Genomic DNA, 55597 nt, shown 5'->3' with positions numbered 1-55597 from the left:
GCGAGCGGTTCTGACAGTGCAGTTTCGGTAATCGATGCGCGATCCCCTGACCTGACCCGTTTTCAGGCCTTGGGCAGCGCCTTCATTGATGGGATCGTGCAACAAAAAAATGCGCAAGTCCTGACCGATGATCACGCGCCACTTGCGTATCTTATGGGCTTCGATCCTGCCATTGATTGAGCACTTCAAATGAAAAGCGCGTGGCGGCGGTTCTTTAACAATGCGCCCCCCCTTGATCCAGCCTCATCGCCGCTCTATACGCGCCGAGTGGCAATCCGTGCCACTTACGAATCAATCACACGCCGCGTTCGGCCACTCCCGTCGCTGGGGGTCGCATCCGGCAAAGGAGAAGCGACATGAGACTCAATGAACTGCACGACAATCCAGGTGCCACGAAAAAACGCAAGCGCGTAGGCCGTGGTGCCGGCTCTGGCATGGGTAAAACTGCTGGACGTGGTATCAAAGGTCAAAAATCCCGTTCGGGTGTAGCCATTAAAGGTTTTGAAGGCGGCCAGATGCCGATCTATCAGCGCCTTCCCAAGCGTGGCTTCAATAACATCAATTCCAAGACGCATTCTGTCGTTAACCTTGGTTTGATCCAGAAATTCGTTGACGCAGGCAAGATCGACGCAACAGCAGCGATCACCGAGGAATCCCTCGTAGCATCCGGTCTTGTGCGCCGCATCAAAGACGGTATCCGCGTGCTGGCAAAGGGCGAAGTGACGTCCAAGCTGAACATCACGGTGACCGGTGCGTCCAAGTCCGCGGTCGAGGCTGTTGAAAAGGCCGGTGGCTCACTTACGGTCACAAAAGCGGTTGCGGCTGAATAACAGGTTGTGACGGGGCGCTTGCCCCACTACATACCTCTAGACGTTTTCCTAAATGCCGCCTGAGCTGAGAACGCTTTGGCGGCGTTTTACATTCAAAAGAGAGCCGTTCATGGTATCCGCAGCAGAACAAATGGCCGCCAACACAAGTTGGTCCGCCCTTGGTAAAGCCACTGACCTTCGCAATCGTATCCTATTCACGCTCGGTCTGTTGATCGTGTATCGTCTGGGCACGTTTATTCCGGTTCCCGGAATTGACGGTGCGGCGCTGCGTGAATTTATGGAATCGGCGGGGCAGGGCATCGGCGGCATGGTTTCCATGTTTACGGGCGGCGCGCTTGGCCGGATGGGTATATTCGCCCTTGGCATCATGCCGTATATTTCTGCGTCAATTATCGTTCAACTGCTCACCTCCATGGTGCCGCAGCTTGAGCAGCTCAAGAAAGAAGGCCAGCAAGGCCAGAAAAAGATCAATCAGTACACGCGCTACGGCACGGTCGCGCTGGCGACATTGCAGGCCTATGGCCTTTCAGTCAGCCTGGAAGCGGGCGATCTGGTGACAGAGCCTGGACTGTTCTTCCGCACCGCTTGCCTGATCACGCTCGTGGGCGGCACGATGTTCCTGATGTGGCTCGGTGAGCAGATCACTGCGCGCGGCATCGGCAACGGTATTTCCCTGATCATCTTCGTTGGCATCATTGCAGAAGTACCTGCCGCCTTGGCGCAGTTCTTCGCACAAGGTCGCTCTGGCGCGATCGGCCCTGCGGTAATCGTTGGCGTTATTTTGATGGTGGTCGTCACCATTGCCTTCGTGGTGTTCATGGAGCGCGCATTGCGCAAAATCCATATCCAATACCCGCGCCGTCAGGTTGGCATGCGCGTACAGGAAGGTTCTTCCTCGCATCTGCCGGTGAAAGTGAACCCCGCAGGCGTCATCCCTGCCATCTTCGCATCCTCGCTCTTGCTGCTACCGGCGACTATTTCGACATTCTCGGGCAACTCTACAGGGCCCGTGATGTCGACGCTTCTGGCCTACTTTGGCCCCGGCCAGCCTTTGTATCTGCTCTTCTTCGCGGCGATGATCGTGTTCTTTACCTACTTCTACACGTTCAACGTATCGTTCAAAGTCGACGATGTGGCGGATAACCTCAAAAACCAGAACGGGTTCGTACCCGGTGTGCGCCCCGGCAAGAAGACGGCAGAGTATCTGGAGTTCGTGGTCAACCGCATTCTGGTACTTGGCGCCGCCTACCTGACATTGGTTTGTTTGCTACCCGAAGTCATTCGCGGCCAGTTCGCCATCCCCTTCTATTTCGGTGGTACATCCGTGTTGATCGTCGTCTCCGTTACCATGGATACGATCCAACAGGTACAAAGCCACTTGCTTGCGCATCAATATGAGGGTTTGATCCAGAAATCACAGCTGCGCGGTAAGGGCGGCAAAGGACGCAAGAAACGGAGCCCAATTCGCCGATGACAAATATTATTCTGCTAGGACCACCCGGAGCGGGCAAAGGAACCCAAGCCGCAATGCTCGTTGAAGAGCGGGGCATGATCCAATTAAGCACTGGAGACATGCTGCGCGAAGCCAAGGACAGCGGCACCGAGATGGGCAAGATCGTAGCAGATGTTATGGCGCGCGGTGATTTGGTTACTGATGAAATCGTGATCGGTTTGATCCGCGAGAAGTTGCAGGGCGATAAAGCCGGCGGTTTCATCTTTGACGGCTTCCCGCGCACTTTGGCGCAAGCGGATGCTTTGGGCGAGTTGATGGCAGAGCAGGGCGAGACCCTTGATCATGTGATCGAATTGCAGGTGAACGACGAAGTCTTGGTTGACCGCATCGTTGGCCGCGCTGCTGAGGCAGTCGCTGCTGGCGGGACTGCCCGTGCAGATGACAACGCCGAAAGCCTGAAGATCCGTTTGATGGCCTATTACAAACAGACCTCGCCGTTGATCGGGTATTACCACGCGAAGGGTATGCTCAAGGGGGTTGATGGCCTGGGCAGCATGGACGGTGTAAAGGCAGAGATTGCGGGCGTTTTGGAGGCGTAACCGAGCCACGGTCCAAGCACCTCTTGACCCTCTCCCTAAAACGCCCTAACCACCCACATCTCTAACGAGAATCAAACCGCCAGAATCGGGTAGCTCTGGCAGATCACCTGATCAGCTTAAGCCCTCGGCTAAATCGCCTAGGGCTTTATGTTGTGAAAAAAGGGTCTGGAACCACGGACCCGCAACAAAGAAGGAAGTTCCCACGTGGCACGTATTGCCGGCGTTAACATCCCGACCCATAAACGGGTCCCGATCGCCCTCACATATATCACTGGTATTGGCCCCGCCTCTGCCAAAGCAATCTGCGAAGCCGTCAAGATTGACGAAACACGCCGCATCAATGAGCTATCCGACGCCGAGATCTTGGCTGTTCGTGAGCACATCGACGCAACCTACGAAGTCGAAGGCGACCTTCGCCGCGAGACGCAGATGAACATCAAGCGTCTTATGGACCTCGGTTGCTACCGTGGCCTGCGTCACCGCCGTAACCTGCCCGTTCGTGGTCAGCGTACATCAACGAATGCTCGTACTCGCAAAGGTCCTGCAAAGGCCATTGCTGGTAAGAAGAAATAAGGGAGGACTGACTAATGGCACGCGAAGCTAAACGCGCAAAGAAGAAGGTCTCCAAGAACATCGCCGCTGGCGTTGCTCACGTGAACTCTTCGTTCAACAACACAAAGATCCTGATTTCCGACGTTCAGGGCAATGCAATTTCTTGGTCCTCTGCGGGCACGATGGGCTTCAAAGGCTCTCGTAAGTCCACGCCCTACGCGGCGCAGATGGCGGCAGAAGATGCGGGCCGCAAGGCTGCCGAGCACGGTGTGAAAACGCTGGAAGTCGAAGTGCAGGGCCCCGGTTCCGGCCGCGAGAGCGCATTGCGCGCTTTGGCGACGGCAGGGTTCAACATCACGTCCATCCGCGACGTGACGCCTATGGCACACAACGGCTGCCGCCCACCAAAGCGCCGCCGCGTCTAAGACTTTCGAATACTCAGTAGAGGCTGCGTTCATACGCGGCCTCTGCGTCGTCATTTTAACCTCGAGCGTTCCCGTCTTTTGGACATGAGACAGGAACAAGGATGGAGGGACGTATGATCCATAAAAATTGGGCAGAACTGATCAAGCCGACACAGCTTGAAGTGAAGCCAGGGAACGATCCTGCGCGTCAGGCAACTGTCGTGGCAGAGCCACTTGAGCGCGGTTTCGGCCTCACGCTTGGCAACGCTTTGCGCCGTGTTTTGATGAGCTCGCTTCAGGGTGCAGCCATCACATCAGTTCAGATCGATAACGTTTTGCACGAATTCTCTTCGGTTGCAGGCGTTCGTGAAGATGTCACAGACATCGTGCTGAACCTCAAAGGTGTGTCCTTGCGCATGGAAGTCGAGGGACCAAAGCGTCTTTCGATTAATGCAAAAGGTCCGGGCATTGTCACCGCCGGTGATATCTCCGACAGCGCTGACATCGAGGTTCTGAACCGCGAGCACATCATCTGCCACCTCGACGATGGTGCAGACGTCTACATGGAGCTGACCGTAAACACGGGCAAGGGCTATGTAGCTGCGGATAAGAACAAGCCAGAGGACGCGCCAATCGGCCTTATCCCGATCGACGCGATCTACTCGCCAGTGAAAAAAGTGTCGTATGACGTGCAGCCGACCCGCGAAGGTCAGGTGCTTGATTATGACAAGCTGACGATGAAAGTCGAAACAGACGGTTCGTTGACGCCGGATGATGCGGTTGCTTATGCTGCGCGCATTCTGCAGGACCAGCTGTCCATCTTCGTGAACTTCGACGAGCCAGAGTCCGCATCTGCCAAGGATGAGGATGACGGTCTTGAGTTCAACCCGCTTCTCTTGAAGAAAGTGGACGAACTTGAGCTTTCCGTACGCTCTGCGAACTGCCTGAAGAACGACAACATCGTCTACATTGGCGATTTGATCCAGAAAACCGAAGCAGAAATGCTGCGCACGCCAAACTTCGGCCGCAAGTCTTTGAACGAGATCAAAGAAGTGCTGTCGGGCATGGGCTTGCACCTCGGCATGGACGTTGAGGACTGGCCACCGGACAACATCGAAGATCTTGCGAAGAAGTTCGAAGACGCTTTTTAAGATCCTGTCGGGTGCGTGATCTCACGCACCCGACATTTACGACTGGGTCAGTAATGGCCCCAAGGAGAGTAGGCGGGTACGCACCGCTTGCCAGACAAAGCAAAAACAGCCCGTAGAGGGCACATTTATGGAGATGACACATGCGTCACGCAAAAGGTTACCGCCGCCTGAATAGAACTCATGAGCACCGCAAGGCGCTTTGGGCAAACATGTCAGGCTCGCTCATCGAGCATGAGCAAATCAAGACAACACTGCCAAAAGCCAAAGAGCTTAAGCGCGTGATGGACAAGCTGATCACACTTGGCAAGCGTGGCGATCTGCACGCGCGCCGTCAGGCAGCAGCGCAGCTGAAAGAAGACAAGGACGTTGCAAAACTGTTCGAAATCCTCGGCCCACGCTACGCTGAGCGCCCCGGCGGCTACACACGCGTTCTGAAAGCGGGCTTCCGCTACGGTGACATGGCGCCAATGGCGATCATCGAGCTGGTTGACCGCGATGTCGATGCCAAAGGCAAGGCCGACAAGGCCCGCGTCGCCGCCGAGGCAGACGCAGACGAGTAAGTCTTGGGCTTCACGCGTTATGAATTCAGAAAGGCCCTCGCATCTTGCGGGGGCTTTTTGCGTTCTGGCGGCGCGTTGTTGGATGCTGCCGTCAATGTCACAATCAGGTGCAGGTTTAGGGAAGGCTTGCTTGGATAGGTGAAATGCGCCCTAGCTGGACGAGAGCGGTGCATGCGCCAATGCCCGCCTTGGAAATCATCATTTGTGAGCATGCCGGATCTGCACGTAGCTTCCTGTCTGATCTGGTGAATGCGAGCTTCCCCTTGCGCCACCGCCGTTCAACTCGCATATCATGGCCACTCCTAGGAACGAGGTGAACCATGCTGCGCGCTGTAATCTTTGCATTGCTTATTACTCTGCCAATACCGGTGAAAGCCGAGACGCGTGTGCCCAACACCCAAGCCCAAATCTCGCTCAGCTTTGCCCCCTTGGTACGTGAGGCGGCACCGGCGGTCGTGAACATCTACGCCAAACGCGTGGTGCAAACGCGCGTCAGCCCCTTCGCATCCGATCCTTTCTTTCGCGATTTTTTCGGTGATTCAGGCGTGGGGCGCCCGCAAGTGCAAAACTCGCTTGGCTCTGGCGTTATCCTTTCGAGCGATGGCTATCTGGTGTCCAATTACCACGTCGTCGGCGAGGCGAGCGACATCCGCGTGGTGATGAAAGACCGGCGTGAATACTCTGCCGAAGTGGTCCTTGGCGATGAGGCCAGCGACCTCGCCATATTGCGCTTGAATGGCGCGAAAGACCTGCCGTTTCTTGCGCTGCGCGACAGCAATACGCTCGACGTGGGCGAATTGGCACTGGCCATCGGTAATCCCTTCGGCGTGGGGCAAACCGTGTCGAGCGGGATCATTTCTGGCCTTGCGCGTTCTGGCAAGGTCACCGGCAATGCGCGTGGCTATTTCATCCAGACCGATGCGCCGATCAACCCGGGCAATTCGGGCGGCGCGCTTATCGGGATGGACGGCGCTTTGATTGGCGTGAACACCGCGATCGTGACGCGCTCGGGCGGATCAAACGGCATCGGCTTTGCGATCCCTGCGGCCATGGTTGCGCAGTTTGTGCGTCAGGCACGCGCGGGCGCGCGGCAGTTCCAGCGGCCTTGGGCGGGGATGGGCGGTCAAACGGTGGATGCGGACCTAGCAGCTTCGCTCGGGCTCGATCGTCCGGGGGGCATGGTGATCACGCAATTGCAGGGCGGCAGCCCCTTTGGAGAGGTGGGCCTTGGCGTGGGCGACGTGATTATCGCCGCGAATGGCCGCGAGGTGAATTCACCCTCTGAAATGCTGTATTACATGACTGTTGCGGGCATCGGCGCGCAGATCAAAGTAAGCGCGCTGCGCGGCGGCGCGGCCGAGACTTTCACGGTCGCGATGATCGGCCCACCCGAACTACCGCCGCGCGAGGAGGTGACGCTGAGCGAGCGCGACGTGCTGCCGCTGCTGCGGTTTTCAAACGTGAACCCGGCGATCCTGTCCCAGTATCAATTGCCGATCCTGCCCGAGGGCGTGGTCGTACTGGATACAGGCCCTATTGGTGCGCGCATCGGGCTGCAACGGGGCGATCTTCTGCGCGAAATCAATGGCCGAGAGATCATTCGGCCGCGCGAGGCGCTGCGTGCGTTTCAAGATGCGCGCCGCTCCGTTTCCATGGTCGTCGAGAGGGGCGGGCAGTTGGTGCTGCTGCGCTTTCGGCTCTGAGGCATGGCTGATTTGTTTGACAGCGGTGCAGCCGAGCCTGTGAAAGGCCCCCGCCCTTTGGCTGATCGCTTGCGCCCGACGGTTCTGGCGGATGTGATCGGGCAGAAACAAATCCTCGGCGAGGGCGCTCCGCTAGAAGTGATGCTTGGCTCGGGGTCCTTGTCGTCCTTGATATTCTGGGGGCCTCCCGGCGTTGGCAAGACAACCATCGCGCGGCTGCTCGCCCATGAAACGGATTTGCACTTTGTGCAGATCAGCGCGATTTTCACCGGAATGCCTGACCTGCGCAAAGTGTTCGAGGCGGCCAAGATCAGGCGGCAAAACGGGCAGGGCACGCTTTTGTTCGTCGATGAAATCCACCGCTTCAACAAGGCGCAGCAGGACGGATTTTTGCCGCATATGGAGGACGGCACGATTTTGCTTGTAGGCGCAACGACGGAAAACCCGAGTTTCGAGTTAAATTCGGCGGTCCTGTCGCGCTCGCAGGTTCTGGTGCTCGAGCGGCTTGATCCGGTTGATCTGGAGCATATGGCGCAGCGCGCGGAGCAGGAACTTGGCAAGGCGCTGCCGCTGGACGGGCATGCGCGCGAAGCGTTGCTGGACATGGCAGATGGCGACGGGCGCGCCTTGCTTAATCTGATCGAGCAGGTGGTTGCGTGGAAGACTGATCATCCACTGACGCCGCCCGAATTGTCCAAGCGTTTGCAAAAGCGCGCGGCGCAGTACGACAAATCAGGTGATGCCCACTACAATTTGATTTCCGCTTTGCACAAATCCGTGCGTGGCTCTGATCCGGATGCGTCGCTCTATTGGTTTGCACGTATGCTCGAGGGCGGCGAAGATCCGCGGTTCCTCGCGCGCCGTCTGGTACGTATGGCGGTGGAGGACATTGGCCTTGCCGATCCACAGGCGCAGGCGGTGTGCTTGCAAAGCTGGCAAACCTACGAGCGGCTTGGCTCGCCCGAGGGGGAGTTGGCGCTCTCGCAAGCGGTCATTTATCTTGCGCTTGCGCCGAAATCCAATGCCAACTACGTGGCCTATAAAGCGGCGCGCGCTGCGGCGAAGGCGACAGGGTCGAAACCGCCGCCCAAGCATATCATGAACGGCGCGACAGATTTGATGAAGGACATCGGATATGGCAAGGATTATGCCTATGACCACGATGCCGAGGACGGGTTTTCGGGGCAGAACTATTTCCCCGAAGGCATGGAGCGCCCTGCGATGTACGTCCCGGTCGAGCGCGGCTTTGAGCGCGACTTGAAAAAGCGGGTGGAGTATTTTGCCAGGTTACGCGCGCAACGGAGCGGGTAAACGATTTTTCTAGAAAAATCGGGGCACCGAACTGATCGCGCAAAACTTGACTCTGCGCGCGCGGCGCGCGACATGGCAGCGATGTTACTCAATGTCTCTTTTGTTGCTCTTGGCGGTGCGCTTGGATCAAGCCTGCGCTATCTGATGGGCCTTGCGCTGGTCAAAGCGATGCCGATGAGTTTTCCCATTGGCACCTTGCCTGTGAATGTCATGGGATCGTTTTTGATGGGGGCCTTTGTGGTCTTTGCCCATCACAAGGGACTGAGTGCTGCAAACCTGTTTGTGATGACCGGTTTGCTTGGTGGTTTTACCACGTTTTCAGCCTTTTCGCTGGAGGCTGTGACGTTACTGGAGCGCGGGCATTTAGGCCAGGCCGCTCTTTACATCGGGCTTTCTGTGGGCCTGTCGATTTTAGGTTTGATGGCTGGATTGGCCATCGCGAGAGGAATATGGGCATGAGCCGCGTTCAAACGATCATGATTGAAGAAGACGACGGCGATCAACGCCTTGATCGCTTTCTCAAGCGCAAGTTTCCGAAGATCACCCAAGGCATGATCGAAAAGATGTGCCGCAAGGGCGAGCTGCGCCTCGATGGCGGCCGCGTCAAAGCCAACAGCCGCGTCAATGCTGGCCAGCAATTGCGCATCCCGCCGCTGCCGGACAGCGATGCGCCCAAACATGCGCCGCAATCGCGCGTCAGCGCGGCGGATACGAAATTCATCCGTTCCTGCGTGATCTACAAAGACGATCAGGTGATCGTGCTTAACAAGCCCGCTGGCCTGCCGGTTCAGGGCGGCACGGGGCACGCGCGCCATGTGGATGGCTTGCTTGATGCGCTGATGTATGATGCCGAAGAACGCCCGCGCCTCGTGCATCGCCTCGATAAGGACACTTCGGGTGTTCTCATTCTGGGGCGCACGCGCCGCGCTACGGCTGATCTGACAGCGTCCTTTCGCCACCGCGCTACGCGCAAGATTTACTGGGCCGCCATCGCTGGCGTGCCCAACCCGCGCATGGGCACAATCAAATACGGGCTGATGAAAGCCCCGGGGCACGGCGCGCGCGGCGAGGGGGAAAAGATGATCTGCATCCATCCCCGCGAGGTCGACCAGACAGAGGGCGCGAAGCGTGCGCTGACGGATTACGCAGTGCTTGAAACCGCAGGCCAGCGCACCGCGTGGTGCGCGCTGATTCCCATAACCGGCCGCACGCACCAGCTGCGCGCGCATATGGCAGAGATGGGGCATCCTGTAGTGGGAGACGGCAAATACGGTGGCTCCGGTCAGGAAAATCTAGGCGATGGCTGGGGCGCGCAGCTTGGCGGCGATCTGAGCAAGAAACTGCACCTGCACGCGCGCTCTTTGCAGATCGAGCATCCGGCGACAAAGGAAATGCTGCACGTCATCGCGCCACTGCCCGATCACATGCAGCGCACTTGGGATACCTTTGCATGGAATCCCAAAGAAGTTCCCGAAGACCCGTTCGAAGAGTTGATGTAAAGAGTTGATGTCGTGACACTTAAAGCGGTTATTTTCGATGTGGACGGCACGCTCGTCGACAGTCAGGCGGATATACTGGCCGCCATGTCCGGCGCGTTCCAAGCCGAAGGGCTGGAGGAGCCGGAGCGCGCGGCGGTGCTTGGCATTGTTGGTCTGTCCCTCGATGTGGCGATCCCGATCCTCGCGCCAGCCTGTGATGCACCGACCTGCACGCGTATGGTGCAAGGCTACAAGGATGCCTATGCGGGCCTACGCCGGTTGCAAGGCGCGGACATCTCTTCGCCGCTCTACCCGGGTGCGCGCGCTGCTCTCATGAGTTTAAAAGGGCAAGATGAAGTCTTGCTTGGCGTCGCCACGGGGAAATCGCGCAGAGGGCTGGACAAGCTGATCGAAGCGCATGGGCTAGAGGGCGTTTTTCTGACGCGTCAAGTGGCGGATGATCATCCCAGCAAGCCCAATCCGTCGATGCTGTTTCAAGCGATGCGCGAGCTAGGTGTTGCGCCGCAGGACACGGTAATGATCGGCGATACCAGCTTTGATCGTGATATGGCGCATGCGGCAGGTGTGGCTTTTATCGCTGTCACTTGGGGCTATCACGACGTCGCGCGCCTTGCCGGGGCGGAGGTGTTTGTAGAAACTTACGCGCAGCTTGTTCTTGCGCTCGAAACGCTTTGGAGCACGTCCCATGTCTGACTGGAAAATGAAGCGCTTTTGGGAGCGCGCCGAGGTGATCGAGCTTGAGACCGGCTATACGGTCCATCTGGATGCGCGCGCGATCAAGACGCCGGGCAAGGCTGCGCTGGTCGTGCCGACGCGCGCCATGGCCGCGGCGATGGCGGCAGAGTGGCAGGCGCAAGGCAAAGTGATCAACCCCAACACCATGCCTGTGACGCGCTCGGCCAATTCAGCGGTGGACAAGGTGACACCGCAGTTTGATGCGGTCGCTGATATGCTGGCCGACTATGCCGGCACGGATCTATTGTGCTACCGCGCAGCCCAGCCCGAGGCGCTTATCGAGCGCCAAGCGCAGCATTGGGACCCGTTGCTAGCATGGTGCACCATGGCATTCGATGCGCCTTTGACGCCGGTTCAGGGCGTAATGTTCGCGCCTCAACCGGCCCAAAGCCTGACAGTTTTGCGGGAGTTGTTGAGCCCCATGAGCGCGTTTGAGCTGACGGCGGCGCATGATCTGATCACGCTTCCCGGTTCTTTTGTGATCGGTCTGGCAGCGATCCATGAGTGGGCACAGCCAGCGGATTTATGGGAGCTTTCGCGCCTTGACGAGCGCTATCAGCAAGAGCAATGGGGCACAGATGAGGACGCCGAGGAGGCCGCAAATATCAAGCGCGCAGCCTTCGAGCATGCCTATACGTTTTACAAGCTTTCGCGCACCGCGCCCTGATCTGTAACGCGTTCGTATAGAAAACAGGCGCTTGCAGGTAACCTAAGGGCGCCTGACGGGATTTCGGGAAAATTACCTCCATCTTGCACTTGACCTTTGAGTGCTCTTGCGGACAAACTTGCTGCCACTGAGGGGGGCAAAACCCCTCTTTGGTATGAAACCCCGCGTCCACTCGTGGGAGGAACCGCTCAACAAGAGCGGGAAATCAGGAAGAGGTAAAAATGAAAAAATCCGTATTTTTTGGTGCGATGACCGTTGCGAGCCTTGCGGCTGGCGTTGCGGCAGCCGGTACGCTTGACGATGTCAAAGCGCGCGGCAAGCTGAACTGCGGCGTGACCACGGGTCTCGTTGGTTTTGCGGCACCGGATGCGAACGGCGAATGGCAGGGCTTCGATGTCGGCGTCTGCCGCGCGATCGCAGCTGCTGTTCTGGGCGACCCCAAAGCAGTCGAGTTCGTTCCAACAACCGGCAAAACACGCTTCACGGCGCTCGCTTCCGGCGAGATCGACGTACTTGCGCGTAACACCACATGGACGTTCTCTCGCGATGTCGACCTCAAGTTCGAATTTGCCGGCGTGAACTACTACGACGGTCAGGGCTTCATGGTCCCAAAGGCGCTTGGCGTATCTTCCGCTAAAGAGCTGGACGGCGCGACTGTCTGCATCCAGACTGGTACCACAACAGAGCTGAACTTGGCGGACTTCTTCCGTACCAACAACATCTCTTATGAGCCGGTCCCAATCGAGACAAACGCTGAAGCACAGCCGCTGTATCTTGAAGGTGCTTGCGACGTTTACACAACAGACGCATCCGGCCTTGCTGCAACACGCGCAGCATTCGAGAACCCGGGCGACCACGTTGTTCTGCCAGAGATCATCTCCAAAGAGCCACTCGGCCCATTGGTGCGTCACGGTGACAACGAGTGGGGCGACGTTGTTCGCTGGACTCTGAACGCACTGATCGCAGCTGAAGAAGTCGGCATCACATCTGCAAACATCGCAGAGCTTGGTGCAGCAGCTGGCAACAACCCAGAGATCAACCGTATTCTTGGTACAGAAGGCACATTGGGCGAAATGCTTGGTCTGTCCGCTGACTGGGCGAAAAACGCGATCATGGCTGGCGGTAACTACGCCGAGATCTTCGAGAAGAACATTGGTGAGAATACACCAATCGGTCTGTCTCGCGGTCTGAACGCTCAGTGGACAGACGGTGGTCTGCTCTACGTTCCGCCATTCCGTTAATCCGGTTTGACACAGAAGGGCGCGGAAAAACTTTCGCGCCCTTCTTTTCTACGAAATTGATTAGAAAAAGCAGCTCCTGAGCCATGACCGGATCAACTGGCAGGCTTCGACAGAGGGCCGCAAATCAGGGAACAGTCCATGACGACTTTATCTGACCCTCCCAAGGGCGGATTTCGTGTATCGATGCTTATCAACGATACGCGCTACCGCTCTTACACCTTTCAATTTATTGCTTTGATCGCGCTGATCGCGGCCTTCGCTTATTTGGGAAGCAATCTTATTGCCAACCTCAAGGCGGCTGGTCTGAACATCTCGTACCGGTTCCTTGGCGAGCCTGCGGGCTATGACATCAACCAGCGCTTGATCGAGTACACATCCCAGTCAACTCACATGCGCGCTGCTGTTGTGGGCATGTTGAACACGCTGCTCGTTGCAGTGGTCGCGTGTTTCTTCGCAACCGTCATTGGCGTGATTGTCGGTGTCCTGCGCCTGAGCAACAACTGGCTCGTCAACAAATTGATGGGCGTCTATGTGGAAATCTTCCGCAATGTGCCCGTGTTGATCTGGATCCTGATTATCATGGCGGTCTTTGTGGCCGTGCTACCGCAGCCGCGAGAGTTTCGCGGTGATGATGCGACGGCAAGCATGGTCTTTGGGTCGTTCGCCTTTACCGGGCGCGGCTTCTATTTCCCCAAACCCGTTTTCGGCCCTGGCTCGCTGTTCGTCGTTTTGACCTTCGCCGCGTCGCTTGTCGGAATTTGGGGCTATCGACGCTATGCCAAACAGCAGCTCTTCGATCATGGCCGCATGGTTTCAACGCTTTGGCCTTCCATCGGTCTGTTCTTCGTTCCCGTCATCGCGATGTTCTTCATTATGGGGCAGCCGATCACCTTGGATTACCCTGCCCTCAAGGGTTTCAACTTCCAAGGCGGCATTTATGCGCGCAACTCTTTCATCGCGCTCACCTTCGCGCTTTCGATCTACACGGCGGCCTTCATTGCGGAAAACGTGCGTGCGGGTATCCTTGCGATTTCCACGGGGCAAACCGAGGCTGCGGCCTCGCTCGGGCTGCGCCCGGGGCGCATTATGAACCTCGTGATCCTGCCGCAAGCCCTTCGGGTGATCATTCCGCCGCTAATTTCGCAATACCTGAACATCACCAAGAACTCGTCGCTGGCGATCGCGGTGGGCTACATGGATGTCACGGGCACGCTGGGGGGCATTACGCTCAACCAGACGGGCCGCGCGATTGAAACGGTTCTGCTGCTCATGGCCTTCTATCTGGTGATCAGCCTCAGCATTTCTGCGGTGATGAACGTGTATAACAATTCTGTAAAATTGAAGGAGCGGTAGGATGAGCAAAACCAACACCAAACCTATCGCTTTCGTGCGCGATGCAATGCTCGCAGAGCAAACCCCGCCCGTGCTTGCATCAGGCCCCTTGGCTTGGGTTAAACGAAACCTGTTTGATGGGGTCTTCAACTCGATCCTGACGCTGGTCGCGATCTATTTCGTTTATCTTATCGTGTCTGGTGCTTTTCCTTGGTTTTATAATGGCGTCTGGTCCACGAATTCTTTGGCCGAATGCCGTGAAATCCTGCAAGGTAAAACGGGGGGCTGTTTCTCGGTCCTGACAGAACGCTGGCCCCAGCTTTTGTTCGGCTTCAAGTATCCAAGCGAAGAATACTGGCGCCCAACGGTAGCCTTCTTCGCGCTGTTCTTCGCGGCCGCGCCTGTGTTGTTCAACAAGCTGCCGCGCAAGATGCTGATCATCACGGCGATCTTCCCGCTGGTGGCGTTCTGGTTGATCTGGGGCGGTTCTTTGATTGTCCCTGTCATGGTCGCACTTGGTCTGATTGTCGGTTACGTGGTATTCACCAAGCTGGAGTACCAAAGTTTTGCGATGGGCCTCATTGGCGGCATTCTCGCAACGGTGATATTCTGGTCGTTTATGGGCTATGTTACCGAGCCGCTGTCTGACGTTCTCGCGCTTGAACCGGTGCCATCGCGCGACATGGGCGGGTTCATGTTGAACTTCATCCTTGGCGTGGTCTGCGTATCGCTGTCCTTGCCGCTTGGTATTATGCTGGCCCTTGGCCGTCAGTCGGACATGCTGATTATCAAATGGATTTGCGTGGTCTTCATTGAATTCATTCGCGGCGTTCCGCTGATTACATTGCTCTTCGTGGCAAACGTGGTTCTGGGTTACTTCCTGCCACCGGGCTCAAACTTTGACCTTATCCTGCGTGTGATCATAATGATCACCATGTTCTCGGCGGCTTATATCGCCGAAGTGGTGCGCGGCGGCCTTGCGGCCCTGCCAAAGGGACAAGCGGAAGCCGCAGGCAGCCTTGGCCTTGATTATGCGCAGTCCATGCGCCTGATCATTCTGCCACAGGCGCTCAAGATTTCTATCCCGGGAATCGTGAACGTGGCGGTGGGGCTGTTCAAGGATACGGTTCTCGTGTCGGTCATTTCGATGTTCGATCTGGTTGGGATGATCCGTGGCCCGATTTTGGCATCGACGGAATGGAACGGCGTCTACTGGGAGCTATGGCTCGCGGCGGTCTTGTTCTTCTTCCCGATCTGCTATGGCATTTCGCAATATTCACAATGGTTGGAGCGTCAGCTCGCAACCGGACATAGATAATAAGGAGGCTGAACAGATGGCCGAAGCAAATCTTCAGGTGTCCGACGAGGTCGCCATTTCGATCGAGAATATGAACAAATGGTACGGTGCATTCCACGTGCTGCGCGATATCGACCTTACGGTCTATCGCGGCGAGCGGATCGTGATTTGCGGACCATCCGGTTCCGGTAAATCGACGCTTATCCGCTGCATCAACGCGCTGGAAGAACATCAACAGGGCCGGATCGAAGTCGATGGCACGGTTCTGTCGTCCGACATCAAAAATATCGACAAAATCCGCTCTGAGGTAGGGATGTGCTTCCAGCACTTCAACCTGTTTCCGCATCTGACGATCCTCGAGAACTGTACGCTGGCCCCGATCTGGGTGCGCAAAACGCCCAAGAAAGAAGCTGAAGAACTGGCGATGCACTTCCTTGAAAAGGTGAAGATTCCCGAGCAGGCGGACAAGTATCCTGGCCAGCTTTCGGGTGGTCAACAGCAGCGCGTCGCGATTGCGCGCTCGCTTTGCATGCAGCCGCGCATCATGCTCTTCGACGAGCCGACCTCGGCGCTTGATCCAGAGATGATCAAGGAAGTGCTCGACACTATGATCGAGTTGGCGGAAGAGGGTATGACCATGCTCTGCGTCACGCATGAAATGGGTTTTGCGCGTCAGGTTGCAAACCGCGTGATCTTTATGGACCAAGGCCAGATCGTGGAGCAGAACGAGCCGGAAGAGTTCTTCAACAACCCGCAATCCGAGCGCACGCAACTGTTCCTAAGCCAGATTCTGGGTCATTGAGTTTAAAGCACATTGGTGTTTTTCAAAGGGCAGGCCTTAGGGCCTGTCTTTTTTGTTTGGGGGGCTCTGCCCCGTCTTGGCTAGGCCAAGACCCCCCGAGGTATTTGGGACCGGAGAATAGTTAAAGAAGGTCTTTGGGTGTGGTGAAGTGGTTAGCAATGCAGGCACCGAATGCGAGATCGCTCCAGCTTTCAATCGCGCAGGAAAACACTGTTGTTGCACCCGAGGGGTAGTCGAAAAAGCGGGGATGATTGGGCACGGCTTGCGCAAGGCGCTCGGCGAACTCGCCGATGCCGGGATTATGGGCGATGAGCAGGACTGTGTCGCCTGTGGCCTTTTGGACCTTGTTCATCATTACGTCGCAGGAGGCCATATAGAGGCCTTGCATGGAGGTCATCGGGGCATCGAGTTGCAATAGCGCACCGGTTTCCCGGGTACGCTTGGCGCTGGAGCACAGGATTTCATCGGGCGACAAGGACAATCGCCGCAGCCAATCGCCCAAGGCACCAGCCCCGTCCCTGCCGCGTTGATTGAGGGGGCGCTCGATATCCTCAAAGGGTGTGTCCCAGCTGGATTTGGCGTGGCGCATGATGATCAGTGTTTTGCTCATGGCTTACTCTCCCAAAAAAGCGCGCATGTGAAAAGCGGATTGTTCGGGCAAGCGCGCGTAGCGCTGCGAGAGCGGGCAAATGCGGCGCGCGGCGCAACCGATTGAGCGGCACGCGGCGGTGTCAGTGGCTCTGACATGTGCCCTGCAGGCCGCGACGTCATAGGCTGCGGCGCCAAGCGCATCGACCGGACAGGCGTTGATGCAGGGTTTGGCGCACTCAAGGCAGGGGTTCGCGCTCTGGCGGGGCAACGCCACTTTGCCAGATAGACGCAACGCCCCACGGTAAGACACGAAGAGGCCTGCCGTGTCATGGACCAACATCCCCACGGGCGAGGCCCAAGCGCGCCCGCTGGCCAAGGCCCATGCGATGAAGGGCAGGTAGGGCGGGCCATCCGAGGGAAAGACCGCTGTGCCAATTAGCTCGCGCGCCAGTGCCGTGATGACGCGGCGCGAAAAGCGGTCCAGTGGATCGCGCGCACCGTCGTGAAATTCCGGCTCTGCCTCAACATGCGCCCAAAATCCGGGTTCATGGGGCCCAAGCAGGATGATTGTGTCCTCGCCCTCATGAAGCGCGCCGAAGACCGCAAGATGAGCGCGGCGCGCTGCCTTTTCTATCTGTTCAAGCGCAGTGTTCATCGCCGCTCTCAATCTGACTGTGAAAAGCCGATGTAGGGGCGCATCGGTACATCCACATGCGCCCAGATTTGCTGCACCTCTTCGCGCGCATAGGTTTGCGGTGCAGCGAGCAAGGTGATGCGCGTGCCGGTTTCGGCGATGCCGATCGCGCGCACGGCGCGGAAATAGGCCTCGTTGTTGGGTGGGTAGCCATCGCGCACGTTGATCGTCGTCGTCAGGGTCAAGACTTGATCCGAAAGACTGTCCGGGCTTGGTAGATCGCCCCCGCCGGGCGTTTGCACGCTGCCGTCCGTCCATGCGTTCAAGGCTGGATCGTAGGTGCCAAGCCAGATGAAACCCTCGGCTTGGATCAACTGGTCCTGCTTCACCAGAAGACTGTCCTTGCTGGCACCATCCGCGTCCTCCTGAAAGCTGGGTGCGGCAGGTGCGGAGGTGGCAAGTGACCGTGCTAGAAGCGGTGCATCGTTGATTTCCAGCGCGGCGCGCAGGGCGGCGAGTTCGCTGCGCATATCCTTGATATTGGCGCGCAGAACCTTGATCCCTTGCTCTGTATCGGCGGTGGTCTGGATAACGCGTTCCTGAAACTCTACCTCGAAGCCGGCACCTTTGAACACTTTGGGCAGAATGCTGGATTGATTGGCGAGGTAGAGCACGCCGACCAGCGCCGCACCGGTCAGCCCGTATTCTATCGGGCGGCGCAACATGGAAAAGACCAAGCCAAGAAGGGCAGATTTGGAGTGCGGCGTGGCGGGGGTGTCAGTGGACATGAGCAGGCTCCAAAATTGATGAAATAATGGGTAGAGCCTACACGCAGTGCGTGTTTAAGCAAGAATTTACACCTGCGCGTCAGATCAATCGCGAATGAGCGAGCCTGCGCCGTGCTCTGTGTATAGCTCTAGCAGGCAAGCGTTGGGCGCGCGCCCATCAAGGATCACCACCGCGCGCACGCCGCCGGCAATCGCATCGAGCGCGGTTTCGGTCTTGGGAATCATGCCGCCTGCAATGGTGCCATCCGCTGTCATCTCGCGGATTTGCGCCGCTGTGAGTTCAGTCACGACTTCGCCTGTGCCATCCTTGACGCCCGCCACGTCCGTGAGCAGCAATAGGCGGTCGGCCTTTAGGCTGGCCGCGATCGCGCCGGCGGCAGTGTCGCCATTGACGTTGAATGTCTCGCCATTGCGTCCGGTGCCCAGGGGGGCGATTACGGGGATGATGTTGTCGCGCGCAAGGCCGCGCAGGAAATCGGGGTTCATTTCGACAGGCGTGCCAACGAAACCGAGATCAGCGTCGGTTTGCTCGCAGATCATCAGGTTTGCATCCTTGCCCGAAAGCCCAACTGCCTTGCCGCCCTGCGCATTGATCGCCTGCACGATGCGCTTGTTCACGCGGCCGGAGAGCACCATTTCCACAACTTCGACCGTGGCCGCATCTGTGACGCGCTTGCCGTTCACAAACTCGGATTTGATGTCTAGGCGTTCCAGCATTGCGTTGATCATCGGGCCGCCGCCATGCACGATCACCGGGTTGACGCCGACCTGCTGCATCAGCACCACATCGCGTGCGAAACTTTCCATGCCTGCATCGCTGCCCATGGCGTGACCGCCCAGCTTTATCACGACTGTCGCATCATCGTAGCGCTGCAAATAGGGCAGGGCGGAGGAGAGCGTTTGCGCCGTGGCGATCCAGTCGCGGTTCATTTGTTGTTTCTTCATTTTAGGACCTCTTGCCCCTTGGTTAACGCGCTGCCCGCAGGGCGGCAAGCCAAAGACGCGCCAAAGGGAGGGGATCAGAAAATTGCGCCATTGAAATTTTACCAGTTGATAAAAAATTGAAACCCTGCAAACCTGATCCAAAGGTCACCATAGACAGGAGAGGTCCATGCCAGCCAACGTGCTTACCGATGGAATACAGCCCGCGCGTTTGACGCCCGCTGAATATGAACAGAACTTTGCGGACCTGCACGCGCCGCTTGATCCGCACGAAGCCCTTGTGGCGGCGGATCGCTGTTATTTCTGCCATGATGCGCCTTGCATCACAGCGTGCCCTACGGAAATCGACATTCCCCTCTTCATTCGCCAGATCGCAACTGGCACGCCGGAGGCGGCTGCGCGCACGATCTTTGATCAGAACATTCTGGGTGGCATGTGCGCGCGGGTCTGCCCGACTGAAACGCTTTGCGAGCAGGCCTGCGTACGCGAGGCGGCAGAGGGCAAGCCGGTGCTGATTGGGCAATTGCAGCGTTATGCGACGGATATTTTGATGGACAAAGCCGTGCATCCGTTCGAGCGCGCGGCCTTAAGCGGCAAGAAGATTGCGGTCGTTGGCGCCGGACCTGCGGGCCTTGCGGCGGCGCATCGGCTCGCCATGCTTGGACATGATGTCGTGGTGATGGATGCACGCGCAAAATCTGGCGGGCTGAACGAATACGGCATCGCGGCCTACAAAAGCACCGATGATTTCGCCGCGCGCGAAGTGGACTGGTTGCTGCAAATTGGCGGAATTGAAATCAAGCACGGCATGGCCTTTGGGCGCGATGTGACGCTGGCGGATTTGCAGCTTGAGTATGACGCGGTTTTCCTTGGTATGGGGCTTGGCGGTGTCAACGGGCTTGGACTTGAGGGCGCAGACAAAAGCGGCATGTCTGATGCGGTGGATTTCATTGCGGACCTTCGGCAAGCCAGCGATCTAAGCGCCCTACCGGTGGGGCGCGACGTGGTTGTGATCGGCGGTGGCATGACCGCGGTGGATGCGGCTGTGCAGGCGAAGTTGCTGGGTGCGTTGAACGTCACGCTGGTCTACCGCCGCTCACGCGCGCGGATGAACGCAAGCGTTTACGAACAGGATCTGGCGGCCTCCAAGGGGGTGCGGATCATCACCAACGCTTCGCCGGTTGCGGTGCATGGCAACGGCACGGTGCGCGAGGTAGAATTTGAATACACGGATGATGATTTGACGCCGACCGGCCAAACTGTGCGCCTTGCGGCGGATCAGGTGTTCGCGGCGATTGGCCAAACTTTGCAGGGCGAGGACCTGCCGAAGCTGGAACGGGGCAAGATCAAGGTTTCGGCGACGGGACTAACCTCGCTCAAAGGTGTCTGGGCTGGCGGCGATTGCGCCACAGGCGGCGATGATTTGACCGTTACGGCCGTGGCCGAGGGGCGCGATGCGGCGCTGGATATTCATGCAAGCCTGATGGGAGGAGCCTGATCATGGCGGATCTAACGACAGACTTTATCGGTATCAAAAGCCCTAATCCGTTCTGGCTGGCTTCTGCGCCGCCGACAGATAAGGAATACAATGTGCGCCGCGCGTTTGAGGCGGGCTGGGGCGGCGTCGTCTGGAAGACGCTCGGTTCTGAAGGGCCGCCTGTGGTTAACGTCAATGGCCCGCGTTACGGAGCGATTTACGGCGCGGACCGGCGCTTGCTTGGCTTGAACAACATCGAGTTGATCACCGACCGCGATCTGTTCACCAACCTTGAAGAGATCAAGCGCGTGAAGGCGGATTATCCGGACCGCGCGATCATCGTCTCGCTTATGGTGCCCTGCGAGGAAGAGGCGTGGAAAGCTATCCTGCCGCTGGTCGAGGATACGGGTGCGGACGGAATCGAGCTAAACTTTGGATGCCCGCACGGCATGTCCGAGCGTGGCATGGGTGCGGCGGTGGGCCAAGTGCCCGAATACATCGAAATGGTGACGCGCTGGTGCAAGCAGTATTATTCCAAACCCGTGATCGTGAAACTGACGCCGAATATCACGGACGTGCGCAAACCTGCGGCGGCGGCCCATCGCGGCGGCGCGGATGCGGTGAGTTTGATCAATACGATCAATTCGATCACCTCGGTTAACCTTGATACGATGAGTCCAGAGCCCTCGATCGACGGCAAAGGCACGCATGGCGGCTATTGCGGCCCTGCGGTGAAACCCATCGCGATGAGCATGGTGAGCGAAATCGCCCGCGCCGAGGCGACCGCCGGCATGCCGATTTCCGGCATTGGCGGGATCACCACATGGCGCGATGCGGCGGAGTTCATGGCGCTCGGGTGTGGCAATGTGCAGGTCTGCACTGCGGCGATGACCTATGGCTTTAAGATCGTACGGGAGATGATTTCCGGTCTCAGTCAATGGATGGATGAAAAGGGCTATACCGATACCTCGCAGTTCGTCGGCATGGCTGTGCCAAACACGACCGATTGGCAGTATCTCAACCTTAATTATATCGCCAAGGCAGTGATCGATCAGGACCTTTGCATTTCTTGCGGGCGCTGTTTTGCGGCTTGCGAAGATACCTCGCATCAGGCGATCGCCATGTCTGAGGATCGCACGTTTACGGTGATCGACGAAGAATGCGTCGCGTGCAATTTGTGCGTTAATGTCTGCCCCGTGGAGAATTGCATTACCATGGAGGAAATGGCGACGGGCGCGATCGATCCGCGCACCGGGAGGGTTGTCGAGGCGGAATATGCCAATTGGACTACCCATCCCAACAACCCCGCCGCCACAGCAGCGGAGTAGAGTTTACCAAGGCTGCTGAGCTCCCCAGCGGCTGCCTGAGAGACCCCTGCCGCAGTAAATGGTGGCAGGGGTTTTTTCGTGTTTTGCAGGGAAGGGGGCCAGCCCCCGTCTTGGCAGAGCCAAGACTCCCCCGAAGTTTATTTGGCAAGATGAAGGGTGCGCAGGTTAGGGTGCGATTTGTGCCAGAAAGGTGTCTCTAAAGCCGAGAAGTTCCGTGTGGCGCGCGGATGCGAGACGCTGGCCTTCCGGGGTTTGAAAGTCGTCCGCGAGTTTTAGAAGTTTGGTTTCGAAGTGATCGATGGCAAAGGCGCGATCATCAAGCGCGCGGTTTTTGGCGCGCGGATCGCCCGGATCATAGAGCGCACTGCCCATGCGCCCGGCCACATAAAAACAACGCGCGGCGCCGATGAGGCCGATGGCATCAAGCCGGTCCGCGTCTTGCAGGATGCGCGCCTCCAGCGTTTCCGGTGCGATATTGGCGGAGAAGCTGTGGGTTTCGATGGCGTGGTAGACACGCGCAATTTTATCATGGCTCCAGCCAAGCGTTTGCAAATGCACGCTTGCAGCTTTTGCAGCGAATGACGAGGCCTTGGCGCGATCCGGGCTGTCCTTTTCCACGCTGATGCAATCATGCAATAGGGTCGCGGCGGCGAGGATTGCCAAATCGCCCCCCTCGATCTTTGAAATCGCGCAGGCATTGCTCCACACGCGCGTTATATGCGCAATGTCATGGGCACCATCTGATGCGTCGGGGATGGCTAAGGGCAAAAGTGCCATCGCCAATTTGTCGAAGGGTGAAAAGAGCGCAGCCGTCATTTAAGCGTAGAGCGCCTCGATTTGTCTATCGTATAGCTCGAACACTTTGCTACGGCGCACTTTCATCGTTGCCGTGACTTCGCCGTCATCGTGGTCCAGCTCTTTGGAGAGCAGATGCACCTTCTTGATCTGCTCGACACGCGCGAGATTGCTGTTGAGTTTAGCGATCTCTTTGTCGATCAATTCGATCACCTGAGGATGCTCTGCGAGCGAGCGGAAGGTGGTGTAGGCGATGCTTTTGCTCTCGGCCCAAAGGCGCACGGGGTCCATGTCGATCTGCACCAAAGCGGTCACATAGGGGCGCCGGTCCGCGATCACGATGCACTCTTTGATAAACGGCGAGGCTTTCATGATGTTCTCGATCAAGGAGGGCGAGAGGTTCTTGCCCGCCGCGTTGATCATGATGTCTTTCTTGCGATCGATCAGGCTGATCGAGCCATCGCTGCAGGCCTCTGCCACATCGCCCGTGTGAAGCCATCCATCGATGATGGTCTCTGCCGTGGCGTCGGGGCGATTGTAGTAGCCTTTAAACACGATGCCGCCTTTGACCAGCAACTCACCATCATCCGCGATTTTGTACTCGATGCCCTCGACAAAATGGCCAACGCGCCCTTTGGAGCAACCCCAGTCAGGCTGGATCGTCGCCGCGCCAGTGGTTTCGGACATGCCCCAGGCCTCGCGAATGTTGATCCCGATGCCGCGCATGAAGGCCAGCAGGTCTTCGGAAATGGGGGCCGCGGCGGAGATCGCGAATTTCACCCGGCCAAGGCCGAGGTAGGAACGGATGTGGCGGTAAATCGCAAAGTCCCAGAAGGCGTTGGCGAGCTTGTCGGTCAGGGACCACTCATCACGCCGGATCGCGCCGCGTTTTTCGGCCTGTTTCAACGCATAGAGCGTCATTGGCCCTTTGAGTTTGCCAGCTGTCGCCGCCTGAATGGTGAGGTCCGAGCGCATTTTTTCCCAGATACGCGGCACGCCGAAAAAGATTTGCGGTGCGACTTCGCGCAGATCGATTATGATCGTACGCAGGCTTTCTCCGAAGTTCATCACCATCTTACTTGAGAGCGCATTGGTCACGGTCACGTTCTGCTCGGCGATGTGACACAGGGGTAGGTAGCTGAGAACATTGGTGCCTTGCGGATAGCTACCAAAAATTTCCTTGCTGAGGTCCGCTGCGATGGACAGGTTTTGCTGACTGATTTCCGCTGCTTTGGGCAATCCGGTCGAGCCGGAGGTGAAGACCATCATCGCCGTGCGCTCCGGCGTGATTGCGCCTTTGCGCGCTTGAACTTCCTTGTCTGCGCCCGAGTCAAGCGCCGCACGCCCCATCTCGATCACTTCGTCAAAGGTTTTGAGATTCAGTGCTGTTTCGCCAGCCGTCCCTTTGGGATTAAAGATGATCAACTGGCGCAATTTTGGCAACTTGCCGCGCAATTCGATGATTTTATCGAGCTGTTCCTGATCCTCGATAAACAGCATTGTGGTGTCGGACGACCCTGCCAGATGCTCGATCTCCGCTGCGGGAGAGGTGGGGTACATACCAACAACCACGCCGCCCGCCGCATTGATGCCGAACTGCGCCAGAACCCATTCGCGCCGGTTCTCCGACAGGATGCCGATGTGTTCACCGTCGGCCATGCCAAGCTCCATCAGCCCGGCAGCAAGCGCGTGCATGATGCTCTCGAAACCGGACCAGCTGGTCTCTTTCCAGATGCCGAAATCCTTTTGGCGCATGGCCACCAGTTCAGGATCCGTGCGCGCATGGGACGAGACAATCGAAACGTTCGAGCGGAATGCGGTCATGCTCATATCCTTAGCTCAGCCAGCGCTTGCGGCGTTTGTAGTGTTTAACGTCTCGGAAAGACTGGCGATCTTCGCTGCCATCCTCCGCCACGCCCAGATAGAAACTCTGGATGTCCTTGTCGTTGCGCAGCGTTTCGACGTCGCCCTCAAGCACGATTTGCCCGCTCTCCATGATGTAGCCGTAATCGGCCACGGAAAAGGCGACGCCCGCGTTCTGCTCGACCACCAGAATTGACGTGCCGTCCTCGGTATTGAGGCGGCGGATGGTTTCGAAAATCTCTTTCACGATTTTAGGAGCAAGGCCCAGCGATGGCTCGTCCATCAGGATCAGTTTGGGCCGCGCAATCATCGCGCGCCCGAAAGCCAGCATTTGCTGCTCGCCGCCCGACAGATAACCCGCGATCTGCTTGCGCCGCTCCAGAAGCCTTGGGAAAAACGCATAAACCTTGTCGAAATCCGCTTTGATACCGCGCCCGTCCAGCGCATACGAAGCAGCAATCAGATTGTCCTCTACGGTCATTTCAGAGAAGATACGCCGCCCTTCTCGTACATGGAAAAGCCCCTGCTTGACCAAAACATCCGGCGCGATGCTCTTGATATTCTTGCCGTCAAAATGAATGCGGCCCTCGCCAACTTCGCCGTTCTCCAGCTTGAGCAGGTTGGACGCCGCCTTGAGCGTCGTGGTCTTGCCTGCCCCGTTGGTGCCCAGCAATGTCACAATCTTTCCTTGAGGCACCTCAAGAGACAGCCCGCGCAGCGCTTGCACAGTATGATAATAACTCACTTCGATGTTCTCGATCGTCAGCATCCGCGCGCACCCATCATCTTCTTTGGTCTAAAAATACCTCGGGGGTGTGGGGGCTGGCCCCCACTCGGTCGGGTGGCCCAAAGGCCACCCGAAAGGGCTTAAGTGCTCAGCCAATCAGACACAGGCGTGAACAATCCGGTCTCGGGCGAATACTCATAAACGCGCCCCGTCCCGATCTTGTTGTTGTCCATGGAAACAGGCCCGCCAAAGAAACCGCCGCTGTCCCAATCCTTGATACCCGACAGGCTCTCGGCGACGTTGTCAGCTGTCAACTCCTTGCCCGCCTCTGCAGTGTCGCGCAGTGCTTTCATAGCCAATTCAAGGCCGCACATGGTCTGGATCGCCCATGTGGACATGTAGTTTTCCAGCGGTGTGCCTGCGAACATGACCTTGGAGAGCGCGGCATATTGCTCATAACGCGGCGCATCTTCGCGGTCATAGAAGTAGCGGTAGGGCATCACGCCTTGATAGCCTGCAAGGAATGGACCGGCCTCTGCGGTGATACGATCCGCAATCAGCTTTTCCATACCCCAGAAAGTGCCGTGGAATTGCACGGGCAGGCCGAACTGGCGTGCGCCACCAATCAGCTGTGGCCAAACGCCTGTCACATAGCCTTGCAAGATGCAGTGCTCTGCGCCCGATTGTGCCAGCTTCGTGACGTGCGTTGGAATATCGGCGCCCTGCGCTTTGGTGCTTTCTTCCAAAACAATCTCAAGGCCCAGACGCTCTGCGGTTGCGCGGCCATGCTCGAGTGGGTCACGCCCGAATTCTGTGTTGGAATAGATGATCGCAATTTTCGTACCACCCGCATTCTTGATGTTCTGCATCAAGATATCGAACTGGTCCTGATAAGTCGGGCCAGACAGATACTGGTAGGGGTGCGTTTCCGGGTTCGCCAATTCGGACGCGAAAGACGTCGAGCCCATGAGTCGCGCGTTCTCGCCTTTCAACTCGGGTGCGATTAGCTTCATTGCACCTGTGGAATCTGCGAAATAACCGACCAACGCAGTGCCCTCGGTCGCAAGTGCGCGCTGGTAGTTGGCCAGCGTGTTTTGCGGCACATAGCCGGAGTCCTCAGTGACGAATTTGATTGGCGTGCCTGCGATGCCGCCCTCGTCATTGAACAATTTCTGCGCCAGCGCAAAGGCCGGTGCAACAAGCTGGCCTGCGGTTGCGAAAGGACCGGTCAGGGGCAGGGACGCGCCCAGCACATACTCGGCTGGCTGCGCGTTGAGGATCATAGGAGCGCCCATGGCGGCCGTCGCGGCTGCGCCCGTGGCGAGGAAAGTCCGTCTGTTGAGTGTCATAAAGTCATCTCCCTAGTGGTGTGGCCTTGATTATTTCTATCCACGCGCAAACGGCCAACGGTTTGCAGAGCGCAGAATGCGGTCGGTGATTTGATTGATGCCAAGCGGCTCTTTCAAAAGGAACGTCACAAGCAAGAGGCCAAAGACAATCTCTTGCACAGGTCCGGTATAACGCGCGAGTTCGAGCGAGCCGCCGGTCGCGGCACCCATGGCGATCTTGATCAACTCGGGCACCATCATCACGATAAACACGCCGAACACAGGCCCCATCGTGCGCCCCATGCCGCCAACGATCAGCGCGGCGACCAACTCGAGCGATAGGTCGAGCTCGAACTGCTCTGGCAGGATGCGCGCGTAGAAATAGGCGAACAGCGCACCCGAGAGGCCGCAATAAGCGGCGGAGATGGCAAAGCTCATCAGCTTGTAGCGCAGCAAAGAGATGCCAAGGATTTCTGCTGAATAATCGCGGTCGCGAATGGCGATGAAGGCCCGCCCGACCCGTGTGCGAAACAGGTTCTGCGCCGCAAGCAACGTGGTAAGCGCTAATACCGTGATCAGCACATACATCTCGCGTTTGGTGTCCAGCTCCCAGCCGAGCAGATTGGCTGTGGGCGTGTTGATGCCGTTTACTCCGCCCGTCCAGGGTGCGAAGAGGTCTTGCTCGATCAGGAACGTCACAATGAAGCTGGCCGCGAGTGTCGCCACGGCAAGGTAGAGGCCTTTGACCCGAAGCGAGGGCAGGCCGACGATGATACCAACCAGCGCAGAGACGATGACGGCCAACGGGATCACGATCAGCGGCAGAATGCCCTCGGGCAGCCCGCTGAACAGGTTGCTAAAGACCACCGTCGCATAGGCCCCGATGGCCACGAATGCGCCGTGCCCCAAAGAGACCAGCCCCGTGTAACCGGTCAGGACGTTAACGCCGACCACAGCGATCAGAAGGATGCCCATCTTGCAGGCCATCAACATCGCGTAATCGCCTGCGACAAAGGGAAAAATCGCTAGAAGCAGCATGGAGCCATAAACAAACAACTGTTTGTTGCGGTTGTTCAGAACCCGCTCGTCCGCGCCGTAATCGGCTTTGAGATTGCCGTTAATCATATGCGTTCGACCTCTTTTTGACCCATAAGGCCGTGGGGGCGGAAGATGATGACGACCAAAACGGCAACGTATGGTACGATCTCTGCCCATTCACCGCCCAGCTTCCACTGGGTCATCGCTTCAAGGACGCCGACGGACATGGCGGCGATGAAACAGCCCACATAGCTATCAAGCCCGCCCATCAAGACGATGGCGAGCACCGAAAAACCGAACAGGCCAAGCGAGGGGGAAATGCCGTTGCGCGTGGCAAGGATCGCGCCCGCGACGGCCCCTGTCGCAGAGGCAAGGATCCATGCGCGCGAAAAGATCTTGGGCACCGAAATACCCATGGAATACGCTGTCGATTGATCCTCAGCGGTGGCGCGGATCGCGACGCCGCTCTTGGTGAACTTCACCATGGCGACGATGCCGCCAAAGATCAGCAGCGCGATGATCATATTCACGATATCCGCCCCGAACAGGAAGACCATCGTTCCAAAAACCTCGAAGCGAATAGGCGTGTTCGGCGCGATATGTGGCACAAAGGCTGCGTCTGCGGTCCAGATCAACGAAGCCGCACCGGAAAGGATGGAGATCAAGCCGACGGTCACCATGATCATCGCAAAGACCGATTGACCCATGAGCGGGCGCATAAGGCTGCGCTCGATCAACATACCGAGCAGTGCGTTACACAACACTGCGCCAATCAGCCCGAAGATGATACGCGGCACATTGGCCGCCCAGTCCAGAACCGCGCCAAGGGGCGAGAACATGTTCAGCCCCTGGCGCATTTCGACCATCCAGCCCGGCTGCCATGAGGCGAGCCATGCAGGGGCCCATTCCTGCCCCGGAATGATGACAGCGAAGGTGAAGTAGAAGTAAGCGCCGAACATGATCAGATAACCATGGGCGAAATTGACCACTTTGGTCGCTTTGAAGACCGAAACGATGCCGACCGCGATCAGCGCATAGATCGCGCCGCTCATCAGGCCATTGATCGCAAATTGAATAAACTGTCCCATTTCGCCCTTTCTACGCCGCTGCGCCCAAGTAGGCTTCGATCACGGCGGGGTTTTTCGAAACTTCCGCAGGGGTGCCCGATGCGATTTGCTGGCCAAAGTTCAGCACGACGATATGGCTGCAAATATCCATGACCATGTGCATGTCATGCTCGACCAGCAGAATGGTCGTGCCGAACTGTTCCTGCACATCGAGGATAAAACGCGCCATATCGGCGGTTTCTTCGCGGTTCATGCCGGCCACAGGTTCGTCCAGCAGCAACACACGCGGGCGCATCGCGAGGGCGCGTGCCAGCTCGACCCGTTTTTGCAAACCATAAGACAGCATGGTGATGGGGTATTTGCGGATGTGGTCGATTTCGAGAAAATCAATCACCCGCTCTTCGATGTCGCGGCGCAGTTCCAGTTCTTCGCGGCGCGCGCTACCGAAGTATTTGAACGCGGAGAACATGCCGGTCTTGAGGCGCGTGTGACCGCCCAGCTTGATGTTGTCCAGAACCGTCATGCCGCGAAAAAGCGCGATGTTCTGGAAGGTGCGCGCCATCCCGAGAGAGGCGCGTTTGTCCGGTGTGATGTCGGTAATGTCTTGGCCGTCAAAGCGCACGGTGCCTTTATCGGGCGCGTAAAAGCCGGAGATCGCGTTGAACAGCGATGTCTTGCCCGCGCCGTTGGGGCCGATCACGCCTGTGATCTCGCCCTCTTTGGCTTCGAAGTTCACCCCTTGCAGCGCTTTGATGCCGCCAAAGGAAAGATGCAAATCGGATACGCTCAGCATGGCTGACCTGTTCCTCCCCATTGCCCACTTCGACCTGTCGCCTTCAAGCGATCTGTTGCGAGTTGGGCGCTCCCATTGATCGTCAGCTTAACGTGCTGGCGCATTCTGGCAATGCAATTTGACGCGAGGATACGCTACGTCAATGGTGTCGCTTTCGCTTGGGTGGCTCTTGAATTGACCGGCGCGCGCGCCGGGCCTAGCCTTGGCGGCACGCATTTAGGGAGAGACGCGCATGCCACTTGAGAGCTACCTGATCTATCTGGCGGCTGTCGCGGTGTTCTTCGCGACGCCCCCCGACACCAGCCAGTTGCTGATCATTTCCAACAGCATCCGCCATGGCTTGCGCAAAAGCGTTTACACGATTGCAGGCGATCTAAGCGCGAATTGCCTGCAAATGACCGGCGCGGCCTTTGGCCTTGCGGCGATCATCGCCACTTCGGGCAGTGCGTTCATCTGGATCAAATGGCTTGGCGTGGCGTATCTGATCTGGATCGGCGTGCAACTGATCCGCTCGAAAGAGCAGAGCACGAATGTGGATGCCAATCCGAGCGATGGGCGCTTTCGCCTGTTCCGGCAGGGCTTTGTGACCTCTATGGCCAACCCCTTTGCAGTGGTTTTCTTTGGCGCGCTATTCCCGCAGTTCATCGACCCCAGCGCGGCGGTGTTGCCGCAACTGTTCATTCTGGGGATCACCTACATCATTGTGGACGGGGCGATTTTACTGCTGTGGGGCTGGACGGGCATTCGCGCGGCAGCCGCGCTCAAACGGTTCTCGTTCGACTTGGTGAACAAGGTCTGCGGCAGCTTGATGATCGCCGCTGCCCTGCTTTTGGCGAGCAAGGATTTTGAGCCAGTCCGTTAGTGCCCGTAATACGCTGAATAGGCCCCGAACAGTCCCACGATGATCAGGCTGAGTGCCCAGGCCAGATCAAGGTTGAACCATGTGCGAGACAGGAATTTGAGGCCCAGCCAGAAGTAGATGACCACCGCGATGATTCCGCCTGCTAGGGTCATGGCAAGCGTATGCGCAGCGGCGACGGCAAAAGCGGTCATTACATTGCTGCTCATCAAAGCCTGCGCAGCAAGGTGGCCCGTATCATCAGGCGCAATCGCGCAGATACCAAGATAGATTGGCACCAGCATAAGGCCCGCACCATGCGCCATGGCGGCAAGGAAGGACCAAAGCGCGAGGCGTGCAGGGTGCACGCGCGCGAGGAATTTGGGGTGGCGGCGGTTGATCAACAGGTAGATGCCCATCGCGATCACCAGCGCACTGGCCGCAAGGCGGATTTGTAGCTCCCATTCCACCAGAAAGATCATCAGAGAGAAAGGCAGCAGTATCGCGATCATCGCGAGGAAATGGCCAAAGGCAAGCATCAAGAGCGCCTTTGGCAGCGCGCGGTGATTGCGCTCCATCAAGGCCGAGGAGACGGCCAGAGGCCAGCCCATCCCGGGGTTGATCCCGTGATAGAAGCCCGAAAAAATGACGGCCCCCCAAAGGGCCGTCACTGAGGTTAGCTCAGAAATCACTTACACGGACGGATAGCAGAAGCTGTCGGTCGAGCAATCGCCGCCCTCAAGCCTGATCTGATGCGCGCGCAGGCCTTTGGGGAAGTCGATGTAGAAATCGGTATTGAGCGTCAGCCCTCCGTTTTCGCCCACATCGGCCATAACCATCTGTCCACCCTCTTCGCCGGGGTAGAACTGATCATCCCAAGTTGAATAAAGCGAGTTGGTCCAATAGACACGTTTGCCATCGCGGCTGATCTCGACCATTTGCGGCCCAAAGACGAAATCCTTGCCGTTGGGATGCTTTTCGCCCTTGGCGATGCCGCCAAGTTCGACCTTGCCCGCAAGCACGGGGTTCATCGGATCGGAGACATCGTATTGGTGCATCTCGCCAAGGCCCCAGCAGGCGACGTAGAGATATTTGTCGTCAAGGCTGAGGTCGATATCCGTGACCAGCGGCGGCACCGCGCCAAAGCCTTGCAGCAGGGGCGGAAGGTTTGCGGGGTCTTCGGGGCGCGGATCAATGGTGATCGTCTTCTTCGACTGCCAGACCCCGTCATCATCGCGCCACCACGTAAAGATCGCGCCTTGCAGGTTAGTGGTATCCACGACAACGCCGCAGAAACCATAGGATTTAGTGGGATCATGGGCTGGGCGAATTTCCAGCGCCATCTGGTAATTCTCGCCAAAGTCCATCGTCTGGATGTTCTTGCGCGCGCGAAGGTCCCAGAAATGAATCGAATGCCCGTATTTGTTGGACAAGAGGTCCTCGGGTACGATGCCATTCTCGAACTGCGGCGGCAGACCCCATTCGGAACTGACCATGTAATCCTGTGGCAGGTTCCACCAGAAATCATAGTGCTTGTCCTGCTTGCCGCGATCCATCTCATACTGGCCGATGATCTCGAATGTTTCGCAGTCCATGATGAAAATACCGGGAGGGCCGTCCGTACCGTCCTCGCCGCCGCCGCCAAGGCAAGAGACATAAATCCCCTCCGGGCCGCAGTGGATCGTATGGGGGCGCGAATAGCCGGTCTTGGCGAACAGCTCTTCGGGTTCGATCGTCTTGTGGATCTTCGCCTTCAGCGGCTCTTTCACGTCGATCACGTAAATGCGCGAGGAGCGGATGCCCGGGACGATCAGATAGCGCCGCTCAAGGAAAGCGTGACCAGACAGCGGCGAGAGCGAGGAGGAACAGGCGTTCCAGCCGAAATGGTGAAATTCATCGCCCTTGTTGGGCACGATCACCTGATGCACGATTTGCCCGTAGGTGTCTGAGCCGGGTTTGAGGTCGATCACCGCAATCCCGTCTGATTGCGTTCCATCGGGGCTCAGCATTACGGTAAAGGCGTAGTTTTCAATCGGTGCTTGCATGGCGAGTTTTGGCGATGCGTGAAACGTCGGATCTGGTCTTAAATTCATGGTGGTCCTCCAGTTGAAATAGAATGCCCGAATTTTCCGGTGCAGGTGTTGGACCCTGCCTGAGGGTCGGTAAATCTGGTGCTGCAGTCCCTTTAAAATAATCAGGGCCAAGCAGGGGGGCGCCTGATGGGCGCGCTTATGTGCGGTTTCGAAAATACCGCAGGCCTTCAATTTATCGGTCCTCGCGCCCCTGTCGCAGGCGCGATTTTGAGTGCCACTATGACGCGAAATTTTGATCTGGCAATCTTTTTGAATATGCGGGCGTGCGGGCCTAGTGTGCTTTGATAGACGCTAGCGGGCCAGTTGCGAGGTCACAGCCCGTCTGGCAAGCGCCCGTAAAAAGACCAGACCTTGTCGATGCGGCCTTCGCCGCAATAGCCCCAATACATCTTGATACCGGGGTGTTTGTCGCTGTTGGACAACTCGAGCCGGCCCCAGTGATAGCTGCCCTCGAAGGGCACGTCGCAGGGTTGATCGGACTTATCTTCGAGCCAGAAGCCCGCAAAGACATGACCGTCGAACTCCAGCCCGAAATAACCGTTGTCCACTGTATAGGTGCCCTCGTAGCCGAACTGCGTCGGCACCGCCCAGACGTCGCCCCAGTTGGTATCCCATGCACCGCCAAAGGTTTCGATCGTCGCAAGTTGTTCCGCCGCGAGGGGCAGGACAGTGAAGGGCTGTGCGGTACAAAAGGCGATGCTGGCCGCTCTAAGAAGGTGCTTCATGGGGACCTCGCTGATTGGGTTGCTGCCGGTTGGTTGGTATAGCTGGTCTTGCCTGTACCAATCAGAGCTTTGATGAAACGAAGCGTAGGCTGCATGCCTATATCTCGATCGGGATCAACACTTCGGGTTCGATAACGCGCGCGTTTGGAACGGCGTCGATCATTGGCTGCGCGGACTGCTCGAGCACGGGAAACGTGTTGTAGTGACACGGGATCACCGTTTTGAAGTTGAAGAAGCGGCGGGCCGCATAGGCCGCGCGTTTCATGTCCATGGTGAAATGACCGCCCGCGCACAGGATGCCGATGTCGGGGTGGTGCAGGTCCTCGAAGAGTTCCATGTCCATCATTACATCGGTGTCGCCGCTGAAGTAGATGACGTGGCCTTCACCCGCAATCATGAAACCACTTTCCGTGCCCGCATACATGGGGCCATCATCGCCGTTGTAGGTGCTGGAGTGGACCGCATTAACCATGGTGACGGCGACGCGGCCAAGCATCACGGTGCCGCCCTTGTTGAAGCCAACCGTCTTGATGCCCGTCTTTTCCTCGATGAAGCCCATGTGGTCGTAGATGCCCACGGCGGGGATATCGAGTTCTTTGGCGACGTTAAACCCGTCGGCGCAGTGATCGAAATGGCCGTGGCTGATAAGGACATGGGTTGCCCCTTTGATGGCCTCTGCGCGGCGCTCTTCTGGGAACACGGGGCAGCTGCTAAGCCATGGATCGATCAGCAAGACCTGGTCTTCGATCTCGATGCGGAACCCGGAATGGCCAAGGGGGATGATTTTCATTTCGGTGCTCCGTTTGTATGAATTTATGCGAGTTTAGCGAGGATCGGCCAAATGACAAATGAAACGGGAATATCGCCAAAGGACGGCGGCCTTGGCGCGCGGGGGAATTTTGAGTTTATTGGCAAGATGAAGCGCGGGGCGGGCGCTTTGCTTTTTCAAGCAGTGCTATGTTGCCTCGCGGGCTTGCGACTGCGCGCGCTGGGCGCTAAATGACAGCGCAACTTGCCAAATGCGGAGACCAAGCCCGATGTCGATCAATGAGCAAACCGCCGCGCGCGTGGCCAAACTTGCGCGCATCAAGGTAGAGCCGGACGCGCTACCGGCTTTGGCGCAGGAATTCAGCGCCATTCTGGGCTTTATCGAGCAATTGAACGAAGTGGATGTGGAGGGCGTGGAGCCGATGACATCGGTCACGCCGCAGCGTTTGACGCGGCGCGCGGATGAAGTGACGGACGGCGCGCAGCAGGACAAAGTGCTGGCCAACGCCCCTGATGCGCGTGAGGGGTTTTTTGCGGTTCCAAAGGTGGTTGAATAATGTCTGATCTTAGCAAACTGACGCTGGCAGGCGCGCGCGATGCGCTGCGCCGCGGTGAGACGACATCGGTGGAGTTGACCGAGACGTTCCTGAAAGAGATCGAGGGCGCGCGCGCTTTGAACGCCTTTGTGCACCACACGCCCGAGATCGCGCTTGAGCAGGCCAAAGCGGCCGACGCACGCATTGGCGCGGGCGATGCGCCTGCGATGTGCGGGCTGCCGATTGGCATCAAGGATTTGTTCTGCACCAAGGGTGTGCCATCCCAAGCGGGCTCGGCCATCCTTGAGGGCTTCAAGCCCGAATACGAGAGCACGGTCAGCGCGAACCTGTTTGATGCGGGCGCGGTGATGTTGGGCAAGTTGAACATGGATGAATTCGCCATGGGCTCGTCCAATGAGACCTCGGTCTACGGCAATGCGGTGAACCCGTGGAAGATTGACGAACGTGAATTGACGCCCGGCGGCTCTTCGGGCGGGTCGGCAGCGGCGGTGGCGGCGGACCTGTGCCTTGCGGCGACAGGCACCGATACGGGTGGATCGATCCGCCAGCCTGCGGCCTTTACCGGGATCACTGGGATCAAGCCGACATACGGGCGTTGCTCGCGTTGGGGTGTTGTGGCGTTTGCATCGTCACTCGATCAAGCAGGGCCGATGACCAAAGATGTACGCGATGCGGCGATTATGCTGGAAGCCATGTGCAGCTATGATGCGAAAGATAGCACCAGCGCCAACCTGCCTGTGCCCAACTTCGAGGCGATGCTGACGGGCGATATCAAGGGCAAGACCATTGGTATTCCGAAGGAATATCGTTTGGACGGTATGCCAGGCGAGATCGAGAAGCTCTGGGCAGACGGCATCGCGATGATGAAGGATGCGGGTGCGAAGATCGTCGATATCTCCCTGCCGCATACGAAATATGCGCTGCCTGCCTATTATGTGATTGCGCCTGCGGAGGCGTCGTCAAACCTCGCGCGTTATGACGGCGTGCGCTATGGCCACCGCGCCACGCTGGATGCAGGCGATGGCATCACAGAGATGTATGAAAAGACCCGCGCCGAAGGGTTCGGCCTTGAAGTGCAGCGCCGCGTGATGATCGGAACTTACGTGCTCAGCGCCGGTTTCTATGACGCCTATTACAACCGCGCCCGCCGCGTGCGCACATTGATCAAGAAAGACTTTGACGATGTGTTCGCCGCCGGCGTGGATGCGATCCTGACGCCTGCAACGCCAAGCGCAGCCTTTGGGCTTGGCGAAATGGTCGACGCCGATCCGGTGCAAATGTATCTCAATGATGTGTTTACCGTGACAGTAAACCTTGCAGGTCTGCCCGGCATCGCGGTGCCCACTGGCGTGGATAGCAAGGGTCTGCCGCTTGCACTGCAACTGATCGGCAAGCCGTGGGAAGAGGGTGATTTGCTAAATACCGCCTATGCCTTGGAACAGGCGGCGGGTTTTGTAGCTAAACCGGACAAATGGTGGTAAACGCAGCAAACCCAACGCCATGCTTTAGAATACGGGCAGTCCAGATATGAAACGCATCCTTTTTTCGGTTCTCGCGCTTGGCGCTCTGGCCGCATGTAACCCTGCCATCCCGGACAGCGGGGCAGGCGTGGGTTTTGACAATTACGACACCTACCAGCAGAAACAGGCGGCGCGCGATGCGGCGCTGGGCGGCGGGGCCTTGCCGCCGCCTCAGGCGGTTAGCTCTGAAACCCTCGCGCCAGCGGCTGCGAGCGGAATTGCGTCTGCGTCAAACGCGGCCGCGAGCACGGATACCAGCGGCGTCGTGCAGGCCAGCCCGGCCAATGCCGCGCCTGTTTTGCGCGCGAGCGGTATCAGCGACGAGAACAATTTCGATGCGGTTTCCGGCCAACGTTCTATCGAGGGGGACGCCGCCAAGCGCGCGCAAAACCAGCAGCAGTATCAGGTGATCCAGCCGACCGCGCTGCCGACGCGTCAGGGCAGCGGTGGACCCAACATTGTGGCCTTTGCACTAGAGGCCAAGAACGCCAAGGGCCAGCGCGTCTACAAGCGCAACAGCTTTAACGCGGCGAACAAATATCGCAAGAATTGCGCCGGTTTCGCATCTGCCGATCAAGCGCAGCAGGCGTTTCTGGCTGGGGGTGGCCCTGTGAAAGATCGCAAGGGCATGGACCCGGATGGCGATGGTTTTGCCTGCACGTGGGATCCCGCGCCGTTTCGCAACGCTGTGAGCGGCTGATAGCGGATGGGCGCGCCGATTGTGCAGCGCCTCTCGCCCAATTGCGGCGTGCGCAGAGGCGGGATTATTGCGCCTGACATGGTGGTGCTCCACTATACCGCGATGCAAAATGCAGAGGCGGCGATAGAGACGCTGTGCAATCCCGGAAACGAAGTGTCTGCACATTATTTGATCGCGCGCGATGGCACGCTTGTTCAGATGGTCGAAGAGCGTGCGCGGGCCTGGCATGCGGGGGCAGGGCGCTGGGCGGGCTGCGAGGATATCAATTCGCGATCCATCGGGATCGAGTTGGACAATAACGGGCTTTCGCCGTTTTCCGCGCCGCTCATGGATGCGTTGGAGGAGCTGCTGGGCGCAATCCTGCAGCGTTGGAGTATTCCCGCGCATCATGTGATTGCCCATTCCGATTTGGCCCCTTTGCGCAAGATCGACCCCGGCGCGCGCTTTGACTGGCGGCGCTTGGCGCTGGCCGGTTTGTCGATTTGGCCAGAACAGGGCGATGATTTGCCTTTAACGGAAAGTTTAGACGCGCTGGGCTATGATACCGCTGAATTTGGTAGCGAGGCGTGTTTGAAGGCGTTTCGCCTGCGCTTTGCTCCGGCGCGTTCTGGATCACAGATGGAGGCGGATAGGCGCGATGCGGCATCACTGGCTGCGCGATTCGCGGTTGACCGGCGGCAGGCCAACGGCTAGGCGCAGCGTGCGTGCGGAGGGCTGGATGGCTGCCTGAACGTCGCCACGAGAGTGGCACGTTTGGGAGGAAAGTCCGGACTCCATGAAGCAACGGTGCCGGGTAACGCCCGGCCAGGGTAACCTGAGGGATAGCGCCACAGAGAAGAAACCGCCTATGTCTAGGCATGGGTAAGGGTGAAACGGTGCGGTAAGAGCGCACCGCGGGACGGGTAACCGGACCGGCAAGGCAAGCCCCACCGGGAGCAATGCCAAATAGGGATGCTGCGTGGGTGTGATCGGGCAACCGATATCCCCGCAGGGACGTTTCAGCCTGAGGCATCCGGGTTGGCAGCTAGAGGGGCGCAGGTAACTGCGCTTTAAGATGAATGGTCATCTATTTGCACTTCGAGAGCGGTGCATTGGACAAAATCCGGCTTATAGGCCCTCCGCACGCGTTTATTTAGGAACTTAGTTTCAGCCTCGATGCAACCGGGGTGGGAACCTTGTGATTCTTGGACACAAGGAAGTGTTGTTTTTTGTGGAGGTCTGGAGCGTCGGCCATGCGGACAAAGGTCTCGTGTCATTATAGCTGCGCTAATGTTCGAGACGTTCTTTCTTTACCCGTATTTTGACAAAAATTCCTTTAGCCTGCCATTCGATACTTAAGTCTCCTCCCAATTGACCATATACGCTTTCGGTTACCAGCCGGCTTCCAAAACCCCGACTTCCTACAGGTGCAACAACGGGGGGGCCGCCTCTTTCCTTCCAATGAATAATGACATCTCCGTCATTATCTATACATCTGACAGTCAAGGACCCACCCTCAACGGAAAGTGCACCGAATTTAACGGAATTGGTTGCAAGTTCATGGGTGATTAAGGCCAGAGTTGTGGCCGCATCTTGGCAAACCTCGATGTCCGGCGAGGAAACGAGAAGGTTTTTAACTGACGAATTCTTTTCGACATAAGGCGATAATAAAACAGTGAACAGTTCTTTGAGGCTGGTCGAAACATATTGCTGATTTGGGTCACTCCTGATGAGGGCGTGCGCTCTGGCGAGGCATTGGATCCGTTCCGACAGATCAGCAGCCATTTCCTCTTTTGTATCTGTAGTCTTGAAGGAGATCCGCGCCAAGGCGGATGTGACAGCAAACAGATTATTGATTCTGTGATCCATTTCTTTTGAGATAAGATCTTTAGCTATTTCGGCCTTCTTGCGCATGCTCACGTCTAGAAAGACGCCGAAAATAGTGGGGTAAATTATCTCGTCGTCTTCCCCTTGTCCGCGTGCTGAAATCCAAGAAATCTGGTCCTCGATCAAAATACGAAAATCAATTTCATAAAGACCGACCAAGCCTCTGGTTTCTCTAAAAGCCGACCTGACACGATCTAAATCTGCAGGATGAATGCGAGACGACAATATTTCAAACGTAATAGTGTCCATATTGGGAAGGCCCCACAGGTTGCATGAACGTTCGTCGAGTCTGATCTCGTCAGTTTCGATATTCCATGACCAAAGGCCTACTCCGGCCGCCGTCGTTGCAGAGCGAAGGCGGCTCTCGTCCCATATCGAGTTACTCATAATTTTGGTTCCCCTTTGATCTACCGTTACGGCATTCGAAGAGGTTATACACCTTATAGTTTGCAACCTTGGGCCTGATGGAGGCGCATCGGCATTTAGGCGCTGGATTCACCACTAACACACGGCAACAGCGACGAGAACACGAGCTGATTGCAAGGCGTTCGCAAACATGTTCGCCTTTGCATGCAGTGCGCGCAAATGGCAGATGGAGATCAAAGGCTGAGAACCGCTAAATAATGCCTCTTTCGGGAATGTGCTTGAGGAGCGGGCATTGGGCGTGCTGCGAACCGATTGTTGTTCTTTTAGCCGTCGCGGTCGGCCACGCGCATCATGGGGGCAGCGAAGCATATGCAATGGAATATCTATGGAATGAGAGGGAAACGTTCATATCGCTCTGAAATGCCTGTTGACTCGGGCGCGGTGCAGGGTAGAAGGCACTGATTAAAGAATTCCCGAGCGGCACAAGCACGCTCGATGCAGGAGATGACCCATGGCGAAGCCAACCACGATCAAGATCCGCCTGAACTCGACCGCGGGTACAGGCCACTTCTATGTCACCAAGAAGAACGCGCGCACGATGACCGAAAAGATGGTCGTTCGCAAGTACGACCCGGTCGTGCGCAAGCATGTCGAGTATAAGGAAGGCAAGATCAAGTAATCTTGCGTTTCTGTTGAGACCTCAAAAAGCCGCGCCCTTTGAGCGCGGTTTTTTCGTTTTTGCACCCGATATTTTGAGCGGCTTGTTTTGACGCGGAAGAGTGAAACAGATAGGCATTTCCCAAAGAGGGATTTGCCATGAACACTGATTTTCTCGACCATATCCGATCCGAACTTGCCGGTATCGACGCTGCCGGCCTGACCAAGCGCGAGCGCTCGATCGTCTCGCCGCAACGCGGCGCGATCGACGTGACGCAGGGCGGCGAAACGCGCCGCATGATCAACCTTTGCGCCAACAACTACCTCGGGCTGGCCGATGATTCCCGTCTGATCGCAGCGGCAAAAAGCGCGATGGACAGCCATGGCTATGGTATGGCCTCCGTGCGCTTTATTTGCGGTGCGCAGGATTTGCACCGAGAGCTGGAGCAGGATTTGGCCGCGTATCTGGACAAGGACGACGCGATCCTCTTCGCAGCCTGTTTTGATGCCAATGGCGGCTTGTTCGAGCCGCTCTTGACCGCAGAGGATGCGATCATTTCCGACAGTCTCAACCACGCCTCGATCATCGACGGCGTGCGTCTGTGCAAGGCGCAGCGCTACCGCTATGCCAACAACGATATGGCCGATCTTGAAGCGCAATTGCAGGCTGCCAAAGCCGCAGGCGCCCGCTTTATCATGATCGCTACGGACGGCGTGTTTTCCATGGATGGCACGCTGGCGGACCTGCCTGCGATCACAGCGCTTGGCGAAAAATATGGCGCGCTGGTGATGGTGGACGACTGTCACGCGACGGGTTTCATGGGGCCGATCGGGGCTGGCACACCATCGCATTTCGGGGTGGAGGTGGATATTCTGACCGGCACGCTTGGCAAGGCGCTGGGTGGCGCACTGGGGGGCTATATCGCGGGGCCGCAAGCGGTGATCGATCTGCTGCGCCAACGCGCGCGTCCCTACCTGTTCTCCAACTCGCTGCCGCCTGCGATTGTTGCGGCGGGGATCGAGGCCCTGAAAATTGTGCGCGGGGGCGATGATTTGCGCGCGTGCTTGTTCGACAATGCTGCGTATTGGCGCGCTGGCCTCACGTCGCTTGGCTTTACACTGCCGAGGGGCGCGCATCCGATTATTCCCGTCATGCTGGGCGAGGCACAATTGGCGCAGGATATGGCGGCGCATCTAGATGCGGCGGGGATTTTCGTCGCCGGTTTCTTCTTTCCCGTGGTGCCCAAGGGCGGCGCGCGCATTCGCACGCAGATGAGCAGCGCGCTCAGCCGCGATGATCTGGACTGCGCGCTGGGTGCCTTCGCCAAAGCCGGGCGCGCAAGCGGGGTGCTGGCATGAGCAACACGATGAAAGCGCTGGTTAAAGCCAAGCCGCAGCCGGGCCTGTGGATGGAGCAGCGCGAGGTGCCGCAGATCGGTGCAGACGATGTGCTGATCCGGATCAACAAGACCGGCATTTGCGGCACGGACATCCATATCTGGAACTGGGATGAGTGGGCGCAAAAGACCGTGCCGACGGGGCTGGTAACGGGGCATGAATTTGCCGGTGAAATTGTCGATATGGGCCGCAACGTGAGCGGGCTTTCAATGGGTCAGCGCTGCTCGGGCGAGGGGCATTTGATCGGCAAGACTTCGCGCCAGTCGCGCGCCGGCAAGTTCCACCTCGATCCCGAAACGCGCGGCATCGGCGTGAATGAACAGGGGGCGTTTGCACAGTATTTGCGCCTGCCTGCGTTCAACGTTGTACCGCTGCCTGATGATATCAGTGACGACATTGGCGCGATCCTTGATCCGCTCGGCAATGCGGTTCACACGGCGCTGTCGTTCAATCTGTTGTGCGAAGATGTGCTGATCACCGGCGCCGGCCCGATCGGTATCATGGCGGCGGCAGTCGCGCGTCACGCAGGTGCGCGCAATGTGGTGATCACCGATATCAACCCTGATCGCCTTGCGCTGGCCGCGCAGGTTACGGATGTGGTGCCGGTGAATGTGCTGGAGGAAGATCTGGCCGATGTGATCGCCCGCCTCAAGATGCGTCAGGGCTTTGATGTAGGGCTGGAAATGTCAGGCTCGCAGGCCGCGCTCGATCAGATGGTCGAGGCCATGGTCATGGGCGGGCGCATCGCTTTGCTCGGCATACCGCCCGGCAAATCGCCGGTAGATTGGTCGCGCATCGTGTTCAAGGCGATCACGCTCAAGGGGGTCTATGGCCGCGAGATTTTCGAGACGTGGTACAAGATGATCGCCATGCTTCAGAACGGTCTGGACGTGAGCCGCGTGATCACCCATCGCTTTGGCGTTGATGACTTCGAGGCGGGCTTCGATGCGATGCGCAGCGGATCGAGCGGCAAGGTCGTGCTGGATTGGACCGGAGGCTGAGCGATTGGGCCATAAAACCAAGCTTGGATATCAACCGCCCGTCAGCCCCTCGCTTGCGGGAACGGGATTGCGCCGCGTGACATGTTCGGGGCGACGTTTTTCATAAAATGCGTTGCCACCCGTGGTCAGAACATAGTGGATATTGTTGAAATCGGCCTTGTACCATGCCGCATGGAAAAACTTGGAATTGCCGATACGCGGGTGGCGCTCGCCTTGTGCGACGGCTTTTGCAGCGCCGGGAATGAGCGGTGCAGTGTTAAGCTGCATGGCCTTGCTCATCACGCCGGGTGCGAACTGGTTTTTCTGGCCAACGACGTCGCAGATCGTGTCGGGATAGGCGTCTGATTGGACGCGGTTCATCACGACGCTGCCAACCGCGATCATGCCGTCGCGGCTGGAGCGGTTCGATTCGAAATACATCGCGCGCGCCATGCAATCGAGCTCGGATGCTGGCGCAACTTCGGGTTGGGTTGGCCGCTTGCCGCAGCTCGCCAGTGCGAGAAGAGCGATAAGCGCGAGGGTGATGGATTGAGCGTTTGGCAAATTTGCGGCCCCTTTGTGTGGTGTACTGGGTCTGCTTCAAGAGTGAGAGCTGGCATTGAACGCAGTGCCAGCCCCTTTGGGTAACGCGCTATAGTTGGATGCGGAACTTGGCAAAGCCGGTGTCGGACATGCCATCGGGCGTGATGCTGACGCCCTCGATGCTATCGGCATAGCCAACACCCGCAGGGCCGGTTTCGAAAATCACCGTGGTCCCAGCAAGCGGTGCGAAGGACCAATTGGCATCGGCCTTGGGGTTCACCGTGCCTTGATCCACGAGGTAGCGCACGATGATGTCGCGGTTGGTGTCTGGCCCCTCAAAGACCACCGTGTCGCCCATCGCGCCCGGGAAACTGCCGCCGCCGGAGGCGCGGTAGTTGTTGGTGGCCACAATGAACTCTGCCGCCAAATCAAGTGGTGCGCCATTGAACGTCAGGTTGGTGATACGGTTAGCATCCGCGTTCACGACCGCACCGTCCTTGTCGAACCTTGAGGGCTGGGAGAGGTCGATCTGGTAGTGGACCCCGTCCATCACATCAAAATTATAGCTGGGGAAATCGGGGTTCAGCAACGGCGCGTCCTGTGCGCCTGCCTCAACCTGATTGAACATGCCCGCCGAGCGTTCCAGCCAGTCTTTGACCTGCTGCCCGGTCACCTTCACCGCGCGGATGGTGTTGGGGTAGAGGTATAGATCAGAGACATTCTTGATCGCCACCGCACCCACGGGCACGTCGGTGTAGTATTCAGGGCCACCGCGACCACCCGCCTTGAACGGCGCGGCAGCGGAGAGGACGGGAAGGCCTTCGTAGGGCGTGCCGATCATCTGATCCTTGATGTACCATGTCTGCGCGTTCGAGACGATCTGTACGGACGGGTCATCCGCCACCAAGGCAAAATAGCTGTGCAGCGGCGCATCGGTCTTGCCCACGGCGGTGCGCACATATTTCAACGTCGCCTCATGCTCGGCGCGCACGGCGTCCAGCACAGGCGCGTAATCCTCGGCGAGGGCGGTATAAGAGCGATCCTCGTTACGTTTGGAAATCGGGCGCGCTTCGGCGGTGTGCGAGAGTACGCGCCAGCCATTGCCATCGCGCTCGATCAGCAGATCGAGCAGACCCATATGGCTGCCCCAGAAACCGCCCATGACGCCGGGCTTGCCGCCGATGGTGCCCGCGTCCACGTCCACGCCGGTGACGTCCGCATATCTGGAGGAGGGGAAAACGAGGTGGCTGTGACCCGTCAGGATCGCATCGATACCCTCGATCATGGCCAGCGGAATCGCCGCGTTCTCCATCCCGTCCTCAAGGTTGGCACTGCCAATGCCGGAGTGGCACAGCGCAACGATGATATCCGCGCCTTCCTCTTTCATTTGGGGCACATAGGCCTTGGCGCTCGCGGTGATATCGCGGGTCTGCACGTTGCCCTCAAGATGCTTGCGGTCCCAGTTCATGATCTGTGGCGGCACGAAACCGATCAGGCCGATCTTGATCGGGTGGGTGTTGCCAGCGCCATCCGTAATCTCGCGCTGAATGATCACGTAGGGTTTGACCAGCGTCGTGTCAGCGGTCGGGGAAGCGCCCATTTCCTTGACCACATTGGCCGAAACCACGGGGAAATTTGCGCCTGCGAGGGACTTCATCAGGAAGGAAATACCGTAGTTGAATTCGTGATTGCCCAGCGTCGAGGCATCAAATCCCAGCGTATTCATTGCGGAGATCACCGGGTGCATGTCACCCTCTTTCATGCCGCGCTCATAGGCGATGTAATCGCCCATCGGGTTACCTTGCAGGAAATCACCATTGTCGAGCAGGAGCGAATTGGTCGATTCTGCGCGCACCCCTTGGATGATCGACGCGGTACGCGACAGACCCACCGTGTCGCGGGGTTTGTCGGCGTAATAATCATAGGGAAAGACATGGACGTGCAGGTCCGTGGTCTCCATCAGTCGCAAATGCGCTTGGTTCGCGGAGGCCGAGAGCGAAAACGGGTGCATGGCGAGCAGGCCGGCGGTGCCTGCAAGGAAGTGGCGGCGGTTCATGGTGAGAGACATGTAACACATCCTTTTGGGCGGCGCGTGGCCGTGATGCCGCAAGCATGTGTCTCTTTCGGTGATTCGTGCAACGCTGCGCGTTCTGCGGTGCGCGTTTGAGCAACAAAAAGCCCGCTGGAGATGTCTCCAGCGGGCCGCACCGTTTTGAAGTGGCGTGCGAGAATTACTCGCGATTGCCAAAGAGCGAGAGCAACATCATGAACATGTTGATGAAGTTCAGATAGAGGCTCAACGCGCCCATGATTGCGGCCTTGCCCAGCCACTCCGTGTCACCGTGATGTGCATGCGCGACATACTCTGTCTTGATGCGCTGCGTGTCGTAGGCCGTCAGGCCTGCGAAGATCAACACGCCGATTGCCGATACTGCGAACATGATCGCGGGTGATGCCAGCCAGATGTTGACGATGGAAGCGACAACCAGGCCGATCACGCCCATGATGAGGAAACTACCCCAGCCGGAGATGTCTTTCTGCGTGGTGTAGCCCCAAAGCGACAGACCCGCGAAGGCGATGGATGTGACCAGGAATATCTGGATGATCGAGTAACCTGTGAACACCAGAAAGATAGAGCTGATCGAGACACCCATGACAGTTGCGAAGATGTAGAACACCGTTTGCGCCGTCGCGGCCGACATTTTGTTGATCGCGGCGCTTAGGCCGAATACGAAGGCCAAAGGCGCGAACATCACGACCCATTTGAGCGGGGAGGCGTAGAGCGCGACACCGAGCGATGTCAGCAGCTTGCCGTTTGGCATCTGTGCCGCTGCCTGCGAGGGATCGGTCGTGACCGCGAGGCCCGAAATTGCCCAAGCGGCAAGGAATGTGATGAACATGCCCACGGACATAGTGCCGTAGACTTTGTTCATATGGGCACGGAGCCCTGCGTCGATATTCGCGGCTGCCGAGCCTGCGACGTCGCGAATTGTGCCATATTCAGCCATGAATACTCTCCATTGGTTAAACGATCCGCCCTGTTGGCGGTCTTGGAGTGAATATCGGGGTAGGCGGGGGGCATTTCAAGGGTTTTCGAAAGAGCAAAGTGCGAAAATCTTACTCTTTCGGTTATATTTTTAAACGCATTGTTCAGTGCGCTTTATTTGCGCCAGAACGCAGGGGCATCCCAGAATGGACGTGCTGCCTCGAGTTGCGCTTCGCGGGTGCAAAGACCGATATCATCGAGCATGCGTAGATCAAGCTGTGCAAGGGCGCGGCGCGTTTTTGCAAGCGTGATAAAACGGTGCGCGCGCTCCAGAAGATTGGCGTTGCTGCGCGGGGCGCACATGGTGTTTGCGGCTGTAAGTGTGCGTGCGGTGGTCATTGTCTTTACCCTTCAATGTGTGATGCGTCATGTGTGATCAATTCTTTATGTTGATGTATATGCGTCCTTGTGCTTCATTTGAAAAACGAATTGTATTGAGGCGACACATCACGGATGGTGATATATGAGAAATCTTGATCTGACGGCTTTGCGTTCCTTTGTAGCGATTGCCGAAACCGGCGGCGTGACGCGCGCGGCGGGCCTGCTCAATCTGACGCAATCGGCGGTGTCGATGCAGATCAAACGGCTTGAGGAAAGCCTCGATCTCAAAGTGTTGGAGCGCGCGGGGCGTCAGGTCGTGCTTAGCCCCGCGGGCGAGCAATTGCTGACCTACGCGCGCCGCATGGTCGCGCTCAATGACGAAATCATGATTAAAATGACCGATAAGGGCTTTGAGGGCGAGGTTTCGCTCGGGGTGCCCCATGACATCGTCTATCCCGTGGTATCCAAGGTTTTGCAGCAGTTTCGCACGCAATTTCCGCGTGTTCAGGTCAATTTGCGTGCCTCTTTTACCCGTCAGTTGAAGGAAGGCCTGACGCGCGGTGAATATGATCTGATCCTTACCACTGAAGAGGGCGTGATGCCCGAGGGCGAGACCCTTAGCATGGCGCGCCTCAGTTGGACGGGCGCGGAAAGCGGAACGGTCTGGCGATCGCGCCCATTGAAGTTGGGGTTTAGCCGCCACTGCATGTTCCGTCCCTTGGTGCAAAAGGTTCTGGACCGTGAAGGCATCGATTGGGAAATGGCCACGGAAACCGACTCTGATCGCACGATCGAAGCGGTGATCGGCGCCGACCTTGCGGTTTGCGTGGTGATCGAGGGGACAGAGCCGCCGCATATGGCTGCGATCCAGCATGGCGGCGCGCTGCCGGAAATGCCGCATTCGCTTATTAATATGTATGGTGCGGGGCAGGCGCAATCGCAGGTCGTGAGCGCGCTGGCCGAATTGCTGCGTCAGGGCTACAGTGATCTGAAATCGGGTGGGCGCACAGCGCCGCTACTGCGCGAAGCCGGGTGACGTGGTAACGTGGTAACGTGGCGATTCACGCCATTGTGATCCAAAGGCAAAGCGTGCACGTAGCCCTTTAAGAACCCAATCTTGCTTAATTTTCAAACATCAGGGCCGATCGCAATGCACAAAACCTCCACGACATTCGCAGCGCTTGTCGCTTTGCTTGCCTCGAGCGCGGGGGCCAAGGCCGAACTGACCATGGGCCTCGGCGCAGCGATGGTGCCGCAGTTCGAGGGATCGAAAGACTATGGCGTGCGCGTCGCTCCGAACTTTTCGTTCAAGGGCGAAACGGTGTCTGTGCGCAGTAATGGCCCGGGGATCGAAGTTGATCTCTTGTCCTCGCGCGCGGTGGATGCAGGACCGATCCTGCGTTATAAATTCGGGCGCGAGGGCGCGCAGATCGACAATGCACAGGTCAGCGCGCTTTCCGATATAGAGGGCGGTTTCGAGTTGGGTGCCTTCGGTCAAGTAAACGTGCCGATCGGCGGGTTTTCTACCTTCTTGTCGCCGCGCATTTCGGTGGTGCAAGGGGTTCAGGGCGGCGCAGTGGGCACATTGGCAGAAGCCTCGCTGGGCGTGCTGCGCTTGCAGGGCGATTGGACATTCGGCGCGCGCGCCGCGACCAACTATGGTTCGGCTGATTACATGAACACGCAGTTTGGCGTCGCCGCAGCCAGCCCGTCGGGACTGGCCGCGTTCAACGCGGACGCGGGGATCAAGGATGTGGGCCTGTCGCTTTTCGCAAGCTACAAGGTGAACGACAGTGTCTCTATCACTGGTGTCGCGGGCTACAAGGTCTTGATGGGCGATGCCGCCAACAGCCCGATCGTGAGCGTTGCAGGCTCCAAAGAGCAGATGTTCGTTACGCTCGGGGTCAGCTACAGCTTCAAATAGGGTTTGAACGCTGATCAACAAATTAGGATCGCGCCGCTATTCGGGCGCGATCTCGATCACCACTTTGCCAGTCGATTTGCGCGTACGCAGCAACTCGATTCCCTCGCCAGCTTGCTCGAGTGGCAGCACATGGCTCACATGGGGATGCAATTTACCTTCATCGTACCAAGCGAATAATTCACGCAGGCTATCGGCAATGACCGCCGGTTTGAATTTCATGTAACCGCCCCAGTAAAAGCCCATGACGGTGATGTTTTTCACCAGCAAATGATTGGTCGGCACGTTCGGCACATCGCCGCTGGCAAAGCCGATGGACAGAATGCGCGCCTCTGGCTTGCACGCGCGAAACGCCGCTTTGAACAGATCGCCGCCGACGGGATCATAGACCACATCGACGCCGCCAAGCGCTTTGAGCGCACCGCGCAAATCCTCGTTCCCGGCATCGATCACATGATCTGCGCCGGCCTTGCGCGCCACCTCCAGCTTGTCCGCACCGCGCGCCACGGCGATTACCGTCGCGCCCATCAGCTTGCCGATTTCCACCGCCGTGAGGCCGACGCCGCCCGCAGCGCCCAGCACCAAAAGCGTTTCGCCCGCCTTTAGGTTCGCGCGATAGCCAAGCGCAACATGGCTGGTGCCATAGGCGATCTGGAACGCGGCTGCCTCTTGCATGCTCATGCCTGCGGGTATCTCGATGGCGACACGCGCATCATAACAGCCATATTCGGCCAGCCCGCCCTGGCCGCCGAAAACAGCGACTCTGGTGCCGGTTTTTAGGCCTTGAACACCCGCTCCAAGTGCGTCGATCGTGCCTGCAACCTCCATTCCGAGGGTGAAGGGCGCGGGCGGCGTGTCCTGATATTGGCCGGTCTGCATCAGTAAATCGGCAAAATTCAGCCCACAGGTTGCAATTTTTAGACGCACTTCGCCCGATGCGGGTTCGGGGCGATCGAGCACGGCCATGGCGGCGGGGCTCCCGATTTTGGATACTTGAAAAGCGCGCATGAAAAACCTCTCATTTTGGCAGGGTTAGGCTATCTTGCACCACGCAAATGTAAAGCGGCAAGAGGCGAAAGATGACAGGTGCCGTGCGTGGCCGAGGCACCGCTTTTAGCCCTGTTTTCAGATCGGATTGGCACATTCACCGACTGCAAGGGGAAAGTGTTTGCGATTCCATACTTGCTCTGCAGAGGTATTGTCGTAAGGATGCGCTACCTGACGTTGAGTTGTTCAGCGTCAGCCTCGTGTATCTGGCGACGATAAGATTGCCCCGCCACTCGGAGCAAGTCGTGCCAAACCTTGAAAGGGAGCATCATGGCACATCCTGTGGACGTCCATGTGGGCAAGCGTATCCGGCATCGCCGGTGGCTCGTCGGTGTGACACAGCAGCAGTTGGCCGAAAAGGTCGGGATCAAATTCCAGCAAATCCAAAAATACGAGACCGGCGCGAACCGCGTTAGCGCATCGCGGCTTTGGGATATCGCAGAAGCGCTGGATGTGGACGTGAGTTTCTTCTTTGCCGGTATGCAGAACGCCGAAGAAGGAAGTCCGAGCACCGAGCAGAGCAATGTTCCGTCGGATATTTTGAACGACAAGGAAGCGCTTGATCTGGTGCGCTCGTATTATTCGATCCCCGAAGAGCAGCGCCGCCGCCTGTTCGATCTGGCACGGGTGCTCAGCGACGTTGCTTGAAGACGTGCGTGCCCTCTGCAATAGGTTGGTCTAGCGCGCTATTGGACGCGCGGCCAACCGACGAGGGACCGAGCTGCATGACATATTCCGCTTCCGATCTTGAAAATACCGTTCTTCAGGGTGAACTTTGGTCGGTGGCCGAGCAACTGGCAGACGCGGCGCGCGCGGCTATTTTACCGCATTTTCGCACCAGCGGCTTGAGTGCGGACAACAAGGACGCCGCAGGCTTTGACCCCGTCACCGTCGCCGATCGCGCAGCTGAGCAGGCGATGCGTGCGCTTTTGGCGCAGTATCGCCCCGATGACGGCATTCTTGGCGAGGAATTTGGCGCACAGGCGGGCAGCAGTGGCCTCACTTGGGTGCTTGATCCCATTGACGGCACACGCGGTTTTATTAGTGGGACGCCCACATGGGGCGTGTTGATTTCGCTCAATGACGCGAACGGTCCGCGCCTTGGCATCATTGACCAACCCTATATCGGGGAGCGGTTCTGCGGCGGGTTTGGCCGCGCAGAGGTGATTGGTCCGCAAGGCGCAGCGCCGCTTAAGGCGCGCGCAAGCGGTGATCTGGCGCAAGCAACCTTGTTCACCACCTTCCCCGAAGTGGGCAGCACGGTTGAGCGCGCAGGATTCACCGAGGTTGCAAGCTCCGTGCGCCTGACACGCTATGGCTGTGATTGCTATGCCTACGGGCTGTTGGCGGCGGGGCAGATTGATCTGGTGATTGAGGCGGGATTGAACGCCTATGACATTGCCGCGCCCATCGCGGTGATCGAGGCCGCGGGCGGCATCGTGACCGATTGGCAAGGCGGCAAAGCTCATGAGGGTGGGCGCGTTCTGGCCGCAGCAAACAGCGCGTTGCACGCGGCCGCGTTGGCACTTTTGCAAAAAGGCTTGAACCAAACGGGGGCAAGCGGCTAACCTTACTCCACTGGCTGCGAGTCCTTCGCTTTTTTCTGTCGCAGCCCCGAGCCAGACTTGGATATCTACCGAAAAAAGCGTGCAAGCACGTAGAAGGACGCTAAATATGAACGAAATTGACAATACAGTTATCAAAAATGCACGTCTGATCCTGACCATGGACGACGCGGGCCGCGAAATGCGGGATTGCGATATTCGCCTTCAAGGCGGAGTCATTGCCGAAGTGGGGCAGGGGCTAGCCGGCGCGCACAAGACGCTCGATGCGCGCGGTTGCCTGATCACGCCCGGCCTTGTGAACACGCATCATCACCTTTTTCAGTCGCTGACGCGCGCGGTTCCGGGAGGGCAGGATGCGCTGCTGTTCGGCTGGTTGCAGACGCTCTATCCGATCTGGTCGCGATTCGGGCCGGAGGAAATGTATATCTCCGCGCAGATCGGCCTTGCGGAACTGATGCTTTCGGGCTGTACGCTGAGCTCGGATCATCTCTATCTTTACCCTAACGGCGCGCGCCTTGATGACACGATCGCCGCCGCCGCAGATATCGGCATGCGCTTTCATCCCACGCGCGGCGCCATGTCTATCGGCGAGAGCGATGGAGGCCTGCCACCCGATGCGCTGGTCGAAAAGGAAAGCGCGATCCTCGAGGACTGTATCCGCGTGATCGATGCGCATCACGATGCGTCCGAGGGTTCTATGTGCCGCGTAGGCGTTGCGCCGTGCTCGCCCTTTTCCGTCAGCCGCGATTTGATGCGTGATGCGGCGATTCTTGCACGCGACAAAGGCGTGATGCTGCACACACACCTCGCTGAAAACGATGAAGATATCGCCTATTCTCTGGAAAAATTCGGCGCGCGTCCCGGGCAATATGCCGAAGATCTGGGCTGGACGGGCAATGACGTCTGGCATGCCCATTGCGTCAAGCTCGACGGGCAGGAGATTGATCTTTTCGCGCGCTCCGGAACGGGCGTGGCGCACTGTCCGTGTTCCAATTGCCGCCTCGGGTCCGGCATTGCGCCTGTGCGCGCCATGCGCGATGCGGGGGTGAACGTGGGGCTGGGCGTCGATGGTTCAGCCTCCAACGATGCGGGCAATCTTGTGCTCGAAGCGCGCCAGTCGATGCTTTTGCAACGGGTGGCGAACGGCGCGGATGCGATGAGCGCGCGCGAGGCCTTGCGCATCGCGACGCGCGGCGGTGCCGAGGTTTTGGGCCGGAGCGATTGCGGGCAGATTGCCGTTGGCAAACGCGCTGACCTTGCCATCTGGGACATGAGCGGGATCGAGGCGGCGGGTAGCTGGGACCCCGCGGCTTTGCTGCTCGCGGGGCCAACGCAGGTGCGCGATCTGTTCATCGAGGGGCGGCGCGTTGTTGCTTCCGGGCAAGTGATGTCGATCGATTTGCCCAAAACCATAGGGCGACAAAACGAACTCGCGCAGCTACTGTCCGAAGGGTAGCCTTTCTCGGATAGGAATTTCCATGCGCTTTGCCTTGCTCTGCCTGTTGTCTGCAACACTAATTTCGGGCTGTGTGCGCTCTGGTGCGGATGTCACGCCACGCGGGGCGGCGGCGATTGCCGAGCCTGCGGGCGGGCTCAGTGCCAGCATCGCGCCAGAGATAAATGCGTTTCGCGCCGCAAACGGTAAAGCGCCGCTTGCCGCCGATGCCCGCCTTGCCCGAACAGCGCAGGCCCATGCGGATGACATGGCGCGTAATGCCTATTTCAGCCACACGGGGCAGGATGGATCAAGCGTCGGGGACCGCGTCAAACGTCAGGGCTACGGTTTCTGCTTTGTTGCCGAAAACATCGCGCAAGGCCAGGAAGGCGCGTTGCAAGCTCTTGCGGGCTGGCAGAAATCTCCAGGTCACCGCAAGAACCTGCTTAGCGGCAATGCAATCCACTTCGGCATGGCACAATCGGGCGAAAGCTGGGTGATGGTGCTGGGCAAGACGGGTTGCTGAGACGCTAGCCTACTTGCTTGACGCCGCCGATCCAGACTTCCGCGATCGCGCGATCATCGCCCATCATAATGGTGGGAAACACGCGGTCCCACTGGTTTTGCGCATTGCCGTAGCGCTGGGCAATCGCAGGCGTCGATGCCAGATCGAGCACGGCAATATCCGCCTCCATTCCAACATCAAGCGCGCCGATTTTATCGTGCAAGTGCAATGATCTGGCCGATCCTTGGGTGGCCAGCCACAGCAATTGCCCCGCATGCAGGGCCGTGCCCTTAAGCTGCCCGATCTCATAGGCTGCGGCCATGGTGCGCAGCATCGAAAAGCTCGACCCGCCGCCTGTGTCCGTGGCAAGGCCCACCGAAAGGCCGCGCGCTTTCAGCCCTGTCATATCGAACAGACCCGAGCCGATGAACGTGTTCGAGGTCGGACAATGCACCAACGACGCGCCGTGCTCGGCTATTCGGTCAATTTCGCGCGGCTCCAGATGGATCGCATGCCCGTATAGCCCGCGCGCACCCAAAAGCCCGAACTGCTCGTAGGTGTCCAGATAGTCACGTGCGCCGGGGAACAATTCGCGCACCCAAGCGATTTCATCCACTTGTTCGCTCAGATGTGTCTGCATCAGGCAGTCGGGATGCTCTGCCCAAAGCGCGCCCATCGCCTCAAGCTGCTCCGGCGTCGAGGTCGGAGAAAAGCGTGGTGTGATCGCATAGGACAAACGCCCGGTGCCGTGCCAGCGCTCCAGCAACGCCTTGCTATCGTCATAGCCGCTTTGCGCCGTGTCCCGCAGCCCCTCCGGCGCATTGCGATCCATGCAGGTCTTGCCCGCGACGACCCGCTGGCCGCGCTTTAACGCTTCGCCGAAGAACGCATCGACCGAGGCAGAGTGAACCGTGCAATAGCTGGCCATCGTTGTGGTGCCATGCGCGGCGCTCAGATCCAGATAGCGCGCTGAAATCTCTGCTGCATAGGCGGGATCGTCAAAGCGCATTTCTTCGGGAAACGTATAGGTGTTCAGCCAGTCGATCAGCCTCTTGCCCCAAGACGCGATCATTGCGGTTTGCGGATAATGCACATGCGCATCGATGAAACCGGGGCAGATCAGCTTGCCGGGATGGGCGTGATGGCGCGCTTGCGGATAGGCCGCAAGCAGCGCGCTGCGGGCACCGCTCGCGCCGATTTGGCCGTTCTCGATAAGGACTGCGCCGTCGGTTTCGATCAGGACGGTTTCTTTGGGCGGCGCATGAAATGGATCGCCGGCAAACATCAGCAGATCGCCGGACAGTATATGTTGTTGTGTCATTATCCATCGCTATCACAAAGAGGCCTGCGTGAAACAGGATTTTCGCCCGCGTCCCCGATCTGCCCCTGTTGCTCGCGCGTGGCATTGCCTATGATCCCCCCGAGCAAAGCCCGCCGCAAAACACCCGCCGCAGAATAAAGGCAGCCGATATGAGCGACTTCGAGACAGGGATGGAACCGCGCCCCGACGCGCCGGAGCGAAACTATGTGTTGGAACGCTCTGACGTCGCCGCGATTCTCGGTGCGGTCGAGCAGGGTGATCAAGCGCTGTTGATCGCGCGCATGGAGCCGCTTCACCCCGCGGACATCGCCGACCTTCTGGAGCAGATCAGCTCGGGCGAACGTCTGCGCCTTATCCATCTGTATGATCGCGAATTCGACGGTGAAATCCTCTCGGAGCTGGACGAGAGCATCCGCGACGAGGTGATCACTGCGCTGCGCCCCGAAGTGCTTGCCGATGCGGTGCGCGAGATGGAAAGCGACGATGTCGTCGATCTGATCGAAGACATGGACGTTGGCCAGCAGGACGTCATTCTGGACGCGCTTGCGGACAGTGACCGCGTCGCCGTTGAGCAATCGCTGACCTATCCCGAGAACTCTGCCGGCCGCCTGATGCAGCGCGAAGTGGTAATGGCCCCCGAGCACTGGAGCGTCGGGCAGGCCATTGACTATCTGCGCGCACAAGACAGCCTGCCGGATCAGTTTTATCACGTCACGCTGGTCGATCCGCGCTACAAACCTGTGGGCAACGTCACCCTCGGCAAGCTGATGGGCTCCAAGCGCGATGTGCTGTTGTGGGAAATCACCGAAGATGTTTTCCAAGTCATCCCGGCGATGCAGGACGAGGGCGAGGTTGCCTACGCGTTCAACCAGTATCATCTGATTTCCGCGCCGGTCGTAGATGAGGACGATCGCCTTGTCGGGGTGATCACCATTGATGACGCGATGATCGTTCTGGATGAAGAACACGAAGAGGATATTTTGCGCCTTGCGGGCGTTGGCGAGGGGTCTTTGTCGGACCGCGTGATCAGCACAACGCGCCAGCGCCTGCCGTGGCTCGCGGTCAATCTTGTCACTGCGATTGCGGCCAGCCTCGTCATTGCGCAATTTGAGGCGGCGATCACGCAGATCGTGGCGCTTGCGGTGCTGATGCCCATCGTCGCCTCCATGGGCGGCAATGCGGGCACGCAATCGCTTACTGTGGCTGTGCGTGCGATTGCCACCAAGGACCTCACAGGTTCAAACGTGTGGCGGGTGATCCGGCGCGAAGTGCTGGTTGGGTTGATCAATGGTCTTGTGTTTGCCGCCATTATGGGCGTCGTCGGTGTGCTCTGGTTCGGCTCGCCTGCGCTGGGCTATATCATTGCCGCTGCGATGGTGATCAACATGGTGGTTGCGGGGCTGGCCGGCACCGTGATCCCCGTGATCCTTGAAAAAGCAGGCGTCGATCCGGCGCTCGCCTCTGGGGCCTTTGTGACGACTGTCACCGATGTGGTTGGCTTTTTCGCCTTCCTCGGCCTTGCCGCGATGTTCCTGCTATGAGCGATCTGAACGCCCTCAAAACCGCCGCCCGCAGCGCCGCTTTCGCGCGCCGCAAAGTGGCCTTTGCGAGCGCCCATGCTGCGCAATCAAGCTATCTAAGCGAAGTGCTTGCGGGCTATCGCGGTGTCCCTTTGGCGGGTTACGCGCCCATGCGTACCGAAATAGACCCGCTGCCAGCCATGGCCGAAGCGGCGGCGCATGGGCCAGTTGGCATGCCGGTGATCAAGGCCAAAGCCACGCCGCTCGATTTTCGCGAATGGTCTCCGGGCTGCGCCATGGTGGAGGGCACGTTCGGTGCCTTTATCCCCGCGCATGGGGAATGGATCGAGCCGGAAATCGTCATCGTTCCGCTGGTTGCTTTTGATCGAAGCGGAGGT

General features: G+C 58.2%; 58 protein-coding genes and 1 other RNA gene (2 of these 59 cut by a window edge). 37 read left to right on the top strand and 22 right to left on the bottom strand.

Annotation, left to right across the window (positions count from 1 at the left end; all coding sequences use genetic code 11):
* The 18 genes from B9P63_RS15075 to B9P63_RS14985 form a co-directional block, all read left to right on the top strand.
* Window positions 1–180, top strand: the 3' portion of a protein-coding gene (locus tag B9P63_RS15075; RefSeq protein WP_085310328.1) for a fused MFS/spermidine synthase. Its footprint begins 1347 nt before the window's first position; only the last 180 of its 1527 coding nucleotides appear in the window; its start codon lies off the left edge, out of view; the stop codon is at window positions 178–180.
* A 176-nt stretch (window positions 181–356) separates the two neighbouring features.
* A complete protein-coding gene (gene rplO, locus B9P63_RS15070) occupies window positions 357–830 on the top strand; it encodes a 50S ribosomal protein L15 (RefSeq protein WP_085310280.1) in 474 nt (157 codons plus the stop codon).
* 109 nt (window positions 831–939) lie between these two features.
* On the top strand, window positions 940–2304 hold the full coding sequence (gene secY, locus B9P63_RS15065; RefSeq protein ID WP_085310278.1) for a preprotein translocase subunit SecY: 1365 nt from the start codon (window positions 940–942) through the stop codon (window positions 2302–2304).
* Complete coding sequence (locus B9P63_RS15060; RefSeq protein ID WP_085310276.1) at window positions 2301–2882, top strand: adenylate kinase; 582 nt, start codon at window positions 2301–2303, stop codon at window positions 2880–2882. Before secY ends, B9P63_RS15060 begins: the two co-directional genes overlap by 4 nt.
* Window positions 2883–3086: 204 nt before the next feature.
* Entirely contained in the window at window positions 3087–3455 is a 369-nt protein-coding gene (gene rpsM / locus B9P63_RS15055; RefSeq protein ID WP_085310274.1) for a 30S ribosomal protein S13, read from the top strand.
* A 14-nt stretch (window positions 3456–3469) separates the two neighbouring features.
* Window positions 3470–3859, top strand: coding sequence for a 30S ribosomal protein S11 (gene rpsK / locus B9P63_RS15050; protein ID WP_085310272.1), 390 nt, complete (start codon window positions 3470–3472; stop codon window positions 3857–3859).
* Window positions 3860–3972: 113 nt separating this feature from the next.
* Window positions 3973–4989, top strand: coding sequence for a DNA-directed RNA polymerase subunit alpha (locus B9P63_RS15045; RefSeq protein WP_085310270.1), 1017 nt, complete (start codon window positions 3973–3975; stop codon window positions 4987–4989).
* Between the two features lie 140 nt (window positions 4990–5129).
* Window positions 5130–5549, top strand: coding sequence for a 50S ribosomal protein L17 (gene rplQ, locus B9P63_RS15040; RefSeq protein ID WP_085310268.1), 420 nt, complete (start codon window positions 5130–5132; stop codon window positions 5547–5549).
* A gap of 320 nt (window positions 5550–5869) precedes the next feature.
* On the top strand, window positions 5870–7252 hold the full coding sequence (locus B9P63_RS15030) for a trypsin-like peptidase domain-containing protein (protein WP_085310265.1): 1383 nt from the start codon (window positions 5870–5872) through the stop codon (window positions 7250–7252).
* A gap of 3 nt (window positions 7253–7255) precedes the next feature.
* Window positions 7256–8563 carry a replication-associated recombination protein A gene (locus B9P63_RS15025; RefSeq protein WP_085310263.1) on the top strand — a complete coding sequence of 436 codons (1308 nt, stop codon included), beginning with the start codon at window positions 7256–7258 and terminating at the stop codon, window positions 8561–8563.
* 81 nt (window positions 8564–8644) lie between these two features.
* On the top strand, window positions 8645–9022 hold the full coding sequence (crcB, locus tag B9P63_RS15020; RefSeq protein ID WP_085310326.1) for a fluoride efflux transporter CrcB: 378 nt from the start codon (window positions 8645–8647) through the stop codon (window positions 9020–9022).
* Window positions 9019–10062: an RluA family pseudouridine synthase gene (locus B9P63_RS15015; RefSeq protein ID WP_085310323.1), complete on the top strand. Its 1044-nt coding sequence runs from the start codon at window positions 9019–9021 to the stop codon at window positions 10060–10062. The genes crcB and B9P63_RS15015 overlap by 4 nt, the downstream gene beginning before the upstream one ends.
* Before the next feature lie 12 nt (window positions 10063–10074).
* Window positions 10075–10755, top strand: coding sequence for an HAD-IA family hydrolase (locus tag B9P63_RS15010; protein WP_085310261.1), 681 nt, complete (start codon window positions 10075–10077; stop codon window positions 10753–10755).
* Window positions 10748–11464, top strand: coding sequence for an ATP12 family chaperone protein (locus tag B9P63_RS15005; RefSeq protein WP_085310259.1), 717 nt, complete (start codon window positions 10748–10750; stop codon window positions 11462–11464). The genes B9P63_RS15010 and B9P63_RS15005 overlap by 8 nt, the downstream gene beginning before the upstream one ends.
* Window positions 11465–11685: 221 nt before the next feature.
* Window positions 11686–12705 (top strand): amino acid ABC transporter substrate-binding protein, encoded by a 1020-nt coding sequence (locus tag B9P63_RS15000; protein ID WP_085310257.1) that lies wholly within the window; start codon window positions 11686–11688, stop codon window positions 12703–12705.
* A 138-nt stretch (window positions 12706–12843) separates the two neighbouring features.
* Entirely contained in the window at window positions 12844–14058 is a 1215-nt protein-coding gene (locus B9P63_RS14995) for an amino acid ABC transporter permease (RefSeq protein ID WP_085310255.1), read from the top strand.
* 1 nt (window position 14059) lies between these two features.
* A complete protein-coding gene (locus B9P63_RS14990; protein WP_085310253.1) occupies window positions 14060–15355 on the top strand; it encodes an amino acid ABC transporter permease in 1296 nt (431 codons plus the stop codon).
* A 16-nt stretch (window positions 15356–15371) separates the two neighbouring features.
* Window positions 15372–16136, top strand: coding sequence for an amino acid ABC transporter ATP-binding protein (locus B9P63_RS14985; RefSeq protein ID WP_085310251.1), 765 nt, complete (start codon window positions 15372–15374; stop codon window positions 16134–16136).
* Window positions 16137–16257: 121 nt separating this feature from the next.
* On the opposite strand, the gene B9P63_RS14980 is transcribed toward B9P63_RS14985, so the two are convergent.
* The 4 genes from B9P63_RS14980 to argB all read right to left on the bottom strand — a co-directional run bounded on the left by B9P63_RS14980 (window position 16258) and on the right by argB (window position 19094).
* Window positions 16258–16746 carry a SixA phosphatase family protein gene (locus B9P63_RS14980; protein WP_085310249.1) on the bottom strand — a complete coding sequence of 163 codons (489 nt, stop codon included), beginning with the start codon at window positions 16744–16746 and terminating at the stop codon, window positions 16258–16260.
* Between the two features lie 3 nt (window positions 16747–16749).
* On the bottom strand, window positions 16750–17382 hold the full coding sequence (locus B9P63_RS14975; protein ID WP_085310247.1) for a ferredoxin: 633 nt from the start codon (window positions 17380–17382) through the stop codon (window positions 16750–16752).
* Between the two features lie 8 nt (window positions 17383–17390).
* Window positions 17391–18149 (bottom strand): hypothetical protein, encoded by a 759-nt coding sequence (locus B9P63_RS14970; protein ID WP_085310245.1) that lies wholly within the window; start codon window positions 18147–18149, stop codon window positions 17391–17393.
* Window positions 18150–18233: 84 nt separating this feature from the next.
* Window positions 18234–19094: an acetylglutamate kinase gene (gene argB, locus B9P63_RS14965; RefSeq protein ID WP_176219176.1), complete on the bottom strand. Its 861-nt coding sequence runs from the start codon at window positions 19092–19094 to the stop codon at window positions 18234–18236.
* Window positions 19095–19260: 166 nt separating this feature from the next.
* On the opposite strand from argB, the gene B9P63_RS14960 reads away from it, so the two are divergent.
* Window positions 19261–20589, top strand: a complete 1329-nt coding sequence (locus B9P63_RS14960; protein ID WP_085310240.1) for an NAD(P)-dependent oxidoreductase — start codon at window positions 19261–19263, stop codon at window positions 20587–20589.
* A gap of 2 nt (window positions 20590–20591) precedes the next feature.
* A complete protein-coding gene (preA, locus tag B9P63_RS14955) occupies window positions 20592–21896 on the top strand; it encodes an NAD-dependent dihydropyrimidine dehydrogenase subunit PreA (RefSeq protein ID WP_085310238.1) in 1305 nt (434 codons plus the stop codon).
* 165 nt (window positions 21897–22061) lie between these two features.
* Here preA and B9P63_RS14950 read toward each other — a convergent pair whose 3' ends face one another.
* The 7 genes from B9P63_RS14950 to B9P63_RS14920 all read right to left on the bottom strand — a co-directional run bounded on the left by B9P63_RS14950 (window position 22062) and on the right by B9P63_RS14920 (window position 29507).
* Window positions 22062–22712, bottom strand: a complete 651-nt coding sequence (locus tag B9P63_RS14950; protein WP_085310236.1) for an HD domain-containing protein — start codon at window positions 22710–22712, stop codon at window positions 22062–22064.
* The gene (locus B9P63_RS14945) at window positions 22713–24515 is read right to left on the bottom strand and encodes an AMP-dependent synthetase/ligase (protein WP_095533054.1); all 1803 of its coding nucleotides are present in this window, start codon (window positions 24513–24515) and stop codon (window positions 22713–22715) included.
* Between the two features lie 10 nt (window positions 24516–24525).
* Complete coding sequence (locus B9P63_RS14940) at window positions 24526–25323, bottom strand: ABC transporter ATP-binding protein (protein WP_085310232.1); 798 nt, start codon at window positions 25321–25323, stop codon at window positions 24526–24528.
* A gap of 98 nt (window positions 25324–25421) precedes the next feature.
* Complete coding sequence (locus B9P63_RS14935) at window positions 25422–26630, bottom strand: ABC transporter substrate-binding protein (protein ID WP_085310230.1); 1209 nt, start codon at window positions 26628–26630, stop codon at window positions 25422–25424.
* 36 nt (window positions 26631–26666) lie between these two features.
* Entirely contained in the window at window positions 26667–27734 is a 1068-nt protein-coding gene (locus tag B9P63_RS14930) for a branched-chain amino acid ABC transporter permease (RefSeq protein ID WP_085310228.1), read from the bottom strand.
* Complete coding sequence (locus B9P63_RS14925; protein ID WP_085310226.1) at window positions 27731–28735, bottom strand: branched-chain amino acid ABC transporter permease; 1005 nt, start codon at window positions 28733–28735, stop codon at window positions 27731–27733. The genes B9P63_RS14930 and B9P63_RS14925 overlap by 4 nt, the downstream gene beginning before the upstream one ends.
* Window positions 28736–28745: 10 nt before the next feature.
* Entirely contained in the window at window positions 28746–29507 is a 762-nt protein-coding gene (locus B9P63_RS14920) for an ABC transporter ATP-binding protein (RefSeq protein WP_245830707.1), read from the bottom strand.
* Between the two features lie 232 nt (window positions 29508–29739).
* Between B9P63_RS14920 and B9P63_RS14915 the strand changes: the two genes are divergently transcribed.
* Window positions 29740–30369 (top strand): LysE family translocator, encoded by a 630-nt coding sequence (locus tag B9P63_RS14915; RefSeq protein ID WP_085310222.1) that lies wholly within the window; start codon window positions 29740–29742, stop codon window positions 30367–30369.
* Here B9P63_RS14915 and B9P63_RS14910 read toward each other — a convergent pair.
* From B9P63_RS14910 to B9P63_RS14895, 4 genes are all read right to left on the bottom strand, one after another.
* The gene (locus B9P63_RS14910; RefSeq protein ID WP_085310220.1) at window positions 30366–31037 is read right to left on the bottom strand and encodes a hypothetical protein; all 672 of its coding nucleotides are present in this window, start codon (window positions 31035–31037) and stop codon (window positions 30366–30368) included. The genes B9P63_RS14915 and B9P63_RS14910 overlap by 4 nt on opposite strands.
* A complete protein-coding gene (locus tag B9P63_RS14905) occupies window positions 31038–32438 on the bottom strand; it encodes a selenium-binding protein SBP56-related protein (RefSeq protein ID WP_085310218.1) in 1401 nt (466 codons plus the stop codon). It lies immediately after the preceding gene.
* A 311-nt stretch (window positions 32439–32749) separates the two neighbouring features.
* On the bottom strand, window positions 32750–33163 hold the full coding sequence (locus B9P63_RS14900; RefSeq protein WP_085310216.1) for a hypothetical protein: 414 nt from the start codon (window positions 33161–33163) through the stop codon (window positions 32750–32752).
* Between the two features lie 97 nt (window positions 33164–33260).
* Window positions 33261–33953, bottom strand: coding sequence for a metal-dependent hydrolase (locus B9P63_RS14895; protein ID WP_085310214.1), 693 nt, complete (start codon window positions 33951–33953; stop codon window positions 33261–33263).
* Between the two features lie 247 nt (window positions 33954–34200).
* Here B9P63_RS14895 and gatC point away from each other — a divergent pair, with 247 nt between their 5' ends.
* The 5 genes from gatC (at window position 34201) to rnpB (ending at window position 37834) form a co-directional block, all read left to right on the top strand.
* On the top strand, window positions 34201–34488 hold the full coding sequence (gene gatC / locus B9P63_RS14890; protein WP_085310212.1) for an Asp-tRNA(Asn)/Glu-tRNA(Gln) amidotransferase subunit GatC: 288 nt from the start codon (window positions 34201–34203) through the stop codon (window positions 34486–34488).
* Entirely contained in the window at window positions 34488–35969 is a 1482-nt protein-coding gene (gene gatA, locus B9P63_RS14885; RefSeq protein WP_085310210.1) for an Asp-tRNA(Asn)/Glu-tRNA(Gln) amidotransferase subunit GatA, read from the top strand. The genes gatC and gatA overlap by 1 nt, the downstream gene beginning before the upstream one ends.
* A 46-nt stretch (window positions 35970–36015) precedes the next feature.
* The gene (locus tag B9P63_RS14880) at window positions 36016–36708 is read left to right on the top strand and encodes a hypothetical protein (RefSeq protein ID WP_085310208.1); all 693 of its coding nucleotides are present in this window, start codon (window positions 36016–36018) and stop codon (window positions 36706–36708) included.
* A gap of 6 nt (window positions 36709–36714) precedes the next feature.
* Window positions 36715–37401: an N-acetylmuramoyl-L-alanine amidase gene (locus B9P63_RS14875; protein WP_483878483.1), complete on the top strand. Its 687-nt coding sequence runs from the start codon at window positions 36715–36717 to the stop codon at window positions 37399–37401.
* Between the two features lie 13 nt (window positions 37402–37414).
* An RNA gene (rnpB, locus tag B9P63_RS14870) (RNase P RNA component class A) lies at window positions 37415–37834 on the top strand.
* 140 nt (window positions 37835–37974) lie between these two features.
* Here rnpB and B9P63_RS14865 read toward each other — a convergent pair.
* Complete coding sequence (locus B9P63_RS14865) at window positions 37975–38961, bottom strand: sensor histidine kinase (RefSeq protein WP_085310206.1); 987 nt, start codon at window positions 38959–38961, stop codon at window positions 37975–37977.
* Window positions 38962–39451: 490 nt separating this feature from the next.
* Here B9P63_RS14865 and rpmG point away from each other — a divergent pair, with 490 nt between their 5' ends.
* From rpmG to tdh, 3 genes are all read left to right on the top strand, one after another.
* Window positions 39452–39619: a 50S ribosomal protein L33 gene (gene rpmG, locus B9P63_RS14860; protein ID WP_007814563.1), complete on the top strand. Its 168-nt coding sequence runs from the start codon at window positions 39452–39454 to the stop codon at window positions 39617–39619.
* A 137-nt stretch (window positions 39620–39756) separates the two neighbouring features.
* The gene (locus tag B9P63_RS14855; protein WP_085310204.1) at window positions 39757–40956 is read left to right on the top strand and encodes a glycine C-acetyltransferase; all 1200 of its coding nucleotides are present in this window, start codon (window positions 39757–39759) and stop codon (window positions 40954–40956) included.
* On the top strand, window positions 40953–41996 hold the full coding sequence (gene tdh, locus B9P63_RS14850) for an L-threonine 3-dehydrogenase (RefSeq protein WP_085310202.1): 1044 nt from the start codon (window positions 40953–40955) through the stop codon (window positions 41994–41996). Before B9P63_RS14855 ends, tdh begins: the two co-directional genes overlap by 4 nt.
* Window positions 41997–42026: 30 nt before the next feature.
* Here the strand turns inward: tdh and B9P63_RS14845 are convergent, their stop codons facing one another.
* The 4 genes from B9P63_RS14845 to B9P63_RS14830 form a co-directional block, all read right to left on the bottom strand.
* On the bottom strand, window positions 42027–42539 hold the full coding sequence (locus B9P63_RS14845; RefSeq protein WP_425439753.1) for a cell wall hydrolase: 513 nt from the start codon (window positions 42537–42539) through the stop codon (window positions 42027–42029).
* Window positions 42540–42627: 88 nt separating this feature from the next.
* Window positions 42628–44586, bottom strand: coding sequence for a bifunctional 2',3'-cyclic-nucleotide 2'-phosphodiesterase/3'-nucleotidase (locus B9P63_RS14840; protein WP_085310198.1), 1959 nt, complete (start codon window positions 44584–44586; stop codon window positions 42628–42630).
* Between the two features lie 163 nt (window positions 44587–44749).
* Complete coding sequence (locus B9P63_RS14835; RefSeq protein WP_085310196.1) at window positions 44750–45526, bottom strand: Bax inhibitor-1/YccA family protein; 777 nt, start codon at window positions 45524–45526, stop codon at window positions 44750–44752.
* 152 nt (window positions 45527–45678) lie between these two features.
* Window positions 45679–45903, bottom strand: coding sequence for a DUF1127 domain-containing protein (locus B9P63_RS14830; protein WP_085310194.1), 225 nt, complete (start codon window positions 45901–45903; stop codon window positions 45679–45681).
* A 124-nt stretch (window positions 45904–46027) separates the two neighbouring features.
* On the opposite strand from B9P63_RS14830, the gene B9P63_RS14825 reads away from it, so the two are divergent.
* Together B9P63_RS14825 and B9P63_RS14820 are read left to right on the top strand one after the other, a co-directional pair.
* The gene (locus tag B9P63_RS14825) at window positions 46028–46921 is read left to right on the top strand and encodes a LysR family transcriptional regulator (protein ID WP_085310192.1); all 894 of its coding nucleotides are present in this window, start codon (window positions 46028–46030) and stop codon (window positions 46919–46921) included.
* A gap of 114 nt (window positions 46922–47035) precedes the next feature.
* Complete coding sequence (locus B9P63_RS14820; RefSeq protein ID WP_085310190.1) at window positions 47036–47809, top strand: MipA/OmpV family protein; 774 nt, start codon at window positions 47036–47038, stop codon at window positions 47807–47809.
* Window positions 47810–47845: 36 nt separating this feature from the next.
* Here the strand turns inward: B9P63_RS14820 and B9P63_RS14815 are convergent, their stop codons facing one another.
* Window positions 47846–48814, bottom strand: a complete 969-nt coding sequence (locus B9P63_RS14815; protein ID WP_085310188.1) for an NADPH:quinone oxidoreductase family protein — start codon at window positions 48812–48814, stop codon at window positions 47846–47848.
* Window positions 48815–49123: 309 nt separating this feature from the next.
* Here B9P63_RS14815 and B9P63_RS14810 point away from each other — a divergent pair, with 309 nt between their 5' ends.
* The 4 genes from B9P63_RS14810 (at window position 49124) to B9P63_RS14795 (ending at window position 52379) form a co-directional block, all read left to right on the top strand.
* Window positions 49124–49501: a helix-turn-helix domain-containing protein gene (locus B9P63_RS14810; protein ID WP_085310186.1), complete on the top strand. Its 378-nt coding sequence runs from the start codon at window positions 49124–49126 to the stop codon at window positions 49499–49501.
* A 77-nt stretch (window positions 49502–49578) separates the two neighbouring features.
* A complete protein-coding gene (gene hisN, locus B9P63_RS14805) occupies window positions 49579–50421 on the top strand; it encodes a histidinol-phosphatase (RefSeq protein ID WP_085310184.1) in 843 nt (280 codons plus the stop codon).
* 106 nt (window positions 50422–50527) lie between these two features.
* A complete protein-coding gene (locus B9P63_RS14800) occupies window positions 50528–51874 on the top strand; it encodes an 8-oxoguanine deaminase (protein ID WP_425439752.1) in 1347 nt (448 codons plus the stop codon).
* A gap of 22 nt (window positions 51875–51896) precedes the next feature.
* On the top strand, window positions 51897–52379 hold the full coding sequence (locus B9P63_RS14795; RefSeq protein WP_085310182.1) for a CAP domain-containing protein: 483 nt from the start codon (window positions 51897–51899) through the stop codon (window positions 52377–52379).
* A 4-nt stretch (window positions 52380–52383) separates the two neighbouring features.
* Here B9P63_RS14795 and guaD read toward each other — a convergent pair whose 3' ends face one another.
* A complete protein-coding gene (guaD, locus tag B9P63_RS14790; protein WP_085310180.1) occupies window positions 52384–53679 on the bottom strand; it encodes a guanine deaminase in 1296 nt (431 codons plus the stop codon).
* Between the two features lie 149 nt (window positions 53680–53828).
* Between guaD and mgtE the strand changes: the two genes are divergently transcribed.
* Together mgtE and B9P63_RS14780 are read left to right on the top strand one after the other, a co-directional pair.
* Window positions 53829–55220: a magnesium transporter gene (mgtE, locus tag B9P63_RS14785; RefSeq protein WP_085310317.1), complete on the top strand. Its 1392-nt coding sequence runs from the start codon at window positions 53829–53831 to the stop codon at window positions 55218–55220.
* Window positions 55217–55597 carry the 5' portion of a 5-formyltetrahydrofolate cyclo-ligase gene (locus tag B9P63_RS14780; RefSeq protein ID WP_085310178.1) on the top strand. It continues 180 nt past the right edge of the window, so the window shows 381 of its 561 coding nt (coding positions 1–381); it begins with the start codon at window positions 55217–55219; the stop codon falls past the right edge of the window. The genes mgtE and B9P63_RS14780 overlap by 4 nt, the downstream gene beginning before the upstream one ends.

It is taken from the genome of Planktotalea arctica, assembly GCF_002105285.1.
Classification (GTDB): Bacteria; Pseudomonadota; Alphaproteobacteria; order Rhodobacterales; family Rhodobacteraceae; genus Planktotalea; species Planktotalea arctica.
The sequence above is the reverse complement of the archived record's forward strand: the minus strand, read 5'-3'. Positions and strand labels throughout refer to the sequence as shown.

What these genes read in the sequence shown, in the direction of transcription:
- tdh (WP_085310202.1), top strand. Translation starts at nt 40,953, where the DNA reads ATGAGCAACACGATGAAAGCGCTGGTTAAAGCCAAGCCGCAGCCGGGC.
- B9P63_RS14920 (WP_245830707.1), bottom strand. Translation starts at nt 29,507, where the DNA reads ATGCTGAGCGTATCCGATTTGCATCTTTCCTTTGGCGGCATCAAAGCG.
- B9P63_RS14935 (WP_085310230.1), bottom strand. Translation starts at nt 26,630, where the DNA reads ATGACACTCAACAGACGGACTTTCCTCGCCACGGGCGCAGCCGCGACG.
- hisN (WP_085310184.1), top strand. Translation starts at nt 49,579, where the DNA reads ATGACATATTCCGCTTCCGATCTTGAAAATACCGTTCTTCAGGGTGAA.
- B9P63_RS14990 (WP_085310253.1), top strand. Translation starts at nt 14,060, where the DNA reads ATGAGCAAAACCAACACCAAACCTATCGCTTTCGTGCGCGATGCAATG.
- B9P63_RS14940 (WP_085310232.1), bottom strand. Translation starts at nt 25,323, where the DNA reads ATGCTGACGATCGAGAACATCGAAGTGAGTTATTATCATACTGTGCAA.
- B9P63_RS14995 (WP_085310255.1), top strand. Translation starts at nt 12,844, where the DNA reads ATGACGACTTTATCTGACCCTCCCAAGGGCGGATTTCGTGTATCGATG.
- B9P63_RS14810 (WP_085310186.1), top strand. Translation starts at nt 49,124, where the DNA reads ATGGCACATCCTGTGGACGTCCATGTGGGCAAGCGTATCCGGCATCGC.
- B9P63_RS14930 (WP_085310228.1), bottom strand. Translation starts at nt 27,734, where the DNA reads ATGATTAACGGCAATCTCAAAGCCGATTACGGCGCGGACGAGCGGGTT.
- rplO (WP_085310280.1), top strand. Translation starts at nt 357, where the DNA reads ATGAGACTCAATGAACTGCACGACAATCCAGGTGCCACGAAAAAACGC.
- B9P63_RS14815 (WP_085310188.1), bottom strand. Translation starts at nt 48,814, where the DNA reads ATGCGCGCTTTTCAAGTATCCAAAATCGGGAGCCCCGCCGCCATGGCC.
- rplQ (WP_085310268.1), top strand. Translation starts at nt 5,130, where the DNA reads ATGCGTCACGCAAAAGGTTACCGCCGCCTGAATAGAACTCATGAGCAC.
- B9P63_RS14825 (WP_085310192.1), top strand. Translation starts at nt 46,028, where the DNA reads ATGAGAAATCTTGATCTGACGGCTTTGCGTTCCTTTGTAGCGATTGCC.
- B9P63_RS14945 (WP_095533054.1), bottom strand. Translation starts at nt 24,515, where the DNA reads ATGACCGCATTCCGCTCGAACGTTTCGATTGTCTCGTCCCATGCGCGC.
- B9P63_RS14975 (WP_085310247.1), bottom strand. Translation starts at nt 17,382, where the DNA reads ATGAACACTGCGCTTGAACAGATAGAAAAGGCAGCGCGCCGCGCTCAT.
- B9P63_RS14925 (WP_085310226.1), bottom strand. Translation starts at nt 28,735, where the DNA reads ATGGGACAGTTTATTCAATTTGCGATCAATGGCCTGATGAGCGGCGCG.
- argB (WP_176219176.1), bottom strand. Translation starts at nt 19,094, where the DNA reads ATGAAGAAACAACAAATGAACCGCGACTGGATCGCCACGGCGCAAACG.
- B9P63_RS14980 (WP_085310249.1), bottom strand. Translation starts at nt 16,746, where the DNA reads ATGAGCAAAACACTGATCATCATGCGCCACGCCAAATCCAGCTGGGAC.
- B9P63_RS14865 (WP_085310206.1), bottom strand. Translation starts at nt 38,961, where the DNA reads ATGAGTAACTCGATATGGGACGAGAGCCGCCTTCGCTCTGCAACGACG.
- B9P63_RS14880 (WP_085310208.1), top strand. Translation starts at nt 36,016, where the DNA reads ATGAAACGCATCCTTTTTTCGGTTCTCGCGCTTGGCGCTCTGGCCGCA.
- B9P63_RS14905 (WP_085310218.1), bottom strand. Translation starts at nt 32,438, where the DNA reads ATGAATTTAAGACCAGATCCGACGTTTCACGCATCGCCAAAACTCGCC.
- B9P63_RS14915 (WP_085310222.1), top strand. Translation starts at nt 29,740, where the DNA reads ATGCCACTTGAGAGCTACCTGATCTATCTGGCGGCTGTCGCGGTGTTC.
- B9P63_RS14855 (WP_085310204.1), top strand. Translation starts at nt 39,757, where the DNA reads ATGAACACTGATTTTCTCGACCATATCCGATCCGAACTTGCCGGTATC.
- guaD (WP_085310180.1), bottom strand. Translation starts at nt 53,679, where the DNA reads ATGACACAACAACATATACTGTCCGGCGATCTGCTGATGTTTGCCGGC.
- B9P63_RS14795 (WP_085310182.1), top strand. Translation starts at nt 51,897, where the DNA reads ATGCGCTTTGCCTTGCTCTGCCTGTTGTCTGCAACACTAATTTCGGGC.
- B9P63_RS14985 (WP_085310251.1), top strand. Translation starts at nt 15,372, where the DNA reads ATGGCCGAAGCAAATCTTCAGGTGTCCGACGAGGTCGCCATTTCGATC.
- B9P63_RS15015 (WP_085310323.1), top strand. Translation starts at nt 9,019, where the DNA reads ATGAGCCGCGTTCAAACGATCATGATTGAAGAAGACGACGGCGATCAA.
- B9P63_RS14830 (WP_085310194.1), bottom strand. Translation starts at nt 45,903, where the DNA reads ATGACCACCGCACGCACACTTACAGCCGCAAACACCATGTGCGCCCCG.
- mgtE (WP_085310317.1), top strand. Translation starts at nt 53,829, where the DNA reads ATGAGCGACTTCGAGACAGGGATGGAACCGCGCCCCGACGCGCCGGAG.
- B9P63_RS14895 (WP_085310214.1), bottom strand. Translation starts at nt 33,953, where the DNA reads ATGAAAATCATCCCCCTTGGCCATTCCGGGTTCCGCATCGAGATCGAA.
- preA (WP_085310238.1), top strand. Translation starts at nt 20,592, where the DNA reads ATGGCGGATCTAACGACAGACTTTATCGGTATCAAAAGCCCTAATCCG.
- B9P63_RS15025 (WP_085310263.1), top strand. Translation starts at nt 7,256, where the DNA reads ATGGCTGATTTGTTTGACAGCGGTGCAGCCGAGCCTGTGAAAGGCCCC.
- gatA (WP_085310210.1), top strand. Translation starts at nt 34,488, where the DNA reads ATGTCTGATCTTAGCAAACTGACGCTGGCAGGCGCGCGCGATGCGCTG.
- B9P63_RS14875 (WP_483878483.1), top strand. Translation starts at nt 36,715, where the DNA reads ATGGGCGCGCCGATTGTGCAGCGCCTCTCGCCCAATTGCGGCGTGCGC.
- B9P63_RS15030 (WP_085310265.1), top strand. Translation starts at nt 5,870, where the DNA reads ATGCTGCGCGCTGTAATCTTTGCATTGCTTATTACTCTGCCAATACCG.
- B9P63_RS14950 (WP_085310236.1), bottom strand. Translation starts at nt 22,712, where the DNA reads ATGACGGCTGCGCTCTTTTCACCCTTCGACAAATTGGCGATGGCACTT.
- B9P63_RS14800 (WP_425439752.1), top strand. Translation starts at nt 50,528, where the DNA reads ATGAACGAAATTGACAATACAGTTATCAAAAATGCACGTCTGATCCTG.
- B9P63_RS14840 (WP_085310198.1), bottom strand. Translation starts at nt 44,586, where the DNA reads ATGTCTCTCACCATGAACCGCCGCCACTTCCTTGCAGGCACCGCCGGC.
- B9P63_RS14820 (WP_085310190.1), top strand. Translation starts at nt 47,036, where the DNA reads ATGCACAAAACCTCCACGACATTCGCAGCGCTTGTCGCTTTGCTTGCC.
- rpmG (WP_007814563.1), top strand. Translation starts at nt 39,452, where the DNA reads ATGGCGAAGCCAACCACGATCAAGATCCGCCTGAACTCGACCGCGGGT.
- B9P63_RS15000 (WP_085310257.1), top strand. Translation starts at nt 11,686, where the DNA reads ATGAAAAAATCCGTATTTTTTGGTGCGATGACCGTTGCGAGCCTTGCG.
- B9P63_RS14900 (WP_085310216.1), bottom strand. Translation starts at nt 33,163, where the DNA reads ATGAAGCACCTTCTTAGAGCGGCCAGCATCGCCTTTTGTACCGCACAG.
- B9P63_RS14970 (WP_085310245.1), bottom strand. Translation starts at nt 18,149, where the DNA reads ATGTCCACTGACACCCCCGCCACGCCGCACTCCAAATCTGCCCTTCTT.
- B9P63_RS15005 (WP_085310259.1), top strand. Translation starts at nt 10,748, where the DNA reads ATGTCTGACTGGAAAATGAAGCGCTTTTGGGAGCGCGCCGAGGTGATC.
- crcB (WP_085310326.1), top strand. Translation starts at nt 8,645, where the DNA reads ATGTTACTCAATGTCTCTTTTGTTGCTCTTGGCGGTGCGCTTGGATCA.
- B9P63_RS14835 (WP_085310196.1), bottom strand. Translation starts at nt 45,526, where the DNA reads ATGGCTGAATATGGCACAATTCGCGACGTCGCAGGCTCGGCAGCCGCG.
- rpsK (WP_085310272.1), top strand. Translation starts at nt 3,470, where the DNA reads ATGGCACGCGAAGCTAAACGCGCAAAGAAGAAGGTCTCCAAGAACATC.
- B9P63_RS15060 (WP_085310276.1), top strand. Translation starts at nt 2,301, where the DNA reads ATGACAAATATTATTCTGCTAGGACCACCCGGAGCGGGCAAAGGAACC.
- B9P63_RS14960 (WP_085310240.1), top strand. Translation starts at nt 19,261, where the DNA reads ATGCCAGCCAACGTGCTTACCGATGGAATACAGCCCGCGCGTTTGACG.
- B9P63_RS15045 (WP_085310270.1), top strand. Translation starts at nt 3,973, where the DNA reads ATGATCCATAAAAATTGGGCAGAACTGATCAAGCCGACACAGCTTGAA.
- gatC (WP_085310212.1), top strand. Translation starts at nt 34,201, where the DNA reads ATGTCGATCAATGAGCAAACCGCCGCGCGCGTGGCCAAACTTGCGCGC.
- secY (WP_085310278.1), top strand. Translation starts at nt 940, where the DNA reads ATGGTATCCGCAGCAGAACAAATGGCCGCCAACACAAGTTGGTCCGCC.